General features: G+C 49.1%; 53 protein-coding genes and 1 pseudogene (2 of these 54 running past the window's edge). 24 read left to right on the top strand and 30 right to left on the bottom strand.

All coding sequences use genetic code 11. From position 1 onward, the window contains the following. The 4 genes from MHB80_RS02690 to MHB80_RS02675 form a co-directional block, all read right to left on the bottom strand. Window positions 1-187 carry the beginning of an AraC family transcriptional regulator gene (locus MHB80_RS02690; protein WP_341280719.1) on the bottom strand. 668 nt of this gene lie to the left of the window's left edge, so 187 of the gene's 855 nt are visible here — the first part of the coding sequence; its start codon is at window positions 185-187; the stop codon falls past the left edge of the window. 160 nt (window positions 188-347) lie between these two features. Then, window positions 348-1,139, bottom strand: coding sequence for a hypothetical protein (locus MHB80_RS02685; RefSeq protein WP_341280718.1), 792 nt, complete (start codon window positions 1,137-1,139; stop codon window positions 348-350). A 64-nt stretch (window positions 1,140-1,203) separates the two neighbouring features. Continuing rightward, window positions 1,204-1,656 carry a flavodoxin gene (locus MHB80_RS02680; protein WP_056031783.1) on the bottom strand — a complete coding sequence of 151 codons (453 nt, stop codon included), beginning with the start codon at window positions 1,654-1,656 and terminating at the stop codon, window positions 1,204-1,206. A 120-nt stretch (window positions 1,657-1,776) separates the two neighbouring features. Then, window positions 1,777-2,616: a hypothetical protein gene (locus MHB80_RS02675; protein WP_341280717.1), complete on the bottom strand. Its 840-nt coding sequence runs from the start codon at window positions 2,614-2,616 to the stop codon at window positions 1,777-1,779. A gap of 533 nt (window positions 2,617-3,149) precedes the next feature. Between MHB80_RS02675 and ilvA the strand changes: the two genes are divergently transcribed. After that, window positions 3,150-4,418: a threonine ammonia-lyase IlvA gene (ilvA, locus tag MHB80_RS02670; protein ID WP_341280716.1), complete on the top strand. Its 1,269-nt coding sequence runs from the start codon at window positions 3,150-3,152 to the stop codon at window positions 4,416-4,418. A gap of 22 nt (window positions 4,419-4,440) precedes the next feature. On the opposite strand, the gene MHB80_RS02665 is transcribed toward ilvA, so the two are convergent. Continuing rightward, on the bottom strand, window positions 4,441-5,418 hold the full coding sequence (locus MHB80_RS02665) for an aldo/keto reductase (RefSeq protein ID WP_341280715.1): 978 nt from the start codon (window positions 5,416-5,418) through the stop codon (window positions 4,441-4,443). A gap of 219 nt (window positions 5,419-5,637) precedes the next feature. Here MHB80_RS02665 and MHB80_RS02660 point away from each other — a divergent pair, with 219 nt between their 5' ends. The 3 genes from MHB80_RS02660 (at window position 5,638) to MHB80_RS02650 (ending at window position 8,808) form a co-directional block, all read left to right on the top strand. Further along, entirely contained in the window at window positions 5,638-7,665 is a 2,028-nt protein-coding gene (locus MHB80_RS02660) for a Na+/H+ antiporter (RefSeq protein ID WP_341280714.1), read from the top strand. A gap of 137 nt (window positions 7,666-7,802) precedes the next feature. Continuing rightward, window positions 7,803-8,405, top strand: a complete 603-nt coding sequence (locus MHB80_RS02655) for a TVP38/TMEM64 family protein (RefSeq protein ID WP_341280713.1) — start codon at window positions 7,803-7,805, stop codon at window positions 8,403-8,405. Window positions 8,406-8,496: 91 nt separating this feature from the next. After that, window positions 8,497-8,808 carry a transposase gene (locus tag MHB80_RS02650; protein WP_341282841.1) on the top strand — a complete coding sequence of 104 codons (312 nt, stop codon included), beginning with the start codon at window positions 8,497-8,499 and terminating at the stop codon, window positions 8,806-8,808. Between the two features lie 125 nt (window positions 8,809-8,933). Here the strand turns inward: MHB80_RS02650 and MHB80_RS02645 are convergent, their stop codons facing one another. From MHB80_RS02645 to MHB80_RS02630, 4 genes are all read right to left on the bottom strand, one after another. Further along, the gene (locus tag MHB80_RS02645; protein ID WP_341280712.1) at window positions 8,934-10,019 is read right to left on the bottom strand and encodes an aromatic acid exporter family protein; all 1,086 of its coding nucleotides are present in this window, start codon (window positions 10,017-10,019) and stop codon (window positions 8,934-8,936) included. Then, window positions 10,016-11,146 (bottom strand): DNA alkylation repair protein, encoded by a 1,131-nt coding sequence (locus tag MHB80_RS02640; RefSeq protein WP_341280711.1) that lies wholly within the window; start codon window positions 11,144-11,146, stop codon window positions 10,016-10,018. Before MHB80_RS02640 ends, MHB80_RS02645 begins: the two co-directional genes overlap by 4 nt. A 206-nt stretch (window positions 11,147-11,352) precedes the next feature. After that, complete coding sequence (locus tag MHB80_RS02635) at window positions 11,353-12,123, bottom strand: sporulation protein (RefSeq protein ID WP_341280710.1); 771 nt, start codon at window positions 12,121-12,123, stop codon at window positions 11,353-11,355. Between the two features lie 89 nt (window positions 12,124-12,212). Beyond that, a complete protein-coding gene (locus tag MHB80_RS02630; RefSeq protein WP_341280709.1) occupies window positions 12,213-13,967 on the bottom strand; it encodes an ATP-binding protein in 1,755 nt (584 codons plus the stop codon). Between the two features lie 387 nt (window positions 13,968-14,354). Here MHB80_RS02630 and mscL point away from each other — a divergent pair, with 387 nt between their 5' ends. Next, on the top strand, window positions 14,355-14,861 hold the full coding sequence (gene mscL, locus MHB80_RS02625) for a large conductance mechanosensitive channel protein MscL (RefSeq protein WP_341280708.1): 507 nt from the start codon (window positions 14,355-14,357) through the stop codon (window positions 14,859-14,861). A gap of 90 nt (window positions 14,862-14,951) precedes the next feature. After that, window positions 14,952-15,584, top strand: coding sequence for an NUDIX domain-containing protein (locus tag MHB80_RS02620; protein ID WP_341280707.1), 633 nt, complete (start codon window positions 14,952-14,954; stop codon window positions 15,582-15,584). Between the two features lie 726 nt (window positions 15,585-16,310). Here the strand turns inward: MHB80_RS02620 and MHB80_RS02615 are convergent. Next, window positions 16,311-16,727, bottom strand: coding sequence for a hypothetical protein (locus MHB80_RS02615; protein WP_341280706.1), 417 nt, complete (start codon window positions 16,725-16,727; stop codon window positions 16,311-16,313). Window positions 16,728-16,895: 168 nt separating this feature from the next. Here MHB80_RS02615 and MHB80_RS02610 point away from each other — a divergent pair, with 168 nt between their 5' ends. Continuing rightward, the gene (locus MHB80_RS02610) at window positions 16,896-17,441 is read left to right on the top strand and encodes a superoxide dismutase family protein (RefSeq protein WP_341280705.1); all 546 of its coding nucleotides are present in this window, start codon (window positions 16,896-16,898) and stop codon (window positions 17,439-17,441) included. A gap of 112 nt (window positions 17,442-17,553) precedes the next feature. Here the strand turns inward: MHB80_RS02610 and MHB80_RS02605 are convergent, their stop codons facing one another. Next, window positions 17,554-18,105, bottom strand: coding sequence for a hypothetical protein (locus MHB80_RS02605; RefSeq protein ID WP_341280704.1), 552 nt, complete (start codon window positions 18,103-18,105; stop codon window positions 17,554-17,556). Further along, window positions 18,102-19,490 carry an ATP-binding protein gene (locus tag MHB80_RS02600; RefSeq protein ID WP_341280703.1) on the bottom strand — a complete coding sequence of 463 codons (1,389 nt, stop codon included), beginning with the start codon at window positions 19,488-19,490 and terminating at the stop codon, window positions 18,102-18,104. Before MHB80_RS02600 ends, MHB80_RS02605 begins: the two co-directional genes overlap by 4 nt. Before the next feature lie 229 nt (window positions 19,491-19,719). On the opposite strand from MHB80_RS02600, the gene MHB80_RS02595 reads away from it, so the two are divergent. The 3 genes from MHB80_RS02595 to MHB80_RS02585 all read left to right on the top strand — a co-directional run bounded on the left by MHB80_RS02595 (window position 19,720) and on the right by MHB80_RS02585 (window position 21,094). After that, window positions 19,720-20,046, top strand: a complete 327-nt coding sequence (locus tag MHB80_RS02595) for a hypothetical protein (RefSeq protein ID WP_341280702.1) — start codon at window positions 19,720-19,722, stop codon at window positions 20,044-20,046. Between the two features lie 62 nt (window positions 20,047-20,108). Beyond that, window positions 20,109-20,747: a TraX family protein gene (locus MHB80_RS02590; protein WP_341280701.1), complete on the top strand. Its 639-nt coding sequence runs from the start codon at window positions 20,109-20,111 to the stop codon at window positions 20,745-20,747. A gap of 128 nt (window positions 20,748-20,875) precedes the next feature. After that, window positions 20,876-21,094 (top strand): hypothetical protein, encoded by a 219-nt coding sequence (locus tag MHB80_RS02585; protein WP_046229519.1) that lies wholly within the window; start codon window positions 20,876-20,878, stop codon window positions 21,092-21,094. 278 nt (window positions 21,095-21,372) lie between these two features. Here MHB80_RS02585 and MHB80_RS02580 read toward each other — a convergent pair whose 3' ends face one another. From MHB80_RS02580 to mgrA, 4 genes are all read right to left on the bottom strand, one after another. Then, window positions 21,373-22,665: a bifunctional diguanylate cyclase/phosphodiesterase gene (locus MHB80_RS02580; RefSeq protein WP_341280700.1), complete on the bottom strand. Its 1,293-nt coding sequence runs from the start codon at window positions 22,663-22,665 to the stop codon at window positions 21,373-21,375. 154 nt (window positions 22,666-22,819) lie between these two features. Beyond that, the gene (locus tag MHB80_RS02575; protein ID WP_341280699.1) at window positions 22,820-23,542 is read right to left on the bottom strand and encodes a response regulator transcription factor; all 723 of its coding nucleotides are present in this window, start codon (window positions 23,540-23,542) and stop codon (window positions 22,820-22,822) included. A 126-nt stretch (window positions 23,543-23,668) separates the two neighbouring features. Beyond that, window positions 23,669-27,502, bottom strand: a complete 3,834-nt coding sequence (locus MHB80_RS02570) for a response regulator (protein ID WP_341282840.1) — start codon at window positions 27,500-27,502, stop codon at window positions 23,669-23,671. A 167-nt stretch (window positions 27,503-27,669) separates the two neighbouring features. After that, window positions 27,670-28,662, bottom strand: coding sequence for an L-glyceraldehyde 3-phosphate reductase (mgrA, locus tag MHB80_RS02565; RefSeq protein ID WP_341280698.1), 993 nt, complete (start codon window positions 28,660-28,662; stop codon window positions 27,670-27,672). A 292-nt stretch (window positions 28,663-28,954) separates the two neighbouring features. Between mgrA and MHB80_RS02560 the strand changes: the two genes are divergently transcribed. Continuing rightward, window positions 28,955-30,076, top strand: a complete 1,122-nt coding sequence (locus MHB80_RS02560) for a peptidylprolyl isomerase (RefSeq protein ID WP_341280697.1) — start codon at window positions 28,955-28,957, stop codon at window positions 30,074-30,076. A 176-nt stretch (window positions 30,077-30,252) separates the two neighbouring features. Here MHB80_RS02560 and MHB80_RS02555 read toward each other — a convergent pair whose 3' ends face one another. From MHB80_RS02555 to MHB80_RS02545, 3 genes are read right to left on the bottom strand one after another with little or no spacing between them, the layout of a single operon-like run. Next, a complete protein-coding gene (locus MHB80_RS02555; RefSeq protein ID WP_341280696.1) occupies window positions 30,253-31,659 on the bottom strand; it encodes a SulP family inorganic anion transporter in 1,407 nt (468 codons plus the stop codon). 11 nt (window positions 31,660-31,670) lie between these two features. Continuing rightward, entirely contained in the window at window positions 31,671-32,351 is a 681-nt protein-coding gene (gene deoC / locus MHB80_RS02550) for a deoxyribose-phosphate aldolase (protein ID WP_341280695.1), read from the bottom strand. A 41-nt stretch (window positions 32,352-32,392) separates the two neighbouring features. Continuing rightward, the gene (locus MHB80_RS02545) at window positions 32,393-33,349 is read right to left on the bottom strand and encodes a sugar-binding transcriptional regulator (protein ID WP_341280694.1); all 957 of its coding nucleotides are present in this window, start codon (window positions 33,347-33,349) and stop codon (window positions 32,393-32,395) included. A 209-nt stretch (window positions 33,350-33,558) separates the two neighbouring features. Here MHB80_RS02545 and MHB80_RS02540 point away from each other — a divergent pair, with 209 nt between their 5' ends. The 4 genes from MHB80_RS02540 to MHB80_RS02525 all read left to right on the top strand — a co-directional run bounded on the left by MHB80_RS02540 (window position 33,559) and on the right by MHB80_RS02525 (window position 37,408). Beyond that, complete coding sequence (locus MHB80_RS02540) at window positions 33,559-35,385, top strand: 5'-nucleotidase C-terminal domain-containing protein (RefSeq protein ID WP_341282839.1); 1,827 nt, start codon at window positions 33,559-33,561, stop codon at window positions 35,383-35,385. An 857-nt stretch (window positions 35,386-36,242) separates the two neighbouring features. Next, a complete protein-coding gene (locus tag MHB80_RS02535) occupies window positions 36,243-36,578 on the top strand; it encodes an IS66 family insertion sequence element accessory protein TnpB (protein WP_341280693.1) in 336 nt (111 codons plus the stop codon). Beyond that, window positions 36,578-36,931: an IS66 family insertion sequence element accessory protein TnpB gene (tnpB, locus tag MHB80_RS02530; protein ID WP_341282838.1), complete on the top strand. Its 354-nt coding sequence runs from the start codon at window positions 36,578-36,580 to the stop codon at window positions 36,929-36,931. The genes MHB80_RS02535 and tnpB overlap by 1 nt, the downstream gene beginning before the upstream one ends. A gap of 99 nt (window positions 36,932-37,030) precedes the next feature. After that, the gene (locus MHB80_RS02525) at window positions 37,031-37,408 is read left to right on the top strand and encodes a hypothetical protein (protein ID WP_341280692.1); all 378 of its coding nucleotides are present in this window, start codon (window positions 37,031-37,033) and stop codon (window positions 37,406-37,408) included. A 203-nt stretch (window positions 37,409-37,611) separates the two neighbouring features. Here MHB80_RS02525 and MHB80_RS02520 read toward each other — a convergent pair. The 3 genes and pseudogenes from MHB80_RS02520 to MHB80_RS02510 all read right to left on the bottom strand — a co-directional run. Beyond that, a pseudogene (locus MHB80_RS02520) lies at window positions 37,612-37,776 on the bottom strand (type II toxin-antitoxin system HicB family antitoxin); the annotation flags it as partial. Continuing rightward, window positions 37,776-38,348 carry a flavin reductase family protein gene (locus MHB80_RS02515; RefSeq protein ID WP_341280691.1) on the bottom strand — a complete coding sequence of 191 codons (573 nt, stop codon included), beginning with the start codon at window positions 38,346-38,348 and terminating at the stop codon, window positions 37,776-37,778. The pseudogene MHB80_RS02520 and the gene MHB80_RS02515, both read right to left, overlap by 1 nt. A gap of 63 nt (window positions 38,349-38,411) precedes the next feature. Next, the gene (locus tag MHB80_RS02510; protein ID WP_341280690.1) at window positions 38,412-38,993 is read right to left on the bottom strand and encodes a flavin reductase family protein; all 582 of its coding nucleotides are present in this window, start codon (window positions 38,991-38,993) and stop codon (window positions 38,412-38,414) included. A gap of 105 nt (window positions 38,994-39,098) precedes the next feature. Here MHB80_RS02510 and MHB80_RS02505 point away from each other — a divergent pair, with 105 nt between their 5' ends. Both MHB80_RS02505 and MHB80_RS02500 read left to right on the top strand, forming a co-directional pair. Then, window positions 39,099-39,443 (top strand): helix-turn-helix domain-containing protein, encoded by a 345-nt coding sequence (locus MHB80_RS02505; RefSeq protein ID WP_341280689.1) that lies wholly within the window; start codon window positions 39,099-39,101, stop codon window positions 39,441-39,443. A 119-nt stretch (window positions 39,444-39,562) separates the two neighbouring features. Continuing rightward, window positions 39,563-39,754, top strand: a complete 192-nt coding sequence (locus MHB80_RS02500) for a hypothetical protein (protein ID WP_341280688.1) — start codon at window positions 39,563-39,565, stop codon at window positions 39,752-39,754. A 394-nt stretch (window positions 39,755-40,148) separates the two neighbouring features. Here MHB80_RS02500 and MHB80_RS02495 read toward each other — a convergent pair whose 3' ends face one another. Continuing rightward, the gene (locus tag MHB80_RS02495; protein WP_341280687.1) at window positions 40,149-41,333 is read right to left on the bottom strand and encodes an MFS transporter; all 1,185 of its coding nucleotides are present in this window, start codon (window positions 41,331-41,333) and stop codon (window positions 40,149-40,151) included. Window positions 41,334-41,540: 207 nt separating this feature from the next. Between MHB80_RS02495 and MHB80_RS02490 the strand changes: the two genes are divergently transcribed. Both MHB80_RS02490 and MHB80_RS02485 read left to right on the top strand, forming a co-directional pair. Then, window positions 41,541-43,100, top strand: a complete 1,560-nt coding sequence (locus MHB80_RS02490; RefSeq protein WP_341280686.1) for an HD domain-containing phosphohydrolase — start codon at window positions 41,541-41,543, stop codon at window positions 43,098-43,100. A gap of 586 nt (window positions 43,101-43,686) precedes the next feature. Then, window positions 43,687-46,278 carry an S-layer homology domain-containing protein gene (locus tag MHB80_RS02485; protein WP_341280685.1) on the top strand — a complete coding sequence of 864 codons (2,592 nt, stop codon included), beginning with the start codon at window positions 43,687-43,689 and terminating at the stop codon, window positions 46,276-46,278. A gap of 245 nt (window positions 46,279-46,523) precedes the next feature. On the opposite strand, the gene MHB80_RS02480 is transcribed toward MHB80_RS02485, so the two are convergent. Next, window positions 46,524-46,985: a cupin domain-containing protein gene (locus tag MHB80_RS02480; protein ID WP_341282837.1), complete on the bottom strand. Its 462-nt coding sequence runs from the start codon at window positions 46,983-46,985 to the stop codon at window positions 46,524-46,526. Window positions 46,986-47,139: 154 nt separating this feature from the next. On the opposite strand from MHB80_RS02480, the gene MHB80_RS02475 reads away from it, so the two are divergent. From MHB80_RS02475 to MHB80_RS02465, 3 genes are all read left to right on the top strand, one after another. After that, window positions 47,140-47,505 (top strand): hypothetical protein, encoded by a 366-nt coding sequence (locus MHB80_RS02475; RefSeq protein WP_341280684.1) that lies wholly within the window; start codon window positions 47,140-47,142, stop codon window positions 47,503-47,505. A gap of 73 nt (window positions 47,506-47,578) precedes the next feature. After that, window positions 47,579-48,070 carry a cation:proton antiporter regulatory subunit gene (locus MHB80_RS02470; protein ID WP_046229531.1) on the top strand — a complete coding sequence of 164 codons (492 nt, stop codon included), beginning with the start codon at window positions 47,579-47,581 and terminating at the stop codon, window positions 48,068-48,070. A gap of 2 nt (window positions 48,071-48,072) precedes the next feature. Continuing rightward, window positions 48,073-49,311, top strand: a complete 1,239-nt coding sequence (locus MHB80_RS02465; RefSeq protein WP_341280683.1) for a cation:proton antiporter — start codon at window positions 48,073-48,075, stop codon at window positions 49,309-49,311. Window positions 49,312-49,432: 121 nt separating this feature from the next. On the opposite strand, the gene MHB80_RS02460 is transcribed toward MHB80_RS02465, so the two are convergent. The 5 genes from MHB80_RS02460 to MHB80_RS02440 all read right to left on the bottom strand — a co-directional run bounded on the left by MHB80_RS02460 (window position 49,433) and on the right by MHB80_RS02440 (window position 53,973). Beyond that, complete coding sequence (locus MHB80_RS02460) at window positions 49,433-49,735, bottom strand: hypothetical protein (protein ID WP_341280682.1); 303 nt, start codon at window positions 49,733-49,735, stop codon at window positions 49,433-49,435. A 90-nt stretch (window positions 49,736-49,825) separates the two neighbouring features. Then, a complete protein-coding gene (gene infC, locus MHB80_RS02455; RefSeq protein WP_341280681.1) occupies window positions 49,826-50,326 on the bottom strand; it encodes a translation initiation factor IF-3 in 501 nt (166 codons plus the stop codon). 80 nt (window positions 50,327-50,406) lie between these two features. Beyond that, a complete protein-coding gene (locus MHB80_RS02450) occupies window positions 50,407-51,849 on the bottom strand; it encodes a nicotinate phosphoribosyltransferase (protein ID WP_341280680.1) in 1,443 nt (480 codons plus the stop codon). A gap of 185 nt (window positions 51,850-52,034) precedes the next feature. Next, complete coding sequence (locus MHB80_RS02445) at window positions 52,035-52,559, bottom strand: VanZ family protein (protein ID WP_341280679.1); 525 nt, start codon at window positions 52,557-52,559, stop codon at window positions 52,035-52,037. 388 nt (window positions 52,560-52,947) lie between these two features. Further along, window positions 52,948-53,973: a stalk domain-containing protein gene (locus MHB80_RS02440; protein WP_341280678.1), complete on the bottom strand. Its 1,026-nt coding sequence runs from the start codon at window positions 53,971-53,973 to the stop codon at window positions 52,948-52,950. A gap of 349 nt (window positions 53,974-54,322) precedes the next feature. On the opposite strand from MHB80_RS02440, the gene MHB80_RS02435 reads away from it, so the two are divergent. Beyond that, the gene (locus MHB80_RS02435) at window positions 54,323-55,153 is read left to right on the top strand and encodes a TIM barrel protein (RefSeq protein WP_341280677.1); all 831 of its coding nucleotides are present in this window, start codon (window positions 54,323-54,325) and stop codon (window positions 55,151-55,153) included. Between the two features lie 575 nt (window positions 55,154-55,728). Here MHB80_RS02435 and MHB80_RS02430 read toward each other — a convergent pair. Continuing rightward, complete coding sequence (locus tag MHB80_RS02430; RefSeq protein ID WP_341280676.1) at window positions 55,729-56,613, bottom strand: LysR family transcriptional regulator; 885 nt, start codon at window positions 56,611-56,613, stop codon at window positions 55,729-55,731. Window positions 56,614-56,747: 134 nt separating this feature from the next. Between MHB80_RS02430 and MHB80_RS02425 the strand changes: the two genes are divergently transcribed. Continuing rightward, window positions 56,748-57,671, top strand: the 5' portion of a protein-coding gene (locus MHB80_RS02425; protein ID WP_341280675.1) for a zinc-binding dehydrogenase. The gene runs 87 nt beyond the window's last position; 924 of the gene's 1,011 nt are visible here — the first part of the coding sequence; its start codon is at window positions 56,748-56,750; its stop codon lies beyond the right edge, outside the window.

Below are 57,671 nucleotides of genomic sequence, written 5' to 3'. Positions count from 1 at the left end.
GGCCAAGCAGCCATTTATTGTCCCCTTCCGCAAGATGCAAAGCGCCTTCATGCACGAACAGCATATCGAATACGCCAATATTAGTCCGGTTCGGATGTTCCTCACCCGCTTGATACGTACGACGGTTTGATTCTATAAAAAAGGGCAGCGGCGGCGAACGAAACGTTAGCAGCAGTTCCTCTGACACGACAATCTCTCCTTGTGCAACTATGTAAGTTAGTATTTATGTATTGCCCCATGTTACATAACTAACAATCGTTTGTCTACCTTTGCCTCCGGATGCGTCTTCCTAATAGTGAGCGTAAAAAAAGAGCATCAATCGATGAACCATCGAACGATGCTCTAGCCTACATAGTAAGACTTGCTGACTTTTGCAGCACAGCCTCAGCTGCTGCTTCTGACGTCTTGCTGAAGCATTCGCTGCGCAGCGGGCAGCTTCGGCACTCCGCCGCATTGTTGCTCTTGCGCAGCCGCTCGGCTTCGGGCAGCATAGTCTGCACAAGCCTCATATAATCCAAGGACTGCGGTATATCAGCTTCGCTTGGATAATAGGAAATCCGCTGACCGCTCATCACCGACAAAACATCGATCCGGCTAGGCAGCTTGCCGAAGGCGCTGTTACAAAATACGGCGGTCATATGCTGGAACGTAACGATGACATCCTCATCCTCGTCCACGACAAACTTTTGCACAATATAATCGGTATTCGACCCATACGGATCTTCGGCGACAATTTGAAAGATTTGCGTGAGCTCCACATCGAGCGGCTCAACAAAGGTGCGATGCTGCTCAAATTGGATAATTGGCGCCGCCTCTTGCTCCTCCAATAAAAAAGCCGTCAAATGTGCAACCGCTTGCAGTTTCGAATCCCAATAATGCTCCGCATTATCGAATTTAGCTACTCGCGGCGTCCACCAGCGCTCCGCCAGCCGCTTCACTACATCTGCTGTACGGGCATGGGGCGGCAGCTCATAAAAATCATTCACAATATGGCTGATGGCGAATTGCATAAGCTGGCGCCCATTCACTTCGCCTGCCCGCTTCTTCGCCGTCTGCCGTTTAATGAACCGATAGGGGCAGCGCAGCAGCTCTTCCAACTTGTAATCCTCAATCAGCTTTACTGCTGCGGATTGCTCCATAATCGGCCACCTCATCTTTCTTGCGGGTCACTTAGAAATAAAGCAGCAACTGCCGCCCTTCTTATTAGCCCGCTACAGTTACAAGGCCAGCTACTTGCTTGCCTAGGTTTTTGCATTGTTCTTTCTCATCATCGGAAGGGTTGTATTCAACCTTCAGGCTTTCGGAGACAATTTCTGCCCCTAGCTCGCGCAGCTTAGCTTCGATGGTATCAACCGCGCCGCAAAATACAGGATAGGAGGAATCCCCCGAACCGAATACGGCTGCTTTGCGGCCGCTGAGGTCAAGTCCTTCAAGCTCCTCATAGAAATCAAGAATTTCATCTGGAAGCTCGCCGTCTCCCCAAGTATACGCGCCGATAATGATGCCATCGTACTCCAGCAAATCAGCTGCATTTGCATCGAAAGCTTCCTTCGATACAACCTCAACGCCCGCTTCCTGTGCTCCAGCAACAATTGCCTCAGCCATTTCCTCTGTATTACCCGTCATGCTCGCGTATACCACAATTACCTTTGACACCTATACATTCCTCCCAAGTGTAAATAGCCGTCGCCATTTTGGACAATCGGCTGCTTTGTTTCCCATCAGCTGGGGGAGAGCAGTCTCTCCTCCGCGCGCAGATGGCTGATTTTATATGAACTAGGCATCCATCATTTGAATACCTTGAAACAACGTGGCCATATACAAGCTGTCGCCCTGCAGATCCACATCCGTCACCGGAATGCCCAGCTTCACAGACAGCAGCGTTACTTGATTGCGGATATAAGCGAGCTGAAACAAGCCTTTATCCGTACATACATAAATATCTTTCCCCTTCGCAACAATGGAGAAAATAAACTGCTTGCTGAAGCGGATGCGGTCAAACCGCCCCTTCTTGTCGCCAATCATCAGCTCGCCGCGATCGCTGACGCCAATGAGATGTCCTCGGTATACAGCAAGGCTTGTAACCGCACGGCCCAGCTCAAACTCGGCCCACTCATCCATAAAACGGTCGTACAGCGCGACTCCGCTTTCATGACCAACGACGAGATATTGCGGCAGGTTCATGAAATCATAGACCCGCTTGTCGGCGCAGGCTGACTTCTCCCAGCGGCTTCCCGAATTTGACCACAGCCCATAATCCGTTGCCGCATAACCTGTGCCACCAAGCATCCGGTATTGATAGCAAGGAATGGCAAGACCATCATTCACCCATTGCCCATTTGTATATTGATAAAGTCCTTCACTCGTGCAGGCATGAAGCACGCTGCTTTGCAGCTGCAGTCGATTAACCATTGCCGATTGCGGCATCCCTGCACTAAGCTTCAACCATTGCTCTTCGCCATTAATCTGATAGACGCCATAACCAACCGATGCCACGTACAGCGCATCCTCGCCTGCCTTCACTGATGAGAACGGGAACAGCTGCCAATTCCACGGCTTGCCCGTTTCGGCTGGCGCATCATTCATTTGGTGCTCCTTGCGATTAAACTCTGCCACGATTAAACCAGCTCCATCAATATATACTATCGTATATTATTTTGCATCATTGTATAAGTGGACAAAATGATAATGATTATCACTTTCGTAGTATATGATAACTATTCTCATACCTAATGTCAATCATTATCTATCGAAATTGGAAAATGTGCCTAGCCGTGGGCAGCATTCGCCCGTTGTTCATTCTTTTGCCATACTACTTGGTCCTCCCCCTGTAATTCCATGGTTATGCATTGTCTTCGATAGTGCTATAATGAGCAACAACAAGCAAGGTGAAACGGCTGTCGCCTCCTCTGGCGGCGTGGCGCGTTTCAATCCGAGAAATATAGAGAAAGGATGATAAAATCATATACTTTCCTATATTTCAAGGTGAAACGGCTGTCGCCTCCTTTGGCGGCGCAGCGCGTTTCAGTCCGAGAAATATAGAGAAAGGATAGAACCATCACATTCTTTCCTATATTTCAAGGTGAAACGGCTGTCGCCTCCTCTGGCGGCGTGGCGCGTTTGGAAACAATCCTGGAAGGTGGCCTCACATGGAATATTTATCATCTCACTCGCCTAGAGTTGGGCTTGAAGACATCGTTCACGCCCAAATGCATTTGAAAGACGTCATTCTCCGCACGCCCCTGCAATATAATCGCGTGCTCTCCGAGCGCTACGGCTGCAATGTCCTGCTGAAACGCGAGGATTTGCAAATTGTGCGTTCCTTTAAAATTCGCGGTGCCTACCATTTAATGCGTTCACTGCCGCCAGAGCGGCTTGCCGCAGGTGTCGTCTGCGCAAGCGCAGGCAATCATGCGCAGGGCGTTGCCTACTCCTGCCATGCGCTTGGCATCCCGGGCAAAATTTATATGCCTAGCACAACGCCGCGCCAGAAGGTAAACCAAGTGTCCTTCTTCGGTGGCGACAGTGTCGAGGTTATTTTGACTGGCGACACCTTTGATGATGCTTATGCAGAAGCCATTAAGGAGAGCGAGCGCAGCGGTACGGCTTTCGTTCATCCGTTTGACGATTTGAAAATTATTGCCGGCAATGGCACAGTCGGACAAGAACTGATGGAAGCGTCGGATACGGTGCCGGATTTTGTATTTGTGGCTGTAGGCGGCGGCGGCCTTGCTGCTGGTGTAGCTTCATATGTAAAAGCCATTTCGCCGGAAACGAAAGTGATTGGCGTAGAACCAGAAGGGGCTCAGTCGCTGCGCGAATCGCTAGATGCCGGGGAAGTCGTTACGCTTGAGCATATCGACAAATTCGTCGATGGCGCTGCAGTAAAGCGGATCGGCAAGCTGACGTTCGCGATCTGCCGCGAATTGCTCGATGATACCGTGCCTGTTCCCGAGGGCAAAATTTGTACGACCATGCTCGATCTTTACAATGAAAATGCGATTGTAGCGGAGCCAGCCGGTGCGCTGCCTATAGCTGCGCTTGAAATGTTCAGGGATCAGATTGCCGGAAAAACAGTCGTGTGCGTCATTAGCGGAGGGAATAACGATATTGACCGCATGCAGGAGATTAAGGAGCGTTCGCTCATTTATGAAGGATACAAGCATTATTTCATGTTAAATTTCCCGCAGCGCGCGGGTGCGCTGCGAGAATTTCTCGATGATGTGCTCGGTCCGACCGATGACATCACCCGCTTCGAGTATACGAAAAAGCACAATAAGGACAATGGCCCCTCACTCGTCGGCATTGAGCTGAAGCACCGTAAGGACTATGAGCCCTTGATCAGCCGCATGCAGATGAAAGGCTATTCCTTCATCGAGTTGAACAAAGATCCTGTACTATTTAATTTATTAATTTGATGAACGGCTATTCAATCACCAATTACCAAGCGTAAGCTTTAGGCGCATCGCCGCCCGGTCCTGGGAAAATCTCATCGATACGGGCGAGCGTCGCGCTATCCAGCTCTAGCTCTACCGCACGAAGCGAGCGCTCGAACTGCTCCAGCGTGCGCACCCCAATAATCGGAGCCGTAACCGCCGGATTCGCCAGCAGCCATGCGAGCGATACGAGATCCTCAGGCTCACCCAGCTCATCGCAAAGCTTGCCATATTCGCCCAGCTGCGCGCGATGCTTGTCCAGACGCTTGGTGTCTCCACTGCGGCGTCCGCCATTATCCCTGCGGTGATTGCCCGCAAGCAGCCCCCCATCCAGTGGACTCCACGGAATAACGCCAAGACCGAGCGCCTTCGATGCAGGAAGCACCTCCAGCTCCGGCAAACGGCACAGCAAATTATATTTGTGCTGCTCGGATACGAGCCCCAAAATCCCTCTCGCTTTTGCTTCACCCTGCGCCACAGCAATATCCCAGCCAGCAAAGTTGCTAGAGCCGACATACCCGATTTTGCCTTGCGAGACAGCCGTTTCAAATGCGCTCCACAATTCATTCCAATGGACGTTACGATCCACATGATGCATCTGATACAGCTCAATATGATCCGTCTGCAGGCGGCGCAGCGAGCCTTCCAGATGGCGGCGAATTTTATAAGCGGACAAGCCGGCTTCTCGGTTCGGCCCATCATGGTCATCATTCATATCGCCATATACTTTGGTTGCCAGCACGGTACGCTCACGGCGTCCGCCGCCTTGACTGAACCATTTTCCGATAATTTCCTCCGTACGTCCAGAGTTTTCGCCCCAGCCATAAATGTTCGCCGTATCAATAAAATTAATGCCCGCATCTAATGCGGCATCCAAAATCCGGAACGCTTCCTTCTCATCTGTATCCACACCAAAATTCATGGTACCAAGGCATAAGCGGCTAACGCGCAAACCTGACTGACCCAAATAAGTGTATTGCATAAAAGAAAGTCACTCCTTCAATCCTTTTTTTGATTGCCATACCCTTCCTATTATACATAACCGAAAGTCCATAACCAAGCTGAAAGCGCATGCAAAGCCTGCTGCTCCTCCTAGAAAGCATTAAGACTGATTATGGGTAAAATTTAGTTACATAGGTGAAAATAAGCCCGTCATGAGCGACAGCAGCAGCTGAACGCAATTACAAGAGAGGGTGATGGAATGGCTATATTTTCCTCCATATTAATTTTGCTTGCTCTGATCGGGCTGTCCAATATTATCAATCGGCATCTTCCGGTTGTTCCAGCTCCACTTATCCAAATTGCGCTTGGCATTGGGATTACGCTTCTACCGTCTGGCGTCCATATGACGCTGGAGCCCGAGCTATTTTTCATATTGTTCGTAGCTCCGCTGCTGTATAACGATGGCAAGCATACGCCGCGCAATGAATTATGGAGGCTTCGCGCCCCGATTTTCCTACTCGCTGTCGGCCTTGTGTTTGTCACCGTATTTCTTATCGGCTATGCGATCCACTTTATGATTCCGTCCATTGCGCTGCCGGCAGCGTTTGGACTTGCTGCCCTGCTGTCTCCGACCGATGCTGTAGCGGTCAACGCATTAGCGGGGCGGGTTCATCTGCCAAAGAGCCTGCGGCATTTGCTGGAAGGGGAAGCGCTGATGAACGACGCCTCCGGGCTCGTCGCCTTTAAATTTGCGATGGCAGCTGCGCTAACCGGCACATTTTCCTTAACGAAAGCAAGCATCAGCTTTGTCGTTATTGCGACGGGCGGCCTTGCGGTCGGGTGCGTGCTGGCCTTCCTGATTACAGGACTTCGCGCTGTTTTGCGCCGTTCTGGTCTGGAAGATCCAACGCTGCATATGCTTATCCATATGCTCACGCCATTTGCTCTTTATTTGACTGGCGAGCATCTTGGCGTATCCGGTATTTTGGCCGCTGTAGCCGGAGGCGTCGTCCATGCCGTTGAACGCGATGAATACGATAAGGCTCGGGCCCGGAACGATGAGGTGCCTGACCATACATGGTCGGTTATTTTGTACATACTGAATGGACTCGTTTTTGTCATATTAGGACTGCAAATACCTGTCGTCTTCAGTACCATTTTTGTTAATCCTGCGATTAACTCGCTTCAGGTGACAGGCTATGCTTGCTTCATTTTCGTACTGCTATTGCTTCTGCGATTTTTGTGGACGTACGCCTTTACAAGAGGGGGCCGCTTATTCGGCTCTGAGCAGCAGCGCGAGAAGCCTTCGTTTAAAATATTAGTCATGACCTCGCTTTCTGGCGTACGCGGTGCCATCACGCTTGCCGGGGCGTTCTCCATTCCACTGTTTCTAGCCGACGGAAATCCGTTTCCCGAGCGGAATGTCATTATTTTTCTTGCGACTGCGGTTATTCTGTTATCGCTGCTCGTCGCGAGCACCGTGCTTCCGCTACTAGCAAGCAGCAGCGATACGGGCAATGAATCAAAACGGACGGAGAAAGAGCGCCAAGGGCAGCTCAAAATGATGAATGCGGCCATTGAGGCCATCCACCAAGCAGCGAGCAAGGAAAATGAAGCGGAAACGGCTGCCGTCCTTGCCGAATATGAGCGTTGGTTCCGCATGCTGGAGCTTCAGAAGCCCCGGCTGACAACGAAGCAAGTTGATGAGGGGATCATTGACCTGCGCTTTGAGGCATTCCGCATGGAGCGGGAAGCTGCCCGCCGCATGCTGGCACAAGGGGAAATCAGCGAGCAGCAGTTCGAACTGTTCGAACGAAGCCTCGAGCAGCTTGAGCTGATGCTGGCGGGACGCCGAAGCTTTTGGCCGATTATTATGAGAAAGCTGATGAGGCTCCCGCTGGAGATGCTCCCCCTCAAAAAATCGAAATCGCCTGCCAATGCCAAGATAGGCCAAGCCGATCGCGAGGCGCTGAGAAGGATGAAGCTGCGAGCCTGCGAGTCGGTTATCGACACTTTCGATAACCGCCTGGACGAGTCCGGCTCAGAGGAGCGGAGCGAGCTGATCAGCCATTACCATTTTATAAAGGAAAAGCTTCAAAAGCCGATATCGCCGAAACAAAATGGAGGCGACGCCGACGTGCAGCGCGATTTGCATTGGGTTGCCATTCAGGCAGAGCGGGTCGAGGTGCAGACCTTGTATGAGCGTGGAGAAATCAATCGGGACCTTGCCAATAAGCTGCGGCAGTTTATCCGCAACCGCGAGGCGTCTATTTTAGAGCAGGGGTAACGAGCTCGAGCTGGCAGGTCTGGCTTGTTCCACATGCGGGAGCTTGGCATCTACCACTATTTTCTGGTATTGTTTAAGCCATACGATGTCTTTTAGAACGGCTGATATTTTGATCAAGTGAGTGAGGGTGTTAACGTATGGCGTTGCTGCAAAATTGGATAGAACAAATAAAGCATATGGATTTAGAGCATCTGCAGCGCACGCTGGAAAGCTATCGGGAATTCGGACCGCTGCTTGGCATCCTTTTACCTCTGCTGGAGGCCTTCCTGCCGTTTCTGCCTTTGCTGGCGATTGTGGCGGCCAATGCCAATATTTTCGGCCTATGGTTCGGCTTCTTATTTTCCTGGATTGGCGTTTCTGCTGGGGCCATCGGCGTTTTCTGGGTCGTGCGCAAGCTCGGGAAAAATGTCAAAGCAAAAGTCGAGCGGCGCTTCCCGAAATCCGGGCGGTTCTTCGAATGGATCGAGCATCGCGGCTTTACGCCGCTGTTCCTGCTCGCCTGCTTTCCATTTTCGCCGTCCTCGCTCATTAACATTGTGTCGGGCTTAAGCGCCGTGCCCTTCCGCACGTTCATCATCGCAACCCTTCTCGGCAAGGCGGTCATGATTTTATGCGTATCGCTGCTCAGCTTTGATATTGGAAACTTCGCCCATGAGCCTTGGCGCATCGTCGTTGCCTGCACCGTCATTGTGCTAATGTGGTTCGGCGGCAAGCGGCTGGAAAAACGTTATATCCATTAGCACTCATACATATTCCCTTTTGAGGCATGCTATAGCAGAATGACCCGCCGTCATGTTGGACGGACTATGCAGGCCTGGAAAGGGAGATACGATGAACGAACAGCAATTGGACCAAGAACAGCAGCATCAATACAATGAGATGAAGCCGATGTCGGGCGAGCCTGTTGAAGTGGCGGGTGTATACCGCAACGATTGGAATCGTGAAGAGAAACTGGAGCGCGGCGAGGTGTTTCCAGCCGATCCCCAGATGGGGACGGCGACTTGGCGGCTGGTGGAACTGGACTTCGACAACCATCATGAAGGGCGAACCGATCCGCGGCTCATCCCCAAAGACGATGACAAGGATCCTGAAGCCCATATGCAGCATCCAAGACGCCATGAGGGCAGCAATAAGACCGAATAGCTTATGGTTTGATTGACGAACAATAGCAAAGTAAACAAAAAAACCGCCTCTTCGTCAAATGATCGATCATCAATTGACGAAGGACGGTTTTTTTGCACTCTCCTTCATTCAGCTTCAGCTGCCTGTCATTCCTGTGCGCTAACCTTGGCCTCTCTGCCGCTGGCATTCGCTTCTCCCTTCCATTCCTCGGGCGACATGCCGCGCTGCTGGACCTGATCCACGATTTTCTCCAGCCTCCGCAGATGGTAGGCATATTCGAAAATAGCCGACGCGACGAACACAAGGCGCTTATGCTCGTCCCGCCCCTCGCGGAAATAATCCGTCAGGTCGGTAATGAGGCGGGCTTCACGCTCTTCCTCCGGCTCGAAGCTCAAGTTAGGCTTCATCTTGCCTTCGATTTTGAGCAAAATCGATTCGTGGTATTTGGTCAGCTCCTCAATCTGGTGATCGAAGCGCTGCGCCCATTTCCCAGCCTCGGCAGCGGCAAAATAATGCTCCTCCACAGCCTCAAGCAGATCAACGCCCTTTTGCAGCGCCTTGATTGTCTGCTTGGAGACGAGCAGCTGTCTGGCATGGCTTTTTTTAGCCTGGGCAAGCACCTTGCGCTCTTCCTCAAACAAGGTGTAGCGATCCTCCAGCTTACGCACCGACACATGCAAGGTTTCCTTCTCCTGCCGGAACACGCTCTCCTTCATTTCGTTGGAAACGGCGGTTCGCAGCAGCAAAGACATTTGCCCGTAGGCGAGATGCACCTGTTCCGTGAATTGCTTGCGCGGGCGTGGAGGAAATACGAGAACATTAATCGTGAAAGCGGCCCCCATACCCGTAAGGACCATTAAAAATCGCTGCAGCGCCACGTCTAATCCTTGTCCATGCGCTTCCATAATAGCAATGACCATAACAAGGGTCACTCCGATGGTCGTTTCCATTTTCAACCGGATACAAATAAGGATAACGGCGATACAGACGAGGCCCACCGCAATCGGCGTATGACCAAATACCTTCATCGCAGCAAGGGCAATTCCTGCGCCAAGCAGGTTCGTCTGAATTTGATCGAGAATTTGCTGCCAGGAACGGTAGATGGAAGGCTGAATCGTCAAAATAGCAGCTACTGCCGTAATAAGGCTGGACGGAAAGCCGAAAAACTGGCTCAGAAAAATCGCCAGCGTAACGGACAATCCGGTCTTCAGCACGCGGGCTCCAATATTCATTTGCTGCGCGCCTCCTCCAGCTGCAGCTCCGTATCCGCAACCTGCACCCCATTCACCCATAGCGTAATGCGGTGAAGTCCCGGGTAATGCTTGCGCGTCGTCAAGTCGGCGAAGCGGTGCACACGCGACAGCGTCACTTCCGCTCCTCCCCCATACTCGCGGTCAGACAGCAGGAAACGCTTCTGCGAAGGCTTGCCCGAAGCTTTAATAAAATCAATGCCGTATTCGATTCGCAGCTTGAGCGCGTCTCCATCCCGCAGCTTCATTACGCAGCTAAACCGCGCTTCGTCGCCTATATGCAGGGCCCCAGGCACTGCCCGAAGCTCGGCATGCACCGTCAATGAAGCGCCACTCCCGCCTGCTTCGCCTTCTCCGGCGGCATAGCCGAACAGCTCCATCAGCGCTGGATTCGCCTGCTTCACCAGCGTGCGGCAGCCGCGCCTAATAATCCAGTCTGTCAGCGGATTATTGCCGGACCACTGCTGGGCGAGCGCCACGACCACATCGGGATGGTCTTTAGCGATATCATTGAGATTGTTTGCCACGCTTTTGCGGACATAGAGCGAAGGATCGGCTTTCAGCTTGTCCAGCAGCGGAACAATTGGCTGTGGATCGCGCTTGAACATCGGCAGCGCCTGCGCCCAAGGCAGACGCGGCCGCGTCCCTTCGCTCGCCAGCCGGCGTACATGCTCATCCTCATCATCAGCCCATATCAGCATTTGCCGCATCATGCGCTCAGGCTCAGCAAGCAGAAAGGGGCGTACGGCAAACTCCCCCGTCGAATAACGGGTGAACCGCGCCAGCGCCTGCATCGACCGGTCAAAATGCTGCGGTGCCATTCCGTACACTTCCACAAAATCCGGGAAGAAAATATAAGGCAAACCACGGCACTGCGAGTCGATCTGCATCAGCACCTCAAGCGCGGCCTCGTAATCGCTCGGCAAGAAATCGCCAAGTGCTTCGGTAATCCGCCTTGAGCGCGCCTTGAGCGCCAGCTCCTCCCATTCTCCAGCCCTTACTGCCGCCGTAAAGCCTGCCAAATCAAAAGTCGGCAAAGCCGTGCGCACCAGCGCTCCAAAATCTTCTATGAATAAGCCATCGTATAAGGCTTTTAGCGGTTCTGCCATCGTAAGCTCCTCCAGTATAATCAATCATGCTCCATCTATTATGCCATAACCCGCAACCGGAAGTAATAGCAACAAATCAAACCGCTCGTACCCATCGTTATATTGAAAAACAGCCCGACCGCCGCGTCATAAACTCGCGGCGGGCAGGCTGCTGCTATTTGCTATGGCGCTTCTGGCCTCAGCACCTCAGATTCGGCGCTTCTAGGCTAAGCATGCCGGGCGATTATGTTTTCGAGCTGGCTCGCAATCGCTTGCGTCCCGGCTTGCAGATGCTCCTGCGTAAAAGCGACGCGGACGAACGTTTCATCCGTATTCATCGCTTCAGCGAAGAAGCCGCCAAGACCGCGCGCTTTGCGGTCAATTTGCAGCAGCAGCTCGATCTGTTGAGCCTCCGGATAAAGAATAACCTCCAGCTCATCAAGCTTGCCGCGGAACTGCCCTCCGGTTGGAACAAATTCCAGCTCCTGCACGAAAGGCAGCGAGCGTCCCAGCCGTGAAGCGTATTCGCAATCTGCTTCACGCAGACGGAAGCCAAGCTGCTGGACTGCTTCCAGCACCAGGCCCATCGCTGCATTTGGCACGACCTCGATGCGATCGTTATCGCCGGGATCGATGGCACCGCGAATGTCCAGCTCGGTTCTCACCCATATTGGCGTTTTCCCTAATGTGAGCGGAGTTTGAAAAGGCAGTTGGAAGGAAAACGGCACTTCGCGATTTTCTCCGGCCTTCAGCTCAAATGGCTGGCTGACCGGATATTTTCCAATAACACAGTTATGTCTGTGCTTCTGGTCATTGCTCTCACGGATGTATTCGGTCATTACAGACAGCTCGATCTTCTCAATGCGCTGCTCCACGCTTCCGCCGCGAATTTGTACGACGCCGCGTACTTCTTCACCTGGCGAATAACGGGATTTTTCCAGCAAAGTATCAATTTTTGCCGAGCCAATGCCAATGCTTGCTAATAACCGATTAAACATAAGGACACCTCACCGAATAATTTTTTTGTAGCTATTCGGTTGTACGTCGAGCCTTCTCCTTGCGTTGCAAAAAATGTGCGGTTTCATATTCATGTATTTTCTTCCGGGTCTTTGCGATAGGGAAGCTGAATAATAAAGGTCGTTCCTTTCCCCATAATACTGTCCGCCTTGATGCTGCCGAGATGGTTGTCGACGATTTTGTAGGTAACCATGAGGCCAAGCCCCGTCCCTCTATCCTTCGTCGTATAAAAGGGCTGGCCGATCTTGGAAAGCTGCTCCTTCGCAATGCCGGGACCTTCATCCTGAATGCGGATGACGATTCGCGCCTTTTGCGCAAGCTCTAGCGTAATGAGAATGAGACCTCCGCTGGCCATTGCCTCGATTGCATTTTTGATAACATTGATAAACACCTGCTTGATTTGATTTTCCACGCCAAAGACGTATAGCGGCTCCGCAGCCATATTCAGCCGAATTTCAATATTGTGCATAATGGCCTGCGTCTCCAGCAGCGTCACTGATTCCGCCATAATCGGGCGCACATCCCTGTAGCACAGCTGATAAACCTGCGGCTTGGACAGCATCAGCAGCTCGCTTACGATGGATTCAATCCGTATCAGCTCGGATTTCATAATTTCATAATAATGATTGTTGCTGCGCCCAGAAGCAATGAGCTGGAGAAACCCTTTCAGCGAAGTGAGCGGATTGCGAATTTCATGGGCAATTCCCGCAGCCAGCTGGCCTGCGATGTACAGCTTCTCAGAATTGATCAGCAGCTCCTCATTTTTTTTGCGCTCCGAAATATCGCGGATAATGACTTGATAGGCTAGGCTGCCCGTATGGCTTGTGCTTGTTCGTACCAATTCCGTATGCAGCAGCTTGCCATGCACGGTTCTCCAGTCCAATTCGACAGGCTTTTGGCGCAGCAAATCCTCGTTCTCCTCATCGCCCAGCAATTGGCGAATTTCCTCATGATGCTTCTCGTGAAGAAAATCATAGATCGACTCACCGATCAATTCATGCTCGCTGTCTGCCTCAAACATCCGCAAACCGGAAGGATTGAAATATTGCCATTTTCCCTCTTTAATAATCGCAATCGTATCGAGGGAGTTTTCGACCAGCAGCTTGTAATTGGCATCGACCATACTGTATTTGCGGCTGAACATCCAGGTGGATAGGCAGAAGCTGAATATGAGCATTGTGGCAATGCCCAGCAGAAACGACATGAGCATCATTGAATCGTTCATGCTGTCGGTCGTATAGACATTCACATACTCCACCTTCATTGCCTGCATGCCTATCGTGTGCATAATAATCATCGACAGACCGAGAATAAGGCTGCTGATCAGCTTGCCATCCTTTCCTCTGCTTTCATACAAATTAAAGGCGACCAGCGCTCCTAGAAAAGCAGCTATGATCGATACCATGAACAAATAATGATCCAGCTCATAGCTTTTCACCGGACTCCCCAGCAGATTTAAATAATGCAGCGTCGTTGAGCCAACAGCGAGCAGCAGGCTGCTTAACACCTTCCTCATCAATCCGGGCCAGGCACTTTCGTATACGGATATTGAAGCATAGGTAAGAGCCATGCAGCACAACAAAGTGTAGAGCATAGTCCAATCCAAAACTAATGGATAAGTCGATCCGAATATGGCCAGCACATGCATCGCCCAAACACCTAGCCCAAAAACGAAAGAACTGCCGAACTTGCGGCTGAATGCTACTATTTTGCTGCCTGATGGCGGGTAACCAATCATGCTGAACAGCGTAAAACAGGCAAAGCAAACAATCATAAATGAAAACAGTGTAAAAAAGGGGTTCCCTATAACGAATTGGTGATTCATAAAACTCCTCAAATATCCATTAATTTACTCACAATACTGAAATTCGACAATATCCAATAAAATCCTCTCTTTTTACATATCTTTTTTCACAAAAAAAGCAGAAAATGATGCAAAAAGGCGAACAAGTGTCGCTCCTAGACTAGGATTCCACTACCATTTTCAGAATTGCACATCGTATCGAAGCTTAATCCTGTAACCAAAATGAAAAGGAAAATTGTTATTTTATGTAATTATAGGATTATCTTTTTATGCGGCTGCTTTAGGAATGGTGTTTCTGGCTTGTTTTATATACAATAAAGAGCAATCAGCGCTTTTGCATGGCTGCATTTGTTGCGCTCGCTTATGCAATGTTTTCGGGCAAGCTCATTTTATGAAGGAGAGATTTTGATGAAAATTGTACAGGAATTTAAGGAGTTTGCGATTAAAGGCAACGTCATCGACCTCGCAGTCGGTGTCATTATTGGCGGAGCCTTCGGCAAAATTGTCACCTCGCTTGTGAACGACATTATAATGCCGCCGATTGGACGAGTTTTGGGCGGAGTCAATTTTAAGGACTTATTCATTAACCTCGATCCCAAGCATACTGAGGAATTGAAAGCTGTCGGTACCGTTGTCCGCTCGCTCGACGATGCATCGAAAAACGGCATTGCCGTTATCGCCTACGGCCAGTTTATTAATGTGATGCTGGACTTCTTCATCGTAGCTGCCTGTATTTTCTTCCTCGTTAAAGGCATTAATATGCTGCGCCGCAGCAAAGCAGAGGAGGCTCCCGCCGAAGCTGCTCCTACGGAAAAGGACTGCCCTTACTGCTTGTCCAGCATTCCGCTGAAAGCGACTCGCTGCAAGCACTGCACGTCCCAGCTTGAAGCTGTGGATTCGGGACGCTCTCACTAAGGAGCTGCGAGGAATTTAGCGGTACTTTATTTCGTCGCAGTCTCTAAACGCGCAAACTGCCCTATTTTTTTATACAAAGGAGTTCGTGCAATGACAGAGGAATACTTTGATATTTATGACGAGCAGATGAATCCAATCGGGACAGCTACACGCTCGGAGACGCATGCCAAGGGCTACTGGCACCGCTCCTTCCACTGCTGGCTCACACGCAAGGAGGAAGACCGCCGCTACGTTCGGTTTCAATTGCGCCAGTCCAGCAAGGATACTTGTCCGGACTGCTACGACATTACCGTCGCCGGCCATCTCTCGGCAGGCGAAACGATGCGTGACGCCGCACGCGAGCTGCAGGAGGAGATTGGCGTAACCGCCAGCTTTGGCGACCTGATCCCGCTTGGGCAGCTGCGTGAGGATACCGTAGGAACGGCTGGCGGCACCCGTTTCATCGACCGCGAGGTCAGCGATGTGTTCGGCTTCGTCTGTTCCTTGCCGCTGATGGAATTACAGCTGCAAGTCGAAGAGGTGGCCGGCGTGTACGAGGCCGACCTGGAAGAGCTGCTCCAGCTGTTCGAGCACGAGCGGACGGAGCTGATGGTATCAGGGGTGGCTGTAAGCCCGGACGGCGGGCAGATGCCTTCCGTAAGGAGCGTGCGGGTGGAGCAGTTCGTACCGCGCAAAGCGGAATATTACGCAAGCGTAATGCGCGCCTTGCGCGATTGCACGTAGCAGCTGAAACGGCCCCGCCAGTGGAGCGCCGCTGCGGCACAGGGCGGCTTTGAATTTGCCTTTGGCCTTTCGCGTCAGCGCGCTGGCCCCAGGCATTTTCCCAGTTGCGATACCACTGGTCGATTAGCCCGTGAATTTGATAAAACGTCGTATGGCGCGGTGCCAAGTCGAAATCATTGATTTCCGGTTCGTTCATCAGCTGGGCCGAAATCATATGCATACAGCCATGAATGCCGCTGGATTCGATGTAGCTGCCCAGCTCATCCAGCGTATTAAAGGAGCGCGGATTATTTCGAATGCGATTTTCCGCAGCCGGATTATAGCAAGGAGCGCGGCGTATAGCCTCCGGAATTTCCGGCCACGGCGCAATCAGCCTGCTGTCATAGCCTTGGCTGTTATACCAGCTGTACACGCGGTTAATATAGTCACGGTGAAAACGCAAAAACTGATCACCGAATCCGCGAGGCGGAATGGTGCCGGGCGTTACATGATGTGTATGGTGCCATACAGCATGCTCCTGAAGCAAAGGTGCGGGGAAATTCGGAATTAGCGGCATCGTTCGTCCCCTCCATTATGATCGTTGTCCTTGCTTGTTTTGTCTGCCTAACCTTGCTGTCCTATCGTATGCCGATTCGCGCAGCACGGTGACAGAATAGAGCATAACAAGAACCGCCAAGCCCTCGGAGGGCCTGGCGGTTCTTGCTTATTCTGGCATCTACACGCGGACTAGTAGCGGTTATTGTTTTCTCTTTTGATACAAATATCAAACGATATTGTAACCTCGTTGTCTCTGCCGAACGAGCAGCAGATTCTAACGCAATCAGAACGCTGCGTGCAGAAGAAGTGAACGACTTTACAATCGCAGCCGATAATGTTTTGAACCGCCCGGGCATCATGGCAGCGGATCGCTTTGACCAGTTTTTCGGCAACCTCTTCATTTTCCAGTCGTTTGAAAATTTTGCTTAACACTTTGCCAGCATCCTGTACCCCTTCAACTGCCGGATCTCTGCGATGACAACCATTGCTTCTGTTTTCATTTGCTGACTCTTGGCGTTGACAGGAGCAAGAAGAAGTACGAGCCCGTTTCGATTGGCGCGACGCTGATTTAATGTTTTTCACCTGGAATTTCGATTTAACTGACATTATTTATGCCACCTCTCTCATGGTTTCTGATATATCATATGCAAATAGAGTAGAGAGGTATGGACATGTATGCTATGACAAGCGCATATCTGAGATTCCTTGATTTCCGCATAGGCAAGCGATTGACGGGGCATATTAAATGGCATCACTGGAAATGGAGGAAAACTTATGTTTATTCAAAAAACCATATACGTCACAACGCTCTGCCTAGCACTAGGGGGCGCTTCCCTCCCTATGGCACATGCCGCTGTAAAATCGGTCCCCACTGCGGAGATCAAGCTGGACCTTATTAATAGCAAAGGTGCGGTCATTGGCAAAGCAAGCCTGCAGGAGCAAGCTGACGGTGTACATATTCGCCTTGCGGCGGAGCAGCTCGCACCCGGCATGCACGGCATCCATTTTCACGAAACCGGAAAATGCGAGGCTCCCGAGTTTACGTCGGCGGGGGCTCACTTCAATCCGCTAAGCAAGCAGCACGGGTTCAGCAATCCCAAAGGCTTCCACTCTGGCGATTTGCCCAATATTCAAGTTGACGCTACCGGAAAAATCGAAGCTGAGATCATTTCAAAAAATGTGACGCTCGCCAAGGATGCACCTAACTCCCTGATTAAATCAGGCGGCGCCGCTCTAGTTATTCACGAGAAAGCAGATGATTACGTCACCGATCCATCCGGCAACTCGGGTGCTCGCATCGCCTGCGGCGTGATTAAATAAGCTGCGCTAAAAAACAAGCACGAACCCCCTCTTCAGGGGGTTCGTGCTTGTTTTTAATTAAATATTTACTTGTATATCTTTTAACTAATGATTCCATTCTAAGCATGACCAGTTATTTCAAAAAATCTACTAATGCATAGGCCCGATTGCTATCTTCTTCTGCAACCTTCTTACCTTTGTTATCGTGATAATTAATAATTAGCCTTGCCGTCCGTTTTTTCGGGATTTTTCGAGTAGTAAATAAGAGGTACCTAAACTCCAACTGCTCATTTATAGCTCCTTTAAAATGAAGCTCGATTGTCTTGACAATGAATTGAACAAAATTTTCACCACTGCGTAGCTGTTTCATAGAAGTGGATAGGTTTTTAGACTTCAATTCTAAAAGCAATATAAATATTTTACCATCCTTCTCCGCAAAAATTATGGCGTCATTTTTGCCTTTCAAGCCTGTTCTTTCTGAGAAGTAGGGAAATGGGTTGGAATTATCAATATCTAATGTGAAGCTGAATATTCTACCTGTTTTTTTAAAGCTCACGTAAGAACCAAGGGAGGAATTACCGCTATTATTCTTATCCTCTCGGATAGTCAATAAATTATTATTGTCCGGGAATATTCTATAAGATCGAGCTATAATCTGTTCAAGGGCATCAAGCATTTCACTCAATTCTCTAGCCCCTCCCTTATCGCTAAATATATTTCATCAACCGAATCATTATATTGGTTTATGACATCATCGAATGTCTCTGCGATTATGCCTTCCAAATCATCTATTTCCATTGGTTTGATTTTACTATCAATAAATACATAAGGCGATATATCTTCTTGCTTTAAAATTTCGCTTTCCGAGTATTTATATTTTTTCATTAACTCAATTTTATCAGGGAACTCCTTTCCTAACATTAGCAGATTATTAAACTCTTTAATTATGTAATCACTATGGGTTGATATTAATACATTGATTCCTCTATTCGCTAATTTTGCTAGTATTCTCGCCATTTTTCTTTGGTTATCTGGGTGCAAGTTTAACTCCGGCTCATCAATAATGAGCGTTTGACCTTCTTTTGCCATATAATTCAAGTAAAATACTAAACCGAATAATGTTTTAGCAGTAGACGATGCAACATGGAGTTGTATACCCTCGTTTTTCGGCTTCGATGACTTTCCTTTCGCACTCAATGGCTGATATACAATATTCTGATTTTCAATCGAATAGGAGCCTTTAATGACGTTATTTTGAAGCTCATTTGCCAAGTCTTTGAATTCGCTCTCTACCTGAGACCGTCTCTCTAGTCGGTTCAGAAAAGTAATATAATCCGATATTGGAGTAGAGTAAGGCGTAATAAACTTCTCGACTTGCAATTTTAACTGTTCAGGATCATTCAACATATCTATTCCAATCTTGTGTACTAATTCATTTCTATTTGCATTAAGCTCTTTATAAAATAAATTCAAGCCTGACCTTTCTGCTGGCAAAATAAATACATCTTTTTTAAAAGGCTCAAATACAATATCATCTAATATAGACTCGATAATTTTCTTTAACAAAGATACCTTAGATGGCTCATACTCCCCTTTATAAAAGTAATAAATATAGGCAACAGAACTCCCTGGCTCCTTTTTTAGTTCAAAGGAAAATTGAGCTTTTCCAAAGGTCGTACTATGCTCGTAACCCATTTTATTCATATACTTTATAAACAAATCCTTATCAATATCCACCTCTACGAAACTTTTTTGAAAAGCATTTTGGCTGGTGCTAAATATTTGATATAAATCGGCTGAAAACTCTTTATTAATGGTGGCTACCAGTTCATCATAGCTATTCAGAAAATCACTAAAATCAACCTTTATTTCACCTTTATCATTCAAATCTGCCGCTTCTAAAGCGGGATAAGTAACCTTTACATTGGCAAGATGCTTGAGCAGACCGTATATCGCATAGCTTGCATACGTTTTGCCTGTATTATTTTCTCCAGCAAGAATCGTCAGCTTGTTTAATTTAACCGTTCCGTTCTTGATAGATCCCAGATTCTTAAAACTAACCTCTAACATATATGGCACCTCCGTCATTCTGACTAGCCTTGCCCTATTCATTTTCTCCTAAAAAAGGGACACTTCATACCTATGATTACCCTCAATATTTTATCAGTTCTAGTAATAAAAAGCACGATGTTCCGCCTTTATCTCCCTACATGACATCATCCCTTCCTCTCCCGCATATAGCTTAACTTAGGATGAGACTCCCTGCTGGCATACTGCGGGGCAAAGGAGCGATGTTCATATGACAGAGCAAGCAAAGGCCGCGGAGCAAGCAAAGGCCGCGGAGCAAGCGGCAGCTGTGCTGTATCAGGCAGAGCCTGCGCATACGGCTATGGTTCAACAGGTACAAGAGCAGATTCAACGTTTGTGCCACGGACATATGCACCGGCCCGTGCGTGTGCATACGATGGATGGCCAAATGTACGAAGGCTATATTGCACATGTCGACCGCTGCCTGCTGTATTTGCATTGTACCGTGCAGGACCCGCGCGCCTTCATTCCTCCACAGAATGCCATTCTTCCGCTCGTTCTCTACGAGCTGCTTGTCATTACCCTGCTTTACACGTAAAATGCTGTTCTTCTCCCGTTCATAACCCCATGCTATAATAGTCACAGCTTAGGGGGATGAATATGCAAATTATCGCAATGGTTACGATGCTGCTTGATCATATTGGCTTGATCTGGTTTCCCCAAGATGATACTTGGCGAATCATCGGCAGGCTTGCCATGCCGCTTTATGCTTATGCGCTAGTCATTGGGTATTTCCGCACGAAAAACATCAATCAATACTTGTGGCGTATGACCGCCATTGCCGCTTTATCGCAAATCCCATATTCCCTGGCCTTCGGCACTTGGGAAATCAACACGGTGGGCACTCTGCTCGTCTGTCTTGTCTCCCTCAAGCTTCTGGACCAATTGAAGTCGAGACCTGCCCTCCAAGTGTCACTGGCTGCCTTTCTGCTGCTTCTGCTTGAAGTCGTTCCATGCAGCTACGGTGCCTATTTGCTAGTGCTCGTCCTAATCTACCGCTATGTCCCGAAACAAGGCATGGCCCCGGCTCACCTGCTGCTCAACATCTTTTATTTATTCTACATGGGCTGGACCATTCAGTTGTTCAGCGTTGTCGCAACCCTGCTGCTTGTGTACTCGCCAAGCATGCTGCAAGCGGCTGATTCCATCAAAGTTCCTCGCAGTCTCTGGCGCAGCTTCTACCCGCTGCATCTTGCCATTATTGCAGCCCTACAGTATGTAATCCTAGCTGGAAAGTAGCAGTTTTCCAGCTTACACTATATGTTAGAAATATATAAGCAAATTAAACAATATTCTTACGGCTGTTTCATAAGCGGCTAAAACGTTTAGGATAGAATAGGAAAAAACGATCGGAGGTGGACAAGGTCATGATGAAAATCATTACCTTCAAAAGTCGTTCTGTACCTGTTTATTATACTAACGAACAAGCCGCGTCAGTTGAGCAGCTTCATCATAAACTGCGTGAAATGGAACTCAATTTCGACTTTCGAAAAAAATGGAAACGGATCTCTAAAGTTGAGGTCGTACGTGAGGTTGCTATTTTTCAATACAGCGATGGTACTAAACTTTATCTGGAAGTTAGCTAAACACCCTCTGGCCCCCACTGTATTTAAAGGAACAACATCCCCAACCTAAACAAGCGTAAGCGACTTCTTCGCCTTTAAGCGAAAAAAGGCTGCGCGATGTAACCAAAGCATTTACGGATTGCATCACTCATTTAATCCTATATTTCAGAAAAGCCTCCTACCGCTGCGACAGTGGATTTGGAGGCTTTGTTGCGTTTATTAGCATGTTCTCTCAACACATATAGAAAAAAAAGAGCCTGCCCTATCGCTCTCGCTCGGGCAAGCTTTATATCAGAAGCCTATGCGCCTGTTCGTTCAGGCTTGCGAATCATAGTAAAATCCAGCATATCTGGTCGTGCGGGCTGGCCCAGCAAATACCCTTGCATGTAATCACAGCCCCAGCCTCGCAGCAGCTCGTACTGCTTCACATATTCAACTCCTTCAGCAATGACACAAATGCCCAGCTTATGCAGGAGCCCAATCATCGCCTCCACGATATGATGTTCAACGCCTTCCTTATCTATCTCTCTAACAAAGGATCGGTCCAGCTTAAGGGCATGGATTGGCAGATGCTGCAAACTCGCCAGCGACGAATGCATGGAACCGAAATCATCCAGCGCAATAAACACACCGCTCGCATGCAGTCTAGTCAAAGCTTTAACGGATCGCTCGCAATTCGCATAATTATAGCCTGCTTTGATTTCCAGCTGTAGACACTGTGGCGGTATTCCTGCCTCCTCCAGCGTATTAAGCACCATGTCAGCATAAGCGTAGTCTGCAAGCTCTGTCGGCGAAATATTGACGGACATAATCAGTGCAGCTTGATCCGGCAGGGTACCCAGCATGCGGCAGGCCTGCTTGATAACCCATGCGCCAATTGGCATAATCATGCCGTTTTTCTCGGCAAAGGGAATAAATTCAGCTGGCTGAATGCTGCCAAGCTCCGGGTGATTCCATCGCAGCAGCACTTCGAAGCCCCGCAGCTTGCCCGTCTCCACTTGATAGATGGGCTGGTAGTTTAAATGAAATTGCCCTTTATACAGCGCCGTTCGAATGGCGGTCTCCAGCTCCAAATGCCGATTGATTTGCTCTGTTGCCGACCGCAAATAATAGGAAATCTGCCCCTCTCCCTTTAAAACGCCGCTGTACAGAGCCGTCTCCGCATGACAAATAAGCTGTTCGCTTGTCGCTCCATCCTGCGGAAACAGGCTCACGCCAATACTGGCCGTTAAATGAAATCGATCGGAACCAAAACCTACGGGTTGTTGCACCGTTGTTTTGAAGCGTTCAAGCATGCTGTATCCATCCGCTTGACCGGCATCCAGCACTGCTGCAACCAGAAAAGTACTGTCGTTCAATTGCCAGATGGCAGACCTGTCCGCTCCTGCCTCCACGAGCCGCTCTTCAATCAGCTGCATCACCTCGCAGCCATAGTCCATCCCTCTAGCTCCGATAATGCGATAAAAATGGTCAAGCTGCACCAGTACTGCAGCAAGCCCCTTGCTTGCATTCTGCACTTTCAGCAGCATATGGCCCAGCTCGCGGCAGGCATTCAGCTTTGCAGGCAATAATGCAATGACTTGTTCCCTCATATTTCCCATCCTTCGATCCTAGTAAGTTAAATCTATATTCTCATACAATAATTAGGAAATAACGGCAATTACCTTTAGATAGTTGTTAGAATGTCATTTTCCATACAAAAAAACCGTCTGGATAAGCCAGACGGTTCCTAATAAATACATGCTATTATTTCTCCTGGCTGACTGAGGCATTCTGGGCTGTGTACTTATAGCCGAAGCCCCAAACGGTTCGAATGAGACGAGGCTCCTTTGGGTTCTGCTCGATTTTTTTCCGCAGATTCACAATGTGTACATCAATCGCACGGTCGGTGACAAAGGAATCAAAGCCGCGAATGGCATTAATGAGCTCTTCCCTGCTGAATACCTTGCCAGGATACGCCAAAAATAGCTTCATAATTTCATATTCCGAAAACGTTGTCTCTACCAGCATCCCTCTGACTAGCAGCAATCTCCGCTCAAAATCAAGCTGAATCGGGTTCCGCTCCTCTTCGCCTGACTCTTGCTCCGTCTCCACTCCGGCCGGCTTAATGTTAGCTCTGCGAATCAATGCCTCGACTCTTGCTGTCATCTCGTGCATGCTGAATGGCTTGCACATATAATCGTCTGCACCAGACTTCAACGCCAGCACACGTTCTGACACCTCGTTTTTCATGGATAAAATCATAATAGGCACATTCGAACGCTCGCGAATCAATGCACATATCTCCATCCCATCCATATCCGGGAGCATAAGATCCAGCAAAACCAAATCAGGTTCGAATTCCGAAATAATACGCAAGCCGTCATTTGCCAATCCTGCTTGTTTGACAGAATAGCCTTCCTCTGACAAATACATAGACAGCATATCACTCATCATGACGTCATCTTCTATAACTATTACTTTATACATTGGCGTCACCCCTTATTGGGATTGAAGATTTCTGTCGAATTAAGTCTGTCCTCTTACTATACAATATAGCTATGACCGCTACAATAATTTGTTAGAGAATTGTTAGGGTTTTTTGTCGAACTTTTGTCACTTGTTTTTCTCCAAACATCTGAGCAAATGTATCAATTCTTCTTCCAGCTTTGCAAGCCTCAGGCTCCATTCCTCCTCGTCTATATCTTCCTGATTGAAGATCAGCTCCAGCTCCGTCGCTGCATTCGCCAGTTGATAAGCGGATAAATGGCTCGCCGCTCCCCTAAGCGTATGCACGAGACGCTTGGCGGTAACGAGATCCCTCTCTGTCATTGAAGCGATTAATCTGTCGATAAATGAAGGATAATCGGCCTGAAATTGTTCTAACATATGCATCAATATCGGAAGCTTGCCATTCACTCTGGCGAGCGCCTCCGGCAAATCCACACCCGGAATGACCGGTAGCGAGGAATAGGCTGCCTGTTCATATTGCGGCTGCACATGGGGCTCATCCTCCCATAACGTTGGTACCGGCAATATGCCCGTCTGATTCAACCAGTGCGAGAGTACGGAATAAAGAAAGCCGGCGCTGATTGGCTTCGTTATAATATCATCCATGCCAAGCTGCCTGTATTGCTCATGATCGGCACGCAGCACATTGGCGGTAACCGCAATAATCGGCAGCCCGTCATATTTGGGATTGGCCCGAATAAACCGCGTCGCCTCCATGCCATCCATTTCCGGCATATGAATATCCATGAGAATGAGATGCCATTCCTCCCGCTCCAGCATATCCAGCACCTCATGTCCATTTTCGGCAAGACCGACCTCGTAGCCCCGTTCCTTTAACATTTCCAGAGCGACGATTTGATTAATTTTATTATCTTCGGCAAGCAAGATTTTAGCATTGCGCTCTTCAAGCTGTACAACTGCCACTTCGCTCATCGCCCTATTCCAAGGAGGAATAAAGGAACGCTCCGTTAACATCCCTCTCAGGCCGTTAAGCATAGCTAAACGGGTTACTGGCTTTGTAAGCAGGGCAAGCGGACGATCCTTTTCTGGCATTTGCAGCATTTCGTCCCGACCGAATGAAGTGGTCAGCACGGCTGTCTTTACGCCAGCCGCCTCGGCCTCCTGATGGAAATCGAGCCAGGTTTCCGCGCCGTACATATCGGGCATCTCCATATCGAGCAAAATCAGCTTCGGCATCGCTCCGGCACCGATACGGCGCAGCCGTTCCCGCGCCGTCTTCCAAGAAGCGAAGGGAACCGGGGCCATTTGGAATGATTCCAGCCTTTCGCACCAATGATGGCGCATCATCTGGCTGTCCTCGACGATCCACACTGGCTGTCCAATCATTTCCTCGCCTAGCTCCATGCTGTAGGGCGGGGCTTCTTCGAGCATAGGGAATGTAATAACGAAGCTGAATTTGCTGCCGCGTCCGACCTTGCTTTCCGCGACGAGATTGCCGCCCATCAGCGTGACGAGCCTTTGAGAGATGACAAGACCAAGGCCTGTGCCCCCATATTTCCTCGTCGTAGATCCGTCCGCCTGGCTGAATGGCTGGAACAGCCTGCCAAGCTGCTCCTCGCTCATGCCGATGCCCGTATCCTCAACGACAAAACGCAGCTGCACTTCCGCATCGCGTAGCTCTACCACTTCGAGACGCAGACTGACATGGCCTTTCTTCGTAAATTTAATCGCATTGATGCATAAATTCAGCAGCACCTGCTCCAGCCGCAGCAAATCTCCAAGCAGCGTGCTAGGCAAATTGTAGGCTGTATGGATTAAAAATTCGAACTGCTCCTTGCCGCCCATAAAGACGCTGAGCTGATCCGCTACCCGGCCAAGCAGCTCCTCCGGATGGAAGGCGAGCAGTTCAACCTCGACCTTCTCTGCCTCAACTTTGGAGAAATCAAGAATGTCATTAATGATGCGCAGCAAAGATTCCGATGACGTGCTGATTTTGTCCACATAGTCCTTCTGCGAATAGGATAATCCCGTGCGTTTGAGTAGTTGGGTCAACCCGATGATGCCGTTCAGCGGCGTACGAATTTCATGGCTCATGAGAGCAAGGAATCTGCCCTTGGCCGCATTCGCCTCCGCCGCATCCTGCGACGCCTGAAGCAGCTCCTCCTGAATGATTTTTTGCTCCGATATGTCCCGTGCAATGCAGGAGAAGTAGTCCTCTCCTGTTCTGCGATTATGATGGGAAACGAGCACAAGCGATACATGCTTCAATTGCTTGTTCTTCGTCAAAATTTCGACATTGCCTTCCCAATACCCGTACTGCTTGGCCAGCTCTGAGCCATTCATGAGATAAAAGAACATTTCACTGCTCAGATGCCCGCTCAGTGAAGAAAGATCCATTTCCTCCTCATTGATTCCGAGCATCTCCTTGCCCGCCTGATTAATGTAGATCATTTCGCCCTGGGAATCGACCGAAGCGATTAAATCCTTGGCAGAGCCAACGATATCAAGCAGTCGATTGCGCGATTTCTCCACTTGCAGCTTATCGGTTATATCCAGAACCATGCCAACAGCTCCGGTAAATTTGCCATTTGCATCCCGTAGGTCATTCGTGCTGAGCAGGATGGGAATGCGTTTTCCATTTTTTGAAATAAAGGTCCATTCCCGCTCATAGGAAAACTGGTCATTGCGCAGCTCCTTGAGCACGTCCAGCCCCGGTATCACCTCTCGGCCCAATTTTTCCCTAAGCTCCTCTGCCGCTATGCGGATTTCCTCCATGTCCATGAACAGCAGCGGCGTCGCATGCCCCGATACTTCTTCTGACTTGTAGCCGATCATTTCCTCGGCCTTCTTATTGAGATATGAAATACGGTAATGCTCGTCGAGGACAACAAAGGAATATTGATTTTGATTAATAACTGCCTCCAGCCGCTCAAACATTCCTCTTAAACGCACGACCATGCCGTTCACAGATCGCGACAGCTTTCCTACCTCGTCTCCTGGCATTTCTGACAGATGCTCTGCATTAAATTGGCCCGCGGCAGCCTGCTCGGTGACGATTAATATATTTTTCAATCGATTGACGATATTGGCAAAAAACAAATAGCACAGCAGCACGATGACAAGCTCTGAGCCTACAAGCGTCAGCAGCGTGCTAAGCAAAACCGGCAGCGTCCCGATCTCTAAATCCGACATCGGCATTTCCAGCATGAAATGCCAGGCAGCGACACCTTCTACCTTAGAGTGGAATACGGCGTATTGTTTCATATTAGATGATAAAATTTCCATGCCGGCCTGTTCAGAAAGCAGCTTCTGATTTACCTGTATTTCCTGTAAAGCTCCGTTCATTACTGCTGTCTTCGGCAATACGCCTTCTTCCGAGCAGAATAAAACGACGCCTTCCTCGTTATATAGCCAGAAGGTAGCTTCATCCGGCTTGTCCATTTGCAAATAAGGAATAATCATATCCATAACAATGGATGCGTATACGATTCCGGTAATTTGATTGTCCTCATTGTAGACTGGAACAGCCATGACAAATTGTTCTTTAGGCGAAAAACTCGCTTTGAAAGGGTCGCTAATCAGCACCTTCCCTTTAATGGCTGTCTGGAAGAAGGAATGCTGTTTAACATTGAGCGCTACGCCATCCGTACGAATCGCCATGCCGTCCTTGTCCACAAAGCCAAGGGAACGAAAGGCAAAGCCTGCCCGCACCAGCTCACGGTTGAAATAGCTGAGCTTCTCTTCATCTTTTCCAAAACGCACGACATCGGTTCGGCTAATGACCAGCACTTCTGCCTGCCTTATTGCAAGCCAAGCTGACAAAGTATTCGCACTGCTGTTTAATTGGCTTAATGTTTTCTCTGTAGCAGAATCGATCATTCCCTGCCTTAAGCCCATATAGTTAATAATGCCGGCAAACAGCAGTGGAATGAAGGTAATTAATACAATAACCAGCAGTCCCTTGACCCTTAGAGACATGTTGCTCAAGCGGCTCACTTCCCATCCGACAATGTTTGTCATTTGTCCCGTTTATTATACAGCCTTAACGAAAGCGAGAGAAGCAAAAACGCCAAGGCGCAGGGCCTTGGCGTTCGAAAAAAACAATTGCGATTTGGAATGGTTCATCATCACTGAATTAGCTTGTCTTAACCCTTTAAAATCGATTCAATACGAGCCAGCTCATCGCTAGAGAAATCAAGCGTACGGAGTGCTGCAACGTTATCATCAATTTGCTCCACACGGCTTGCGCCGATCAGCGCCGATGTTACACGACCCCCGCGCAGTACCCATGCGAGCGCCATCTGCGCAAGCGTCTGCCCGCGCTCCGCAGCATGAGCGTTAAGCAGCTTGATTTTTTCAAGCTTTGCTTCCGTAATTTGATCGGATTGCAGAAATACGCTTGGTCCAGCCGCGCGGGAATCCTGAGGGATGCCGTTTAAATAACGGTTCGTCAAGAGTCCGCCTGCTAACGGCGAGAACACGATAGAGCCGATGCCTTCCGCATCGAGAACATCCTGCAGGCCATCTTCAATCCAGCGATTGAACATCGAATAAGAAGGCTGATGAATGAGGCATGGCGTGCCAAGACGCTGCAAAATAAGGGAAGCCTCTGCCGTCTGCTCCGCACTATAGTTGGACAAGCCAACATAGAGCGCCTTGCCTTGGCGAACGATATGGTCAAGCGCAGCCATCGTTTCCTCAAGCGGCGTATTCGGATCTGGACGATGGTGATAAAAAATGTCTACGTACTGCAGCCCCATACGTTTAAGGCTTTGATCGAGGCTGGCCACTAAATACTTACGCGAGCCCCACTCGCCGTATGGGCCTTTCCACATATAATATCCGGCTTTTGTGGAAATAATAAGCTCATCGCGGTAAGCAGCCAAATCCTGCTTGAGCAGTTGGCCAAACGTCTCCTCTGCGGAGCCGGCAGGCGGCCCATAATTGTTAGCGAGGTCAAAATGGGTAATGCCCAAATCGAAAGCGCGGCGAACCATCGCCCGTCCATTTTCTAGACGATCCGTACCGCCAAAGTTGTGCCAGAGGCCCAGTGATACCGCTGGAAGCAGCAGTCCGCTGCGGCCAGTACGATTGTATTTCATCCCATCATAGCGGGAATTTGCAGGCAAATACGTCATCGATTAACATCCCCTCTACTATTTAAATGAAAAGTCGCGAAACTTCTTTTTTATTTCAGATTCATATAAATCGCTTGCTTCTTCCATTGTACACCGCTTGGTCGAACGGTGCAAAAAAAGCCGACCGTGTTCAAATCCCTTTATTTTTATTTAAGATTAAGGTTTTTTAACCTAAGTTTTGTTATAGTAGGTTAGACAAGCGTAAACGGTTACGGTGAGCTGACCCTGATCACTGCAACGTTTCGCGAAGCCATTATAAAAAGCGTGTAAGATGATGAAGGGAGTTTGAAGAATGGATAACCAAGAATCGCAGCGTAAAGAAGAAGAATTAAAAAATGCTGCGGAGCAAGAAACCAACACACACGAGGACAATCAACATACGACTGAACCAACGACAGCTTCACCATATGCAGCTGGAGGGGCGCCTTTGGGTGGATCAAATCCCCCGCCTCGTAAAAGCGGCAATACAGCATGGATTGCGCTTTCGGCTGTTTTGGCTATTTTGCTAGTAATCGTCGCTATTAAACCAGTATTCGGCGGTGGCAGCAATGCAGCCGTTGCAACGGTTAACAAAGTGGACATTACGAAAGAGGATCTTTACGAAGAAATGCTGAAATCAGGCGGCAAAACGACGCTCGACAATCTGATTACGCAGCAGCTGATTACGCAAGAAGCGAAAGCTTCCAATGTTACCATTACAGAAGCAGATATCGATGAAGAAATTAATACGCTGAAAGCAAGCTTCGGCACGGACGAGCAATTCAATGCTGCGCTGGCGCAATACGGTGTAACGCTGGAGAGTCTGCGTAAAGATGCTGAGACGCAAGTGAAAATCCGCAAGCTGCTTGAGCCATCCATTACCATTACCGATGATCAAATTAAAGAAGCTTATGAGCAAAACAAAGCTTCCTATGGCACAGGTGAAGAAATTAAAGCTTCGCATATTCTGGTAGCTACGCAAGAAGAAGCAGACGCTATTTTGAAAGAATTGAAAGATGGCGGCGACTTCGCAACGTTGGCGAAAGAAAAATCGACCGATACAGGCACGAAAGACAACGGCGGCGATCTTGGCTTCTTCGGCAAAGGCGTCATGGACCCTGCTTTCGAGGAAGCAGCCTTCGCACTCGAAGTAGATCAAATCAGCGACGTCGTTAAATCGAGCTTCGGTTTCCATATTATTAAGAAAACCGGCTTTAAAGCGGCTACTTCCCCAACTTTTGAAGAGAAGAAGGAAGATATCCGCAAGCAGCTGCTGAATCAGCAAATTCAAGAGAAATCAGCGACTTGGATTCAAGAGATTCGCGACAAAGCAACGATTACCAATACGCTTGAAGAGAAAAAAGATGAAACGGAAACAGACGCAAGCGCTAATCCGGATGCAGCTGTTTCTCCAGAAGCAAGCGCAGCACAATAAGCGCAACCGAATAAGGTTAACATGCTTATGAACGTGCTTATGAATTAAAAAAAGATCGCTATCCGCCAGGCTTAATGCCTTGGGGACAGCGATCTTTTTGGTTTTCAGCCAATATGATATGGGCTGCTTAGCTGAATTGAACAAGCCCAGGCCCAAGCTCGTGCACAGTCACTCGTTTAGCTTTGCAAGGCAGCCCCTTTGCTCACGGTCACTTCCTTGCCGCTAGCCTTCAGCCGTTCAACCACTTTATTGAGCGCCAGCTGCGCCGTATGATCCCATATGCGCGACTGGCTAAGGTCGATATGAATTTCATCGGCTTTGCAGTCCAGCTCAATAAGCTCTTCCAGACCAGAGGAGGAAGCGAAAAACAGCTGTCCATGCACTCGATAAGTCCGCTTGCTGCCTTCCCATTCGCTATGAATATGCAGCTTGCGGGACACCGACACAACGAACCAGACGAAGCTGATAAGTACGCCAACCAGCACGCCAGCAGCCAAATCGTGCGTGAACAGTACGGCGGCTACCGTCGCCACCATCACGACCGTTTCGGCAAGCGGTACACTGCGCGGCTTGAACACCGAGCGCCAGTCGAAGATGGCGATACAGACCATAATCATAATGCCGACCAGAGCCGCCATCGGCACCTGCGCCAGCAAATCGCCAAACAGAACGGCGAGCAGCAAGAGGAACAAAGCGGAAACGAGCGTAGACAGCCTATGCTTCCCGCCCATTTTCACATTGAGCACCGATTCCGCTACGAGCGCACAGCCCGCCATGCCGCCGAAAAATCCCGCGACAACATTTGCAACGCCTTGTCCGCGCATTTCCTTATTTTTGTCCGTACGCTCACCAGTCATCTCATCGAGCAAATTATGCGTCAGCATCGTCTCCGTATATCCAACGACTGCCAGCGACAAAGAATAAGGAAAAATGATCGCAAGCGTCTCCCAGCTAAGCGGAATATTAGGCAGCAGAAACGATGGTAGTGATGCGTCGATAGCACCAACTCGAGTAACTCCGTCCATGCCAAACACCCAAACGGCTAAGGTGAGCACCACAACGGCCACCAGCGGGGAAGGAATCGCCTTGAAGTAACGTGGGAGAAAATAAATAATGGCCAGCGTCGCCGCCACTAACGCATACATCAGCCAGGACTCGCCCTGAAAATACCGCAGCTGCGAAATGAGGATGAGGATCGCCAGCGCATTAATAAACCCCGTCAGCACGCCCTGCGGCACATACCTCATTAGCTTGCCGAGCTTAAATACACCCATTAAATATTGCAAAATCCCCGTCAAAATCGTTGCTGCGAACAAATACTCAATGCCATGCTCCTTTACGAGCGTCAGCATCAGCACCGCCATCGAGCCTGCCGCTGCAGAAATCATCCCCGGACGACCGCCAAGAAACGTCGTAACGAGCAGGATACAGATTGAAGCATAAATGCCGACAACGGGCGGCACTCCCGCCATAAACGAAAAAGCCAGTGAATCCGGCACCAGCGCGAGCGTAGCCGTCATTCCAGCCAGCACATTCACCCGCACATCCGTCATCCACTGCCGTTTCCAAGATAAACGACTCATACCCATTTCACCTAATACCCTTCGCCTTTACCGCCACTTGCGATGGCGACGCTTGCGCTTGCCCCTATGCGAGTAGCACCAGCAGCGAGCATTTTCAGTGCGGTTTCCAAATCGCGTACGCCTCCAGAAGCTTTGACACCCATGTCCGGCCCTACGGTACGGCGCATTAGCGCGATATCTTCCTCTGTGGCGCCGCCTTTGCCGAAGCCCGTCGAAGTTTTGACAAAATCGGCGCCAGCCTCCTTGCAAATTTCGCAAGCCCGCACCTTTTCCGCATCCGTCAGCAAGCCTGTTTCCAAAATGACTTTAACGATTGCCTTGCCCTTGCATGCTGCCACAACCGCTTCGACATCACGCTTCACGCCTGCTTCGTCACCTGATTTCAGCAGCCCAATGTTCAGCACCATGTCCACTTCTGTGGCACCGCAGGCAATGGCGTCTTCCGCTTCCGCTGCCTTCGCCCTTGAAGTCGTTGCACCAAGCGGGAAGCCCGCTACCGTCGTAATGCCGACGCCAGAGCCTGCCAGCTGTTCAGCTGCAAGAGCGACCCAGCCTGCATTCACACATACGGTGGCAAAATGATACGTCTTGGCTTCGGCACAAAGCTGAATAATTTCCGCTTTTGTCGCTTCTGCCTTTAGCATAGTGTGATCAATAACTCCAGCTACATTCGCTGCATTCGTACTGCCCATTAACGAATCCCTCCACCTATCATCTCTCTAGCCCATCCCGTTCACGCTTCCGGCTTGTAATCCAGCAGATGCTTCGCCGTAATGTGATCGGTAATCAACGTATTCGCATATTGTCCAGCAAGCGCGCCATATACTGCTTCGACTTTGCTTGGGCCGCCAGCTACTAGTACTGACCATTCCTTGCGTTTCAGCTCGCCCAAATCAATGCCAATCGTGCGCAGGTCCAGCTCTTCGCTGACCAACTGCCCGTCGATATCTATGAATCTTGAGCAAATATCCCCTACGCCGCGCGAGAAAATAATGCCCAAATCCTCATCGGAAAAATAATTCGCCCGCATCAGCACCGAATCCTCGGTTGGCGCACCTACGGTCACAACTGCGATATTCGCTTTTTTGCCCATATCAAGAATTTTGCGTATATGACGATCCGCTTCAATCGCATGCTTCACGACCGCATGGTCAACAATAGCTGGCAGCGGAATCAAATAGGGCGACGTCTGATAAGCTTTAGCGAACAGCTGCGCGATTTCGTGTGCATACGTATCGGTCTCGGAATGGCTGACACCGCCGTTGAGCTGAACTACCTTGACCTTCTTCGCATGCTTGTTCGGCAGCCTAGTTGCTACTTCATACAGCGTCGTGCCCCAGGTTACGGCTATCGTATCGCCATCCTGCACCGTTTCATTTAGAAACGCAGCGGCAGCTTCACCAATGACACGCTTGGCCATCGCATCCTCATATTTAGGCACCGTAGCTACAATAGCGCGCTTCAAGCCGAAGCGCTCCTGCAATTGCCGTTCGCGCTCCGCGTTGTCGGCTGCCGGGTCCATAATTTTGATCTGTACGATACCGTCAACCTTCGCCTGCTGCAAAAAACGCGACACGGTTGGACGTGACACGCCAAGCTTCTTGGCAATTTCCTGCTGATTGTAGTCAAGCTCATAATACATGCGCGCTGCTTCAATCATTTTCATCTTTTTGTCGCTGAGTTCCTCCATCAGGCATCTCCTTTGGTGAGTCGCTCTTCCACATTTATCTATCTTGAGAATATGTTCAAAGAAAAATAAGCAATATTTCAGTTTCATTATATAAGGAAAAAAGCAAAACAACAACTACAGCTTTTGGACAGGATTTTCATGTCATCATGTGGAATACGTATAAGGCGCGACCATAAACGACATTCTGATGGGAGGTATCACCTGCTATGTTGAACAAGTTTAAGTGGTTCACATCTATTCTTTTGACCGCAGCTCTACTTATAGGCGCTGCAAGCGTCTCGGCGGCTGCAACCACCCAAGAGAAGGCCGGCAAGCATATTACGCTGCTGCACACCAATGATATGCATGCCAGAGCGGTCGAATCCGAAAGCAATGGTGAACTCGGCTTTGCACGGCTTGCCGGAATCATCGACAGCTACAGGGCCAGCAATCCGAATACGCTCCTGCTTGATGGCGGCGATGCCATTCACGGCACTACCTTCGCAACCCTCGTAGAAGGCGAAAGCGTCGTGCGCGTCATGAACGCAATGGGTTACGATGCGGCCGTCCCTGGAAATCATGAATTTAATTATGGCTACAACCGCCTCGTGGAACTTGAACCCCAAATGGAATATCCGCTTCTGAGCGCCAACATTAGAGTAAAGAAAGACGATTCGCCGCTGTTTCATCCTTATGTTATTAAAGAGGTAGACGGCGTAAAAATCGGTATTTTCGGCCTGACTACACCTGAAACCGCCTACAAGACGCATCCGAAAAATGTGGACGGGCTCGTGTTCACCGACCCAGCCGAGGAGGCGAAGGCTATTGTCGCCGAGCTCAAGGATCAGGTAGACGTCATTGTTGCATTAGGACATATCGGACAGGATGAATCCAGCGCCGATACAAGCCTTGGCATCGCCAAGGAAGTCGCTGGCATTGATGTTTTTATTGATGGACACAGCCATACGGTGCTGCAAAAAGGGCTTGAAGCAGGCCATGGCACGCTTATCGCCAGCGCTGGCGAATATACCAAATACATGGGCGTCGTCGATCTATGGATCGATCAAGGCAAGGTAGTCAGCAAGGAAGCAAAGCTGATTGATTACAAAGCCGCTGCTGCGATTGCACCCGACAAAAAAATCGCCGAGCTGGTCGATTCCATCGTCGCTGAGCAGCAGGAAGTTCTCTCAAGCGAGATTGGCGAAACGGCCGTGAAGCTTGATGGCGAGCGGGAGCAGGTTCGCGCAGGAGAAACAAATCTGGGCAATCTGATTGCCGACAGTCTGCGTTCAATCACGAAGGCCGATATCGCCATAATGAATGGCGGCGGTATTCGCGCTTCTATTGATGAAGGAACGATCACGCTAGGCGAGATTATTACAGTGCTGCCTTTTGGCAATCAAATCGTGACGCTTAACGTAACAGGAGCCAATATTAAAGCCGCGTTGGAAAATGGCGTGTCGGATTATCCGAATCCGAAGGGCGCTTTTCCGCAAGTATCCGGCATCGCCTTCAAAATCGATACCGCCAAGGCAAAAGGCTCGCGCGTCCATTCTGTTACCATAGGCGGCGCTCCTCTTGATGCGAAAAAACAATACACGCTTGCGACGAATGATTTTATAGCCGCAGGCGGGGATGAATACACGATGTTCGCCAGCTATCCCCAGGCCGGTATGTTTGGCGCGCTGGACGAAGCGCTAACGAGCTATTTGAGGGAGCTTGGGACAGCGGCAAGCCCCGCTGCTCAGGGCCGCATTACGGAGGGTGCTACGCCTTCCGCTGCTTTGCCTACTCCGTCTGCCCCGTCCGCCTCGTCTGGCGGGACGAAGCCAAAGCCTGAAGTCATTCAGCCCTCCCCATCGTCTACGGCGCCAAGCACCACTCAGGAGGAGCCTTCGACGGCTGCCGACTATGCCCATTACACCGTGAAAAAAGGCGATACGCTCTGGTCGATTGCGAAGCGCTATAACACGACGTGGCAAGCTATTCGCGACGTAAACCAAATTAAAAATCCCGACCGCATCTACATCGGACAGCAGCTCAAAATTCCGGTATAGCAGTCATTTTTTCTATACACTAGTCTCAATGAATTCTCTGAAATGCGGGCAGCAATATTGACAAAAAGCTATTTTCTTGAGCCATTTTCGCAAGTAAAGGAATCCTCACAAAAGAGATAAGCCTACTTTAAAGAACAAACAATTGCGTAGATCAATAATTAGTCTAAATTTTTTAAAAATAGCGGTGCAGAAAATTGTCTGCACCGCTATTTTTCGATGATTCTATTTTGGCTTGCTTAAACAGGTTCAAAATAAGGACAACCGCTAAACTTTTCTTAAACAGAATATGAATCAGTAAATCTCGATAAGACGTATTTTCTAATCAATTTACACTGAGATTACTTGATTTAATATTGTAAAAATAATATTGAAATTCGAATATCTCCCTAGGGCGTGTCTGAAAACCCGTTCAGTGGCCCCTTTCACCGCCTTTCCGCCCCTGCTTCGTTCCGTTTACGAAGGCGTACCCCCGGTACGCCTTCACAAACGCGCCTTGCATGGAACGAAAATTCGGCAAAATTGGCTGCCCTCAGAGTTCTCAGACACGCCCTAATGAATTTTCATCTTTTTGTATGAACTCCCAGGTTTCTTACATCGATCCTTTTACAACAAAATCATTATTATTAAAAAACTCATAAAAGTCCTCTGGTTTATCTTTAAACCTGTTGCTGAATTCTCTGGCTTTTGAAGCCTTTTATTCTTCCGCTAAATTTCTCTCATGATGAAGCACATGATCCAAATTACAAGAAAAATACAATAAAAAATATGGGATATCCGTAAGCGTAAAACTCTCCCCACCTTCAATAACTAGGCCGGCTATGAGATCATGAGATTATCCTGAATACGGAGGGTATCTCATGAAAGCCAAAGAACAACGCAGACATGATTGGAATGTACACATTGCAGAATTTCGGGCTAGCGACCTCACGATGAAGGCTTGGTGCGCCGCGAATCATTACTCTGTCGAACAATTGAAATATTGGCTGTACAAATCAAAGCGTGTCTCATCCTCAACTACTCCGGAACCAAAGGTTTCTCCCGTACAATTTGTACAGCTTGCCACCGTGAATTTACCTGGAATCGCCTATCCTGCTCCTTCCCTAATCGTTCGTATAGGTCTGGCCTGCATCGAGCTTCATTCCGGCTTCGACCCGAAGCTGCTGCGCGATGTCGTTCATGCGCTTACTCCGTGATGCAGACCTTTTCCAGCGATCAGCGTGTGTTTCTCGCCTGCGGTTCAACTGATCTGCGCAAGTCGATCGACGGACTTTCTGCCATCGTCCAGGAAAGCTTCGGTCTGAATCCTTTCTCATCCAGCTTGTTCGTCTTCTGCAACCGCGAATGCAACAAGCTCAAAATCCTCTACTGGGATCACAATGGATTCTGGCTTTACTATCGCCGCCTGGAACGTGGCAGATTTGAGTGGCCAACAGGCAATGAAGCAATCGTAACGATCTCCGGCAGGGAGCTTCGTTGGCTACTGGATGGCCTTTCGCTCAGCCAGCGGCAAGCGCATCCCGAGGTCATTGCCGCTTCCGTCATTTAGCCACATCTTCGTACTCATTTCGTCATATGTTCTGACAGGTATTGGATTCCCTTTGTCAAAATGGTATGGTACGGAAAATTATACAGAGACATGGGTTACATGGGCAAGATGGAAGAGCACCTCATCAAGCTGCAGCATAATTGTGTCTCTGATCGACGTCATTATGCTTCAAACCAATTAATTAGGATCATGCATGAGCATGTTTTAATCTTCCGGAAAAATGATTGTTGGGTAGTGCCATTACGTGTGATCCGGCAGCTGCAGCAAGATCTTCGCGAAAGCACCTTGCCTACGTGGAGAGATCTGGTTCAGGCAGCATTGGAACATTGCGGAAAGTCGGCTCCTTTAGAGGACCTATACCAAGTACTCGAATCGACCGAAAAGGCGAAACGTAATCCTCACTGGAAAAAAAAATTCGCCAGACCCTTCAACTCGGGAAAGAATTTGAATCCGTTTGCCGAGGGACTTGGAAACTGAAAGCAGCATAGATCTGTACCGTAATTGAATATCTGAACCTTGAGCACGGGGGTAACTTTTAATTAAGTCTCCCTAGTGCTCCTGGGGGACCATATGGAGGACCTATGATGCCTAAAAAAATAATAGCGCTTGAAGAAAGTATCAGAAAAGATAACGGGTAGTTCAATTTTTAGTGCCTCATAAGCTAGAGGTTCACCTCCAGCTTATTTATTGAGCCAGGATTCCCTTGGTTGGTATTGAGACAAATCACGGACACCTAACTGATTTTTCAGAGCTTCTTGTAGTACTTGAGAAAAATTGATATTATTCTCTTTGGCCATTTCATCTAACCAAAATGAGACTGTGAGAGTTTTCTTTACCGATTTATTTAGTCTGTACCAGGTCCGTGATTAAATTTAGTACCTTTTCCAATAGCATAGAATTGACCGCCAGCAACATAGTGTATTGTACGCAATTCATCAGGAGCATCATCAAAAATCCAATGTCCGTTGTTGAATACTCGATCGTCACTCCAAGCACCGACAATTTCACCCATGAAAAGATCATATTCTTGTTCATTTTCATAATTTGGGAGAACCTTGCATACTAGCCAGCCAGCAGAACCTTTAACTAGTGGTAAATCAAACTCTTCTTGGTAAAATAGTGAGATATTATCAAGTTTATTGTCTATTTCTTTAGAGCTGTGCTCACCAACATACAAGACAGTTTCCATTTGTTTAACAGTTGGAACTTGTACTACATAATAACCACTCTTTTCAACGAGTTCACGTGTGAAAGCTTGTTTGCCGATAAATGCCATCACTTTATTATTTCCCACCAGACCGACCCAAGCGGCTGCCATTACATTTTCTATCCCATCGTGTTTAGCAGAAATCATGGTTGTTGGACCTACTTGCAATAAACGGTATGCTTTCTTTAAATCAACAGGCTTAATTGCCATTATTTGTTCTCCTTTTCATTGTTAGCTTATTTTCTTGTTGAACACTTCACTGACAAATAAGAATTAACGATTAAGAGTCATAAATGTTCTCCCTTCATTCCAAGCATTTCCAATTTTATCTCCTAAAGTGAAATAGCCATTGCTGAATGAATCAAAAAACAACATCCCTGTCTTCTTGGCATCAATTTTGCCTTTTTCATTTAAGACAGATTCATCTACTGCTATATTGACCATCTTGCCGACAATTGCATGGATATGATTACCTCTTACAATCTCTGTGAGTTCGCATTCGATTACCAAATTACTCTCTTTAATGATCGGTGCATTAACGTATTTGCTCTTAGTGGCCTTCAAACCTGTTTTTGCGAATTTATCTGTATCTCTATACCCCGACACTGAGCCAAAAAAGTCTGCTTCCTTCATGAGATTTTGAGTGGCCAGTGCAACCGTAAAGGCACCCATTTTTTCGATATTCTCGTGCGTCTTTTTATTCGTACCAACACCCAAATTGATATATCCTCCGTGATTCATCGTGCACCAGTGCAAATTCATCACATTGACAGTTCCGTTCTCATCGTAAGTAGATACCATCAAAAGTGGCATGGGATAGCCATAACCAAAAGCACGTGGACTGAAATCTTTCATGATTAAAAATACCTCCGTTCAGTTATGATGTATAGTATAATGGAAGCATCACAAAAGACTAGTATGCACTTTTTAGTAAGATACTATCAAAAAGGAGAGTACTACATGATTCACAGTAAAACAAGAAGTGAAAAAGAAGACAGTAATGAATCATTTGTGTATACCTTATCGCTAATAAGTGGTAAATGGAAATTACATATCTTATTCTTGCTATTGAAGGAAGAGATTATGCGTTACGGTGAGTTGAAAAGAGCGCTTCAAGGAGTTACTCACAAAATGCTTAGCAATCAATTAAAAGAGCTAGAGGCTGATTCGCTCATTACACGCCATGAATACTCACAAGTACCACCTAAAGTTGAGTACTACCTTTCAGAGCGTGGCAAGTCCCTCATCCCTGCTCTGCAAGAGCTTTGCAAATGGGGAGCAGCTCATATAGATGATGAACAATAAGTCACGAGTCATTCACTTAAGGTGCTATCAATTATATTGATGAAACAGCCAAAATTACCAAGTAAATATAAATAAGCTAGAGGTTCACCTCCAGCTTATTTATTTGAGACAGGATTCCCTTGTTGGGGTACGGAAACGGACAAGCGCATAGCTTACTTTTAAAGTCTGATGGTACTGTCTGGGCTTGGGGGAAGAATGACTTGGGTCAGTTAGGGAATGGAACAACCGTTAACGGATATCCATTACTTTCGCTGCGGTGTACATTGTTTTCAAACTATGTGCTTTTTCCTTATTTCTTTTTTTGTATTTGAACAACTTTATGTGAATCTGATGCACAGATAGAATCTTCAAAATATAATGCTTTCTCACCAACATTATAATCTATTTTCACATACTTATTGTCGATGAAAGTGCCATCTGTATCTGTAACTTGAATTACTGTTAATATATCATTCTTTAAAAATTTTCTTTCATTAATACATCTGCAGAATCAAACGACTGCGTTTTAGAACAAGGAAACGCGAATTTACCTCATACAACATTTTTCAAATTTTGTATTTCAATTTCAGATATTCTTACTTTCTTATTCATCAGAATGTCTCCATTCAATTCAAAAGTTTATGCCTTTTAAACTTCCCCCTGCAAATTAATTATCGGCCATTATTGATTATTATATTCCTATTCTTAAGATAGCGACATACATAATTATCCTGGCACCCTTGTTTTGCGGCGCAGCCTGCGCTCAAAACCGACATAAAGCACAATGTAGAGGACGAAAAATCCGCCGGACAGCAAATACATCGTCGAATAATTCGTCACAGCGGCTACGGCTCCCAGCAAAATAGAACCGCTTCCGATACCGATATCAAAAGCATTGTAATAGGTCGCCGTCGCTACGCCTCTGCGCTCTGGCTCTACGAGATCGATAACCCAAGCCTGAAGCGCTGGGAATAGGGCGCCAAAGCCAAAGCCATAAAACAGCCCCGACAGCAGCAGCATCGCTGTAGAATGCGTAAAATAAAGCATGACGCTAGCAATAATGCATAGTATGGCAGCAGGCAGCAGCACCCACATGCGTCCTTTGCGATCAAACAACGGGCCGCTAATAAAGCGGATCAGAAACTCGCTGATGGCCACGACAAGGAAGAAAATGCCGACACTGCCTAGGCCCTGCTCTTTGCCAAACAAGGCGATAAAGCTGAGCACCGTGCCGAAGGGGATGCCGATAAGCAAGCCAAGCAGCGAAGGCATAAACGCCTTGCGCTCCACGACGCTGTCCATCCAGTTTCCCGTTTCTATTACAGGAGCTGCGGCTGGCACCTTTTTCTCCACTCGCGGAAAGCGCACAAAGCAGGTACTGATCAAGCTAAGCAGCATAACAACTGCTCCAATTAAAAACAGCGCCTTAAAGCCATATTCCGTCATGATCCAAATGCCAAAAAAGGGCCCTAAAGCGAATGAAATCGAATTCCCTGTTGCAAAAAAGCCCATGCCCTCTCCTCTTCGAGAGGCTGGCACTAAATCGGATGCCGCTGTGCCAAACAGCGTCGTTGCAATACCAAATCCGACGCCGTGCACGACGCGCAGCACCAGCAGCACAGCAAGCGTCGCAGCTAAATAATAGCCGGTAAGCGCGATAAGACTTATAGCTACTCCGAGAAGCAGCAGCTTCTTTTGGCCCAGCCGCTTAATGCCATAGCCTGTTCCAAGCCGGGAAAGGACGGCCGTAAACGTAAATAAGCCCATAATCAGGCCAATTTGCGTTTGGCTGCCCCCCTGCTCCGCGGCAAACACAGGAAGTGTCGGCAGCAGCATTTCAAGGGCCATAAACAACAGCAGATTAGAGCCCATTAATAAAATGAAATTTTTCGACCATAGCGCCTCGCGCATTTGTCTCGCTCCTTTATGTTGACTGGCTAAGTATGTGACGTTCCGATCCACTTACGATTGGTTCATCATATAGCAGTTTCCCGGCCCTGTCTACGATGATAATTGCGGCTTTCAACTTTCTATTGCGGTCTTCTGCATGTGTGATAACCTGTAGAAGAGGTTGGTCTTCAGAAATCTCATTTTCCACTTGAAGTGAGGAGCCTGTCTATGAAACAAATGATAAGCGATGAACAGCCTGATGTAATTATTTTCAAAAAATTTCTTGTTCAGCTTATCCGTAATTATCTGTTTGGCGGGTCTGTCGCTGTACTTGGGGTTGGAAGCATTCTGATTTTTTCAACCTTGCAGCTGAGCAGCATTGAATTTTTTCGGCTGGCGCTTCTACTCATCGTTTCGCTGCTCATCATGTTCAGCTGTGAATGGCTCGCTTTCAAGCGGCACATTAAGCCTATACGCGTTATTTTTTACATAGAAGCTACTTCTGCCCAGCTCCGAGAGGCCTATCTGCAAGTACATAACTTTCCGCTCCTATCGGTTAAGCGAACCGTCGGCCCCCACTTTCTAGGTCTGGCGATTCCCGTGGGCAGTCTCACTTATTTAGGTATAAAGCTGCAATGGATCGTATTTCCTTACTACTATATTGCAATAGGTGCGGCATGTGCGGTGCTTATTGCGGCGATGCATGCCATGCTTGAGTTTTTTCTGACAACTAGGGCGATCCCACCGCTCATTACGCATATACGCGCGCTGCATATTAAACGGTTTAACGCTGATTTGACGCTCGAGGGACAGGTTTTGATGACGATCAGGCGCAAGTTTTTGCTCAGCGCTTTTATTATCGGGACGCTTCCGATGCTTATGTTCAGCCTCGCAACGCAAATTCGCATAGAGGGTTTCGCTAGTACCGACTCCACTTCCGCCGCCTATTGGCAATGGGCCATCATCATTCTCGTAATTGGCATTTTATTTTCCTGGCTTAGCGCATCGCTGCTCGCCAAAGATATTCAGTCGCCCATTGAGACGCTCCAGCAGGCGATGGTCAGCGTTCAAGAGGGCAACCTCGACCATAAGGCCGAGGATATTTATTCGGATGAATTTTCTAAGCTCGTTGCCGGCTTTAATCATATGGTCGATGGATTGAAGGAACGCGAGAAGCGCAATGCCCAGCTGCTGCAAAGCTATTTCATTACACTCGCTGCGGCGCTTGAAGCCCGCGACCACTATACTGCAGGACATTCGGAGCGCGTAGCTGAATATTCCGTCCTCATCGGGCAGCTCGCTGGCTGGGACGATTCCGTACTGGATACGATTCGCAAATCGGCGCTGCTCCATGATATTGGCAAAATCGGTGTCCGCGACGCCGTGCTGCTGAAGGACGGCAAGCTGACCGATGAGGAATTCGACCAGATTAAGCAGCATCCGATTTTAGGCGAAAATATTTTGCGGCGCATTGAGCCGGCTGACGCAATGGAGCATCTGCTTCCGGGCGTGCGCTCCCATCATGAGCGCTTTGATGGCAAAGGCTATCCCGACGGGCTGACAGGCGAAAATATTCCGCTGCTCGGCAAGGTTATTGCCATCGCCGATGCCTTCGATGCAATGACCTCTGATCGCCCCTACCGCAAGGGCATGACCGTGAGCAAAGCGCTCAGCATTTTGGAGGAAGGCAAGGGAACTCAGTGGGACCCTGAACTTGCCGAGCTGTTCATCCGCTGGCATAGGAAGCAGGAGCAGCAAGCTTCTGAGGATACGCGTGCAGAGGCATGAGCGGGCTATTCCGCTTACTTCAGGACATCCAGCTTATAATAAAAAAGGGGCTGTCTAATTAGTCCCCAAAATAAAAAGGTTGGGCGAGAAAACGTACAGTTTTCTGTCCAACCTTTTTGTGTAGCTGTTTTCTTAGAAAAGTGGAGAGGCGGATGCCCACCACCTTTAGAAGGTTATGGGCTAAAGCCACAAGAAGCGACGGAACGAGCGGTTGCCCTTGATGTGACCCAATACGCTCTCCACCTCGACTTTGCACCGAGCTATCCAATGCCCCATAATCGGCCTCGGCTCGTCCGGTGTGCTCGGACATCTCTTAGGGGCCGGATATATGCTGATTGCCAGAAGTGCGTTGCAAGTGCAATCTTAAAGTTTTCTTTACATTTCACAAATGGGCAAATCAACCCTGCTAAGATAGAATCACTATGGTATTTAGTATCACTTTTTCGTAAGGTGTTACGAATGCAACAGCATTCACTTTTAAGAATCCCTATTTTGAAGCAGTGGTGTAGAATGATGTCGAAAGCAGTCGCAACTTGTGCAGTTTTGCTTTAGTTGTGAACGCCCAATCGTAATGGAGGAGAAGCAGTTGAGACAGATCAGAAGCATCCTAATATCCTTTTTCGTTGTTTGCCTGGCATTCACGGTCGGAGTACCTGTCAGTGAGGCTGCCGGCAGGGGACAGATAGGCTTCGTCAGCGACATAACGGGAAGCCCCGGAGATACAATCACGGTGAAACTTTATGTGGATCTGACCGCCGTGAACAACGCATATGTGGATTTCCAACCACTTCCTGAACTTGAGGGATGGGGCACCACTTTTTTTGACCATAGCTTTGGAGAAAATTGGGTTCAAGTCGGCAATCAGAACCGCTTTGTCATCGATTGGAACTTGAAAATAGCGGAAGATGCCGTGCCGGGCGTATACCACATTTCCATAAACAGGGAATTGACATTTTACGAAGTGGATTATCAAACTTCGACGAACTATGATACGGATAATAAAACGATCACGGTTCTCGGATATACGGTAGCGCCCATTGACAACCAGACGTTAAGTCCGCTGATCCAAGGGTATGATGCCGGGTCTCAGGAAACGCGAACGATTGAGACGCAACGTACGGGCAGCGGGAATCTCGCTAATTTGCAAGCACAGCTTAGCGGTGCAAATGCAAACGATTTCGTTTTGACGCAGCCGCAGCCGAATATGTTGAATACCATAGAGGAAGGCACTTCCTTCACCGTCAAAGCAAAAGACGGCCTCACGCCGGGCACGTATACGGCGACGGTCAACGTATCAGCCAACAAGATGGCGGCGGGAGCAACATTTACGGTGACGCAGGTCGTGTACCAGCGTCTGTCGATTACTAGTCATCCGCAGAGCATACTCGCGAAAGTAGGCGACAGCGCAAGCTTCGGCGTGACGGCGACAGGCGGAAACCTTGTCTATCAATGGCAGGAGGATATAGGGGAAGGCTTCACGAACATGGCGGGTCAGAACGGAGCGACGTTGAATCTGTCGGCGGTAACCGGCGATATGTCGGGACGCCAGTATCGCGCCGTGGTCGCTAGCAGCGCCGGGCAAACCGACACGTCGAACGCTGCGCAGCTCACTGTGAAGAACGTGCCGGGTACGCCCGAGCTTGTAGCTTCGGAATCCGACGCCAAAGTTACGTTGACCTGGACGCCGTCAAGCGGCGCGTCCGTTTACAAAGTATACAAAAGCGAGACGGCAGGCAACTTTGCCGGGGCGGAAGAACGCACAGTAGCAGCTAACGTATACGAGTACGAGTGGTCGGGATTGACGAACGGAGCGACGTACTACTTCAAGGTGAAAGCCGAGAACGAGGTCGGAGACAGCGCGTCGAACGAGAAGAGCGCAACACCGCAGGTTGCAGCGCCTGGAGTACCGGTGCCGGGGCCAGCTACACCGGGAGATGCCCGAATAAGCCTAACGTGGAATCCGGTGATCGGTTCCACGGGGTACAAAATATTCAAAAGCACGACCTCTGGCGTTTATGGATCAGAGGAAGTCTCGGTAAGCGATTCTGTATATGGCTATGATGTAACCGGATTAACGAACGGCACAACGTACTATTTTGTGATCAAAGCGACGAACCCGGGAGGAGACAGTACTGCGTCCAATGAAGTGAGCGCAACGCCGCGAACGGTTCCATCGGCTCCAACGGGCGTAACCGCGGTAGCTGGCAATGGACAAGCGACGGTAAGCTTCACTGTCCCGGCGAATGGCGGAAGCGACATTACTTCCTACAAAGTTACGGCTATGCCGGGAACGATAACCGTAACAGGGACGGGGAGCCCGATCACGGTAACAGGGCTATCCAACGGAGTTACGTATACGTTTACGGTGCAAGCTGTCAATAGCACGGGCAGCAGCGTGGCCTCCGACGCCTCTAATTCCATAACGCCGAGAAAGCCGTCCAGCAGCAGTAATACATCGACGCCATCTTCAACGCCTGCGACACCTGATCCGGTATCAACACCTGGTTCTCCAGAGCCTACGGTTGATGTATTTAACAGTAGCATTGTGAATGAAACCAATTTAGTAAAGACGATTGAAGCCAAAGTAGCGGTAGCGAAGAATGCAAACGCTACAATTGATTTTGCTGACACGCAAGGGCACTGGGCTGAAAAGACGATCGATGTTTTCATCAAATTGCAACTGATTAAAGGCTACGAAGAGGGTACGTTTAGGCCGAATAGTCCGATCACACGCGCTGAGTTTGCAACGATTCTGAATCGCGTGTTCGATATCCAAGGTGGCAGCCATACGAGTATTGTAATGAAGGATATTGGTGATAGCTGGACGAAAGAAGCGATTGAGAACCTTGTAGCGGCAGGGGTAATCAAAGGCTACAAGGACGGTATGTTCAAGCCGGATAACACGATTACACGTGAAGAAATGGTTGTCATGCTGTCCCGCATTGTAAACCTTAACGACCTGGCGAAGGACCGGGCAAAAGGCAATTTCAATGATCTGAATGGTTCTTATGCAGCTAGCGAAATCAAAGCAGAAGCGCAAGCAGGTATCGTTAGCGGTAAAGGGGATGGGAAATTCGAACCCAAGAGCAATGCCACACGTGCAGAAGCGTTGCAGATCATCTTGAATGTGCTGGAGCTTAACCCACAGTTGAAGAAGTTGTTGGATTCACTTAGCTAGTATCTGTGAAGGACGCCAATCGGGGCGTCCTTCATTTCGTTGTAAACGTTCAAATAGCTTATAGCTATGAGTAGTCATCCCTTGACCTTCAATCTCTTGAAGGTGGCAGGCATCCGCCTCGCTACCTTTCTGCACAAGCACTCGCACAAAAAAAGTTGGACGGAAAACATTACGTTTTTCCGCCCAACTCTTTATTTAGGGACTTATTGGACAGCCCCTTTTAAAAAATCGTTTGAAAGTTTGGATTAACGTTTAATTAATTGGAAATCATCATAATGGAACCCCGGAGAAACAATACAGGAGAACAGCGATGGCTCATCGCCAATCGGCTGCGACATTTGCCACTCGCCTGCTGGCACTACCGCTTGCGGCTGCTGGCCGTTCAGCACATCGCCGCCTACAATAATTTCCTTTCTGAGCGTTGGATCGTCTGCAGTGCCGCCTAAGGAGAGCGTAATTGGGCCGCCCGAATGCCAAATCCACAGCTCATCAGATAGTACTTTATGCCAATCCGACAGCTCATGCGGGTGCAATAAAAAATAAATTGAGGACGCTGCGGCACGCGGTCCAGAATAAGCTTCACCAAGCAGCTCCTGCGGAATTTGGAAGGAAGCCTTCCACAATTCTTTATACCAACCGCCCTCTACATGCGGTTTTAAGCCCAATGCTTCAACTAACGGCGAAATCGCCTTATTCGCTTCACTCATCATTCAATCTCCTTCCAACTGGAAAAAATGCTTATTTCATTTAATTCCCCCAGTGTATCCTTCACTTGGGACAACGTCAATACCTTTTGCGGCAGCCTTGTGACATTCGGCCTACAATCATTTATAATAGTAATAAGAGACAGGGGGTGAACAGATGAACAACCATGTTTTGCAGCAGTTGGCAAGGCAAAGCCGGCTAGTGAAAGGCCTGATCATATTAGCCTTGCTATGCACAGCCATACTATTTGCTTATCAAGCGGAGGACTTGCCCGAACTGAAATCTCCCTCCGATCAATTAACGATTGCAACAGGCGATCATCATGGTGTGGCGATCCGATATCATTCCGGTATTTTGAAGCAGCTTTCCCAGACAACGCTTATAGGCATCACCCTCATTTTAGGCTTGCTCGCATGCCGAAAACAGCGGCTGATCCCACTCTCCATTCGCCGTGCCTTTATACCGCAGCAAATAAAGGATTTATTTTTGATGCCTGTTAAATTCACCGGAAGCTTTATATAGTCGATTGCCAGCATTATACGTATCCGTCCTATCACGATAAACACACAAACTCACGATATAGGAGCTGGCGAAAATGAATATTAGAGAATCGGATTTACCAGGCATTGGACGTAAGTATCAAATGGAGACGAGAGGCGGCGACAAGCTCGTTGTCGTCATCCATGATGACGGAAGAAGAGAAATGTACCATTTTGAATACGATGATCCGGATGACAGCATTTCCATGGTATCCATGGATGACGAGGAGGCCCGTCAGGTTGCTGCCATTATTGGAGGAATGACCTATACGCCGAAGGCGCTTGAGACGATTGAAGTCGCGCTCGACGATTTGACCATTGAATGGTATAAAGTCGAAGCCGGCGCAAGCTGCGTAGGCAAAACGATCGGGGGTTCGGATATCCGCAAGCGGACGGGGACGACGATTATCGCCGCGATTGACAAAGATGGCAAGCATATTAATCCGGGTCCGGATTATATTTTCAAAGCCGACTCTACACTGATTGTTGCAGGTGAACGCCCGCATCTTAAGACGCTTAAGCAATTGCTCGTGAATGGGAGCCGTTAATTATGGACCATCTGGTGCTGGAGATTGGTCTCGCCGTCACTTTGATTGCCCTAGTAGGCTTACTTGCAAATAAAGTAAAATTTTCAGTCATTCCGTTTTATATTTTGATCGGGATGGCTGTGGGGCCGCATGCTCCAAAATTCGGCGTTTTCGATTTCCGCTTTATCGAAAGCGCCCCCTTCATTGAATTTCTCGGCCGATTAGGCGTATTGTTCCTGCTCTTCTATCTCGGTCTGGAATTTTCGGTCGGACGTCTGATGAAATCAGGTAAAAGCATCGCCGTAGGCGGTACCATTTATATTGTTATCAATTTCACGCTTGGACTTGTTTATGGCTTCTCCCTAGGCTTCCCGCTTGAGGAAACGCTCATAATGGCCGGTATTACAACGATCTCTTCAAGCGCCATCGTTGCGAAGGTGCTCGTGGACTTGAAGCGAACCGCGAATCGTGAAACCGAGATGATTCTCGGCATTATTATGTTCGAGGATGTTTTCCTCGCTGTGTATATTTCCATTCTCTCCGGGCTTGTACTCAGCGGCTCCAGCTCGGTTGGCGGTGTACTCCTCTCCGCATCCTATGCGCTTGGATTTATGCTCCTTATACTCGTAGTTGGTCGCAAAGCTGTTCCTCTGTTGAACAAAATATTAAATATCCGCTCGAATGAGTTGTTTCTTCTGTTGATCTTTGGCGCATTGTTTCTGGTTGCAGGCTTTTCTGAAACGATTCACGTCGCCGAAGCAATCGGCGCCCTTCTCGTGGGACTAGTACTTGCCGAAACCGCTCATATGAAACGGATCGAGCATCTGATCCTGCCTTTCCGTGATTTCTTCGGCGCAATATTCTTCTTCAGCTTCGGTCTGACGATTGATCCAACAGCGCTCGGAGGCGCAGTATGGCTATCGCTAGGTGCTGTTGCCCTTACGCTATTCGGGAACGTGCTCGCAGGCATGCTGGCGGGCAAAAGCGCAGGGCTATCGCCTAAAGCTTCCGCGAATATTGGACTGACGATCGTCTCGCGTGGCGAGTTTTCGATTATTATGGCGAATCTCGGCAAAGCCGGAGGATTAATGGAATTGCTTCAGCCCTTTGCTGCCTTATATGTACTGCTGCTTGCGATTTTGGGGCCATTGCTCACCAAGGAATCCAAGCTCATTTACAACGGCATGAACAAAGTATTCCGCTTTGACCACAAGAAGGCTAAAGACAAAGAACCACTCAAAGAGCCGGACGTGTCCAATTAAACGACTTGTCTGCCTGTGCAGCCTAAAAATTTAACAAGCCTGCCTCAACTTACGAAATGTTATTTTCGCAGGTCAAGGCAGGCTTGCTTTTTTTAATAATCGGGTTATTTAGTTTGGCACTCTAGTCGATGCCGTCTTTAAAGTTTTTGCTCCAGTTTTTATCGCCTTTGTGAACGTAGTCCTCCACTGTCTTATGCAGGGTGTTCACAAGCTCTTCCTTGATCTTGGCAATCGTTTCGTAAAAGACAACTTCCTCTGCGCCCGAAATTCTCACTCCGGCCACTGCCTGTGTGGCAGCAAAACGGCGGTGCTCCGACTCAAAGTTTTCCAACGCCTGCAGGGCATGCTCTACATAATGGGATAATTCCTGATGTTCCTTCGGAAGTTGAGCCTTAAGCTCTTGGATGCGTGCTTTTAATACCATTAGAATCACCTCAGCGTTAGTATATACCTCTGTACCCTTACTATAACCGATTTTTATGCTTAGGGCATCACGAAATATGCTAATCGGCGATTATCCGCCTGTTCTTGACGGGTTAACTTGTACCATGACCTGCTTGCCGCTTACTTGAATGCCTGTCTGCGGCTTGCCTTGCTCTGCCAGATCGGCTAGCAGGCGCTCCAACAGCGTCTTGCCAGCAGCCCCCTGCTTGCCTCCTTGAACGCGAACAACAAGCTGCACCGCAGAACCCGACTCCAGCAGCTTCGCTGCCTGGCGCTGCTTCGTGTCATAATCATGCTGTTCAATATCAATGCCAAGGCGCAGCTCCTTCACCTTCACTGGCTGGCCTTGCGCCTTCTCCTGCCGTTTCGCTTGACTAGCCTCCTGCTTCGCAGTACCGCGTCCCATCAGCTTGCAGGGCGGCGGACTGCTCATAATGGACAAGCATACGAGATCTGCCTTGTGCTGCTTTGCCAGCGCGAGTGCCTCGGCGCGGGAAACGACGCCAAGCGGCTCGCCGTTTAGGCCAGTCAGCTCCACCTCAGAGGCTTTGATTTTCTCATTCATCAGCATCGTAACAACCTTCTTTCTGCTGCTCTGTTCTATTCTAGTCGTCCAACTAATCGCAGCTCATGATGCAGCTAATCGCGCTGCTACTCTTGATGCTGCTGAATCAAATCCATCTTCATCTGCCACGTTTTCTCGCTTAGATGAATCGGATAAAATTCCGGGTTCAGCTTGCGCTTCACTTCCGGCAGAAAGCTGCTCAGCTGCTCCTGATGGAACTGCCTAACCTGCGCAAGGGATGGCAGCTCATAAACGAGGCTGCCCTTGTCGAAAATACATTTCAGCAGCGGAACAGCCTCATAGCCGTTCACGTACTTATACAAATACGGGTGCAGCGGATCAAACAGCTTAAGCCTGCTGCCGTCCGGCTTCTCTTCCTCACCGTGTAACGCAATATAATCGGCACGCGCCTTCCCCGTATTCAGGTTGCGGATACGGAACACATCTTTGCGCCCCGGCGTCGTCACCTTCTCGGGGTTCGCAGACAGCTTGATGACGGGCACGTAACGCCCGTCCTTCCAGCGTGCGGTCAGCTTGTACACGCCGCCCAGCGAAGGCTGGTCCGCAGCGGTAATCAGCTGCGTGCCCACACCCCACGTATCAATGCGCGCCCCCTGCGCCTTGAGGTTAAAGATCAGCGTCTCATCGAGATCATTCGATGCGACGATCTTCACATGCGGCAGCCCCGCAGCATCCAGCTGCTTGCGCGCCTCCTTGGACAATAGCGCGAGGTCGCCGCTGTCGAGGCGAATCGCGCTGAGCTGCTTGCCTTGGCGCTCGAGCCAGCGAGCCGTCTTAATCGCATTCGGCACGCCGCTTTCCAGCGTATCGTACGTATCGACGAGCAGCGTCACCTGATCCGGCAGCGCCTCGGCATATTTCATGAATGCTTCTTCCTCGGTATCATGCCCCTGCACCCAGGAATGGGCATGTGTCCCTTTAGCTGGGATGCCGAACAGCATTCCCGCGCGCATATTGGACGTCGCATGGAAGCCGGCGATATAAGCGGCACGCGCGCCCCATACGGCGGCATCCGCCTCCTGCGCCCGCCTTGTCCCAAACTCCAGCAGCGTATCGCCGTCCGCAACCTGCACAATACGCGAGGCTTTCGTCGCAATCAGCGTCTGGTAATTCATAAAGTTAAGCAGCGCCGTCTCAATAAGCTGCGATTCAAATATCGTACCCTCTACGCGAATCAGCGGCTCATTAGCGAATACGATCGTGCCTTCCTCCATCGCATACATGCTGCCGTTGAAGCGGAACTGCCGCAGCCGTTCGAGAAAAGCCGGCTCATATTGCTCCTCCTGCTCAGCCAAATAGGCAAGCTCCTCTTCGCCAAAGCACAGCTCTTCCATATATTTCACAATGCGTTCAAGTCCCGCAAATACAGCATATCCATTGCCAAAAGGCAGCTTGCGGAAATACGCCTCGAATACCGCTGGCGTATCTGCCGTTCCATTTTTCCAATGCGCATACATCATGTTGATCTGATATTTATCCGTATGCAGCGTTAAGTTTGCGCTATTCACAGACACAAGTCACTCCGTTCTAAATGATGTCTGACAGGGGCTGTGAAGAAGGATTGTTCAGGCCTGATGAACAGCGGCGCTTGTAAGGTGAAACGGCTGTCGCCGTCCTCTGGCGGAGCAGCCCGTTTCAGTCCCAGAAATATATTGAAAGGATGGAAAGATCATATCCTCTCCTATATTTCAAGTTAACGCGACCTTCCTTTTCTGAAAAACAGCTTAACCATTGCCAGCAGAAGCAGGCACACCGCAATTCCAATGCACGCTCCTGTAAAATCAACGACCACATCCACACGGTTGCCCGTCCGGTTCAGGCTGGTTAATTGGTTGCGCTCATCAAGCGCCGCCAGGCTCACCGCCGCAAGAAGCGACAGCATCGCCGGCGCAAGCAAACGGCCCTTCATGACGACGCGCAGCAGCATAAACCAGATTGCTCCTAGCATAGCATAAACGAACAGATGGGCGCTCTTGCGAAAAATAAATTCGACAAAATGATACGGGTTCGATTTGGCCTCGATCGTCTTGCCTAAATACGTAATCGACAAATCAGGCAACAGCCGGATCAGCTGCTCCTGTCCAATCCACGCTTGCAGCTTCGGCTTAATCGTCTGCTGGTCGAAGGACTGTGAGGAGAGATGAAACACAAACAAAATCCAAGCGGCCAAAATAACAAGCCATATCCCTATTATATAACGGTTGCTCCTAGTTTCCACCTTGATCAGCTCCTATCCCTTCATTCCGCTCTTTTGAAACAAAACGTTTCATCATTGATCCTAATTGTATCAAAATTTCATTCCCAGCTACAACCTGCTAACACGGTACCTTGCAAGGTGAAACGGCTGTCGCCGTCCTTTGGCGGCGCGGCGCGTTTCAGTCCGAGAAATATAAGTCCATTTATAAGTGCAAAACTTATAAATGCTTATATTTCAAGCAAAAGCGACTTCGTCGTCCTTCTGGGACGAGCGAAGAGCTTTGCCTTAGAATTTAAAAAATAAACGAAAAGCCCCCGACAGTGGACCCGGGGACCTTTCATCGACTAGCTATAAATCGTTCAAAGCGACCTGCCCGCTTTAGAATGAGCTGCTTATTGCATACAGGGCGTTACGCCAACGATTCAGCATAGGAAAGCACAGTCGCCAAATCCTTCTCAAATGCGGCGCGGTACTCTGCAATAACAGCTGTGCTGTGCCCGTTGGCCGTCAGCCTCGCTGACGTATCCGCTAATATCGCTTCAAAATCGCTTTTAATTCGGGCAACCTCCGTCTGTGCTTGCAGCTTCACCTGCTCCTTAGTCGCTTCATCCCGCGCTGCCACAAATGTCATATACAAATTCGACAGCGTCGAGGTAGCTTCGGTTTTGAGCGTTTCAAGCTTGGCTTCCGCCTCGCTTGTAATGACCTCAAACGCCAGCTTCGGCGTATTGTCGACTATTCCGCCGCCGGTCCCAGGCTGGCCGCTTCCGCCTGTGCCTGGTTGGCTGCCTTCTGTGGTACCCGGTTGAGTACCGCCGCTGCCCGCCGAGCCGCTTCCTTCACTGCCGCCAGCTTCGGCCTGCTCCTGCTGATATGCGGCTGTTTCGCCTGTTACAGCGCCTGTTCTGCTATCCCATTTAATCGCAGCACCGGATGCTTCCGCCATAAAACGGAGCGGCACATAGATTGAGCCTTTATAATAATAAGCGGACTGATTCTCGGGCAAAGCCTGCTCCTTCCCTTCAAATATGAAGGAAGCCTGCACCGCTGTAAGCCGAATTGAAACTGGTGCAGCAGCAGCAGCAGCAGTTTCCTCTCCAGCAGCAATCACGCCAGCAAGCTGCTCTTTCAACGCCGCCGCTTCTTCCGCAGTTGGCTTAGCTACCGTTACCGTCGCTGTATCGCTATTCCATTTCACCGTCTTCTGTAGCGCAAAAGAGACGAATCGAACGGGCACATAAGTCCGGCTCTGAAATTCAAACACATACTGCCCGCTTGGCAGCTCCAGCTCCTCCCCGTCAAAAGCCAGACTGACTGAAAGCGGCTTTGCAATAATTGCTTTATTGGAACTGGAACCGCCCTGTGCTGAGGCCATGTAAGGCAGCATAAGGCAAAGCATAAGGCCGAGAAGCATAGCAGATTTAAATGTTTTCATAGGTTAGTCGTTCACTCCATTCCTCGCCCGGCTCCCTCGCTTGAAAATGGCTCAGCCAGCAGCAAGCGAAAGGGAAACCGTGCTTTTCCTAAAATCATCGCTTATATTAGAGACAGCAGCAAGGGCCTCGACTCTTATATTCAAAATTGGGTTTTATCTGCATCCGCCCCTCATTCGATTGAATTCGACAATATTCTTGCGTCCTATTGCATTTGGCCCCTATTGTCCTGGTTCCTCGCGGCCCACAGCAAGGCTTTGTGGAAAATGGAAAGTCTCTTGCGGCAAATTTTGCGCGTGGTACAATAACCTTATTATGTAATTCACATGAAAAGATAAGGCGGGATGTTATATGTCATATTTATCGCTGAACAGCTGGAGCCTGCATAGACTGCTTGGCCCGCTTCATTGGACGTCTTGGGACGCTGATACGCAAACCCATCAAACGACGGATCATGAGCAGCCTTTGGAGCTGACGCTGCTGGAGCTGCCAGCTGTCGCAGCAGCCAAAGGCTACCAAGCCATCGAGGTATGCCATTTCCATTTTCCATCTACGGATGCGGCCTATTTGCAGCAGCTAAAGGATTCTTTTTCGGCTGCATGTCTATCCTTTGACACACTGCTCGTCGATTATGGCGATCTTACATCTCCCGAGGCGGAACGCCGAGAAGCTGACTATCTGCTAATGCAGCAATGGATTGACGTAGCGGCAGCTTGCGGCGCCAAGCAGGTGCGCATTATCGCCGGGGAAGCGGAGCCAACTGATCACGCGGCCATTCGCCAGTCTGCCGAAGCTTTGGCTAAGCTGGTAGACTATGGCGCTTCGCGCAGGGTGAAGGTCATAACCGAAAACTTTAAATTGCTGACGAGTATAGGTGACAGCTGTATGGAGCTGCTGGAGCAGGCAGGAGATTCGCTCGATATGATTACCGATTTCGGAAATTTCAGCGGGCCAGCCAAATATGAGGATATTGGCCGCACAGCTCTGCGCAGCGTTTCGATCCATGTGAAAGCGATGAATAATGAGCATGGCCATCCCGATCAAGCCGAGCTTCGCCGCTGCCTCGAACAGGTACAAGCCTCCGGATTTGACGGCGCTTATGTACTCGTCTATGATGGGCCGGGAGATATGTGGGAGGGGCTCGAGCGAGTGAAAGCGGTTGTGCAGCCTTATATCGCCTAGTCATTCGTTATAGAGCGCTAGCGAGTAGGAGAACGGCTGCCCGCTGGACTGTCTAATTTATTTAATAGGCAATGACGTAATTGTATTATACATAGCGTTGCTGCTCGCAAATAGAAGAAGCCTTCCTCTACCGTCATCCAAACGGTCGAGAAAGGCTTCTTTTTGCTTAATTGCCCCATGGATGCAGCTCGTCCTGCCGAACAGCACTGCGTCACCTTAGACTGCCGTTGTTGTCATCCAACTAACGTACTCCGTTAGTTCTGAGCATGCATTTCCAATTCGGTGTCATTTTGACTTAAAAACTTCAATAAATCATTACTTAGCTGCATAATCTCATTGTTTGCATTATTCGCATAATCTGGCAACATCCTATCCTTAACCATCTTAGTCCGTAGCCATATCATAAAGAAAAGATCCAAAAATAAGTTTGGAAATTTAAGCACCATTTTAAGCATTGAGTTTCACCTGTCAACCTCCCTTTCTTTATTTCGTCTTTGGCTCCAGCGTCAAAAGGATTTATCGTCAGAAGAGTTTTTCAAGTTAGTGGAGAACCTATATGCAAGAGGGGTTACGCCCTATTTTAAAGAATGAGTCTGCCATTCAATCTCCCCTTCTCCAATCAACGCTAGCAGGCCTAATAATGGACTTGAACCCAACATGTCTGAGCGATAAATAAATTCGACAGGCAGCTCCCGGTAAGCCTCGGGCAGTCGATGGGAAGAGACTACTCCCTCCCTTTCCGCCTTGGCAATTGAGGATTTCGGCAGCAAAGAGATGCCCAAGCCTGCCGATACGCCCTTCACGATTAAATCCAATGTCCCGAACTCACGAATTTCATAGGAGGTTAGCCCGCTTGCGTGTAAAAAATGCTCCGCTCTGGCACGATGCGTGCAGCCTACGTCAAAAAAAAGCATCGGCTTAGCCAGCAGATCGCCCATATTGTCTCCGCCAGCTTCCGATATGAGCACCAGCTCCTCAGAAAATGCCCGTACACTGCTGATTCCCCGCTCCTCGATCGGACCATATACAAAGGCGCCATCAAGCTCCCCCTTCACAACCCTTTGCACGAGCGAATGGGTACCGCCTGTAGCTAGCGATAGCTGGACGTCAGGAAATTCAGACTGATAACGGGTAAGCAGCGGAAGCAAATGAGTGGCTGCGGTCGTCTCAATCGAACCGATTCGCAGCGGTCCCGCTGGCTGATCAGCATATTTTGTTGTACGAGCCGCTTCATCCAGCAAGGCCAAGATACGGTCTGCGTATTGCAGAAGATTTTCTCCCGCCTCCGTTAACGTCATCCCTCGATTGGAGCGGACGAATAGCGGGAGCCCCAGCTCCGACTCTAAATATTGAATTCGGGTCGTAACATTGGACTGCACATAATTCAGCGCCTCAGCCGCCTTCGTCGCACTGCCCTCTCGGGCAACCGCACGGAATATTCGCAAATCCCCGCTCTCCATCTCACCAGCTCTTTTCCACTATGATTATTTATGATAGCGACTATCTAATTCAATCATTTTACCTAATGATTCTCACTGTGTACAATGCGGTTAGCTAAGTATTTCATCAACCATTAATGGCAGGAGGACTTAAAATGAAGGTAATTTCACATAAGAATGCAAGTGGTTTAGAGGGGTTGAATTATGAAGAAGGGGCAGATTTGCTGCCCGGTGTGGGCGAGGTCAAAATAAGACTGAAGGCAGCCGGGATTAATCATCGGGATTTATTCCTGATGGATGCACGAACTGCTGCCGATGCTCCGCTTATTCTCGGCTCGGACGGAGCTGGGATCGTGGAAGCGATTGGAACGAATGTCGGATTCGCCAAGCTCGGCGACGAGGTCATTATACATCCCTGCTTAGGATGGGAAAAAACAGCCGAGGTCCCTGCGGTGCCAGCCATATTAGGCGGCCCGACGAGCGGGACATTGGCCCAATCGGTCATTGTCCCTGCAGCAAATGTTTTCCCCAAGCCAGCTTATTTAAGCTGGGAAGAAGCAGGCGTGCTGCCCTTATCCGCCTTGACCGCCTACAGGGCGCTGTTCACTAAAGGGCAATTGCAGCGGGGCGAGCATGTTTTGATCCCTGGCATTGGCGGCGGGGTCGCTACCTTCGCCATGCTGATGGCGTTAGCAGCTGGGGCAACGGTAAGTGCAACTTCCCGCAGCAAAGCCAAGCAGCAGGTGGCTATCGCCCAAGGGGCAAGCAGCGCATTAGACAGCCATAGCGATTGGCGCAGCAGCTTGGGCCCGCATGCCGTTGATCTGATTCTGGACAGCATTGGACCGGCAACCTTCGGACAATATTTCGAGGTTATCAAGCCGAACGGACGCATCGTCACCTTCGGCGCCAGCTCCGGGGATGAAATCACGATACCGATCCGGGCGTTATTTTTCCCTCAGGTCAGTGTGATCGGCACTTCCATGGGCAGCCGCGAGGAATTCGCCGCTATGCTGGCATTTATGGAGCAGCACCAGTTGCGCCCTGTCATCGATCGCGTGTACGGGCTCTCTCAAATT

The sequence above is a fragment of the Paenibacillus sp. FSL H8-0537 genome (assembly GCF_038051995.1).
Classification (GTDB): domain Bacteria; phylum Bacillota; class Bacilli; order Paenibacillales; family Paenibacillaceae; genus Pristimantibacillus.
Note: the sequence above shows the minus strand (reverse complement) of the source record. Positions and strands in the feature narration are given on the sequence as shown.

Bases quoted from the DNA above. Each gene is read 5' to 3' on its own strand.
- MHB80_RS02685 (WP_341280718.1), bottom strand. From the start codon at position 1,139: ATGGAGCAATCCGCAGCAGTAAAGCTGATTGAGGATTACAAGTTGGAA.
- ilvA (WP_341280716.1), top strand. From the start codon at position 3,150: ATGGAATATTTATCATCTCACTCGCCTAGAGTTGGGCTTGAAGACATC.
- MHB80_RS02665 (WP_341280715.1), bottom strand. From the start codon at position 5,418: ATGCAATACACTTATTTGGGTCAGTCAGGTTTGCGCGTTAGCCGCTTA.
- MHB80_RS02660 (WP_341280714.1), top strand. From the start codon at position 5,638: ATGGCTATATTTTCCTCCATATTAATTTTGCTTGCTCTGATCGGGCTG.
- MHB80_RS02655 (WP_341280713.1), top strand. From the start codon at position 7,803: ATGGCGTTGCTGCAAAATTGGATAGAACAAATAAAGCATATGGATTTA.
- MHB80_RS02650 (WP_341282841.1), top strand. From the start codon at position 8,497: ATGAACGAACAGCAATTGGACCAAGAACAGCAGCATCAATACAATGAG.
- MHB80_RS02645 (WP_341280712.1), bottom strand. From the start codon at position 10,019: ATGAATATTGGAGCCCGCGTGCTGAAGACCGGATTGTCCGTTACGCTG.
- MHB80_RS02640 (WP_341280711.1), bottom strand. From the start codon at position 11,146: ATGGCAGAACCGCTAAAAGCCTTATACGATGGCTTATTCATAGAAGAT.
- MHB80_RS02635 (WP_341280710.1), bottom strand. From the start codon at position 12,123: ATGTTTAATCGGTTATTAGCAAGCATTGGCATTGGCTCGGCAAAAATT.
- MHB80_RS02630 (WP_341280709.1), bottom strand. From the start codon at position 13,967: ATGAATCACCAATTCGTTATAGGGAACCCCTTTTTTACACTGTTTTCA.
- mscL (WP_341280708.1), top strand. From the start codon at position 14,355: ATGAAAATTGTACAGGAATTTAAGGAGTTTGCGATTAAAGGCAACGTC.
- MHB80_RS02620 (WP_341280707.1), top strand. From the start codon at position 14,952: ATGACAGAGGAATACTTTGATATTTATGACGAGCAGATGAATCCAATC.
- MHB80_RS02615 (WP_341280706.1), bottom strand. From the start codon at position 16,727: ATGTCAGTTAAATCGAAATTCCAGGTGAAAAACATTAAATCAGCGTCG.
- MHB80_RS02610 (WP_341280705.1), top strand. From the start codon at position 16,896: ATGTTTATTCAAAAAACCATATACGTCACAACGCTCTGCCTAGCACTA.
- MHB80_RS02600 (WP_341280703.1), bottom strand. From the start codon at position 19,490: ATGTTAGAGGTTAGTTTTAAGAATCTGGGATCTATCAAGAACGGAACG.
- MHB80_RS02595 (WP_341280702.1), top strand. From the start codon at position 19,720: ATGACAGAGCAAGCAAAGGCCGCGGAGCAAGCAAAGGCCGCGGAGCAA.
- MHB80_RS02590 (WP_341280701.1), top strand. From the start codon at position 20,109: ATGCAAATTATCGCAATGGTTACGATGCTGCTTGATCATATTGGCTTG.
- MHB80_RS02585 (WP_046229519.1), top strand. From the start codon at position 20,876: ATGATGAAAATCATTACCTTCAAAAGTCGTTCTGTACCTGTTTATTAT.
- MHB80_RS02580 (WP_341280700.1), bottom strand. From the start codon at position 22,665: ATGAGGGAACAAGTCATTGCATTATTGCCTGCAAAGCTGAATGCCTGC.
- MHB80_RS02575 (WP_341280699.1), bottom strand. From the start codon at position 23,542: ATGTATAAAGTAATAGTTATAGAAGATGACGTCATGATGAGTGATATG.
- MHB80_RS02570 (WP_341282840.1), bottom strand. From the start codon at position 27,502: ATGTCTCTAAGGGTCAAGGGACTGCTGGTTATTGTATTAATTACCTTC.
- mgrA (WP_341280698.1), bottom strand. From the start codon at position 28,662: ATGACGTATTTGCCTGCAAATTCCCGCTATGATGGGATGAAATACAAT.
- MHB80_RS02560 (WP_341280697.1), top strand. From the start codon at position 28,955: ATGGATAACCAAGAATCGCAGCGTAAAGAAGAAGAATTAAAAAATGCT.
- MHB80_RS02555 (WP_341280696.1), bottom strand. From the start codon at position 31,659: ATGAGTCGTTTATCTTGGAAACGGCAGTGGATGACGGATGTGCGGGTG.
- deoC (WP_341280695.1), bottom strand. From the start codon at position 32,351: ATGGGCAGTACGAATGCAGCGAATGTAGCTGGAGTTATTGATCACACT.
- MHB80_RS02545 (WP_341280694.1), bottom strand. From the start codon at position 33,349: ATGGAGGAACTCAGCGACAAAAAGATGAAAATGATTGAAGCAGCGCGC.
- MHB80_RS02535 (WP_341280693.1), top strand. From the start codon at position 36,243: ATGAAAGCCAAAGAACAACGCAGACATGATTGGAATGTACACATTGCA.
- tnpB (WP_341282838.1), top strand. From the start codon at position 36,578: ATGCAGACCTTTTCCAGCGATCAGCGTGTGTTTCTCGCCTGCGGTTCA.
- MHB80_RS02525 (WP_341280692.1), top strand. From the start codon at position 37,031: ATGGGCAAGATGGAAGAGCACCTCATCAAGCTGCAGCATAATTGTGTC.
- MHB80_RS02515 (WP_341280691.1), bottom strand. From the start codon at position 38,348: ATGGCAATTAAGCCTGTTGATTTAAAGAAAGCATACCGTTTATTGCAA.
- MHB80_RS02510 (WP_341280690.1), bottom strand. From the start codon at position 38,993: ATGAAAGATTTCAGTCCACGTGCTTTTGGTTATGGCTATCCCATGCCA.
- MHB80_RS02505 (WP_341280689.1), top strand. From the start codon at position 39,099: ATGATTCACAGTAAAACAAGAAGTGAAAAAGAAGACAGTAATGAATCA.
- MHB80_RS02495 (WP_341280687.1), bottom strand. From the start codon at position 41,333: ATGCGCGAGGCGCTATGGTCGAAAAATTTCATTTTATTAATGGGCTCT.
- MHB80_RS02490 (WP_341280686.1), top strand. From the start codon at position 41,541: ATGAAACAAATGATAAGCGATGAACAGCCTGATGTAATTATTTTCAAA.
- MHB80_RS02480 (WP_341282837.1), bottom strand. From the start codon at position 46,985: ATGAGTGAAGCGAATAAGGCGATTTCGCCGTTAGTTGAAGCATTGGGC.
- MHB80_RS02475 (WP_341280684.1), top strand. From the start codon at position 47,140: ATGAACAACCATGTTTTGCAGCAGTTGGCAAGGCAAAGCCGGCTAGTG.
- MHB80_RS02470 (WP_046229531.1), top strand. From the start codon at position 47,579: ATGAATATTAGAGAATCGGATTTACCAGGCATTGGACGTAAGTATCAA.
- MHB80_RS02465 (WP_341280683.1), top strand. From the start codon at position 48,073: ATGGACCATCTGGTGCTGGAGATTGGTCTCGCCGTCACTTTGATTGCC.
- MHB80_RS02460 (WP_341280682.1), bottom strand. From the start codon at position 49,735: ATGGTATTAAAAGCACGCATCCAAGAGCTTAAGGCTCAACTTCCGAAG.
- infC (WP_341280681.1), bottom strand. From the start codon at position 50,326: ATGCTGATGAATGAGAAAATCAAAGCCTCTGAGGTGGAGCTGACTGGC.
- MHB80_RS02440 (WP_341280678.1), bottom strand. From the start codon at position 53,973: ATGAAAACATTTAAATCTGCTATGCTTCTCGGCCTTATGCTTTGCCTT.
- MHB80_RS02435 (WP_341280677.1), top strand. From the start codon at position 54,323: ATGTCATATTTATCGCTGAACAGCTGGAGCCTGCATAGACTGCTTGGC.
- MHB80_RS02430 (WP_341280676.1), bottom strand. From the start codon at position 56,613: ATGGAGAGCGGGGATTTGCGAATATTCCGTGCGGTTGCCCGAGAGGGC.